Origin of the sequence: Shewanella sp. Isolate7 (assembly GCF_022398425.1) — a bacterium.
Classification (GTDB): Bacteria; Pseudomonadota; Gammaproteobacteria; order Enterobacterales; family Shewanellaceae; genus Shewanella.
The window spans coordinates 1-56988 of record NZ_JAKEVJ010000015.1; the positions used below are offsets into that span (position 1 = coordinate 1).

Here is a 56988-nt window from a genome sequence, read left to right on the forward strand (position 1 = left end):
TGCTTGCTCTGCGTGTGCTTAAAGTGGATAGATGCAAGGCACAGTTTGCAGCGAATGGCCCTAGTCCTTCGCAAGAACTGTAACGCAGCAAATACCGCTGTAAGCCTCGCCCTGCGGGGCTTTGATAGCAACACCATTTCGGCGTTATTCAACTTCAGCAGGCCTCGGCATGCCCTCAGTTGAATGCCTTGAACTGTCGCTGCTATCAAAGCCAGAGCTGTGCGACGACTTGTTCGCACCTTCCTTAGTGTTGAACCGCCTAAAGGTAATAAGACTACTCTTGGGTCACTATTTAAATCAGGTATCTCAGCCCCATCACGTAGTAATATTCGAGACATACCTTTGAAGAAGTTCACATCATTCGGTCCCTCAAGGCAAAGAAACACTTGGACTCTGCTGTCAGGCAGAACACCCAAGTCTTTTGCAATATATTCATATACCGAATCGTTATCTTGAGTTATTACCAAGTCACCTGAAGCATTTCTGTGAATATGACGAATACTTTCCAGCGGTAGCTGACCAGCTAGAGCTGGAACATGAGTTGTTAGTAGAACTTGGCAGTTTTCTAAGCTAGCCAGTTCACTAAAAGCTTCTAAGAGCAATTTCTGATTACTAGGGTGCTGAGATGTTTCAGGTTCTTCAATAGCGTAAATAACACCTCGACCAGAGTTTTCCTGCTTGATCCGCTCAGCTTCAGCTTTGAAAAAACTAATAAGTATAAGTCTACGAACACCACTACCACGCTTATTAATATGAATTCCGTCATCACCAACCAAAGAGAGCTTGAAAATACTGTCCCATTTCGGCTCCGCTTTGAATTCAGGAGCTAATTGTTGTGCTAGATTTGGGTCAATATCATTTAGGTGGCTAATAGTATTTGTAGCAACAGCTAAGGCTTTTTCTTTAACTCGCTGCTTAATGTCATTTAGGTCACTTTCCAGTTCATCTAGAGCATTTAATATAGCTGCTTTCATTGGGTCTTGAACTTCTGACTCTTCATCCGTACTTGGGCGATCAGCTCTAAACAATGCAAAATGAGGGAGATATGTTTGTATTTGCTCCCAAATAGCTTTACCGTCTTCCTTACTCAAGGAAACTAACTGATTGGTTAGGCGCAAATCATCTTTCTCTTGATATATGGCTTGTCTCAGTGAAACGTTAGAGCGCCGATCTTCAACATTAATGAAAAGAGATTGTGCAATTGCTTTAAGTTCATCGTTTTTCTTTAGCAAGATACCTTTAACACCTCTTGCTGAAGGATGGCGACAATAGGCGTGAATTATTCCCGCTCCTTTACCTTTTTTATATATTTTGTGAAGCTCTAAATGACCATCTGAGTTTAGAAGATACTCATTGCTAAAAGTGGTATGAGAGCTAGCATCTAGAACTAAGCTTTCTGGTACACCAGAAAATACGCAACCAATCTTCACATCATCGTTTTCGGCTGCGTATACACATTTATCACTTATGTCATATTTACAAAGTTTGTGACCAAAAAAGACACCCAAAGCGTCAAGGACAGTAGTTTTTCCTACGTCATTTCGACCGATTAACGCTGTTAACTCATTAATCACGATTTCAGTCCGTCCTTGATAACCTCGATAGTTCTCAAGAATTAATTTTTCTAGCTTCATCTGACGTCCTTTTTAAATGATTTCGTATAATTTAAATAGACACTTAAATAAATGGGGTCAGAGTTAACTTTATAAGGGAGTTGATTGGCGTGTGGAGATTGGCTTTTTCATTCCCTGAATGGCGTGGTCGATGTTTGATTTAAGTAGGCCTAGCTCTGTCCTTAAGTGGTGATACTTTAATCTATCTTGTTAGTGGCTATCAACATGTTATGTCACATATTTGCCTGTTTTTTATCGAAAAATAATAGCTTGTCTTAGGGGGAGATCAGTGAGGTTAAATCGAAGAGGCGTTGGATACCGAGTGTAGATACGCCGGTGACCTTCGGTTTCATGGATGAAACCGCAGAGCGGCCAGGGATGGCGCACAGCGTGTCACAGGCGTATCTGCACAACCCCCGCCGGGCAGGCGATAGATTACTATGAAGGTACGACCTTCATTTCAAGGTGCGCTAAAACCCGAGATCCATCTGCGCACCATGCTCGGCCTCATCCAGCCCGGCATGAGCAAGCTCACTCTCGAGACCGACTGAGACCCCCAGCAGGCGAATACCGCGGCCGGCGCGGCGCTCCAGTGCCTGGCTGAGCAGGTCGTAAAACAGCTTCACCGATACCTCGTCGCTACGCTGCTCTATGGTGGTCTGTTTGAAGTCGTCAAACTTAAGCTTAACCACCTGTTTATGAATGCGGCGCGACTTGGCGCTGCGACTGATACGCCCAGACAGCTCCTGGATCAGCTGGGGCATCACCGCCTGGCACTGCTCATAGGTATAGATATCTTTGGCGAGCGTGGTCTCTACCCCAACCGATTTGCGCTCCCTGTGGGGGGAGATGCCGCGGGGGTCTATCCCCTGCGCTCTGTCGTAAAGTACGCCACCAAACTTACCGAAGCGCTCCGCCAGACTCTGACGGCTGCAAGCCTGCACGTCGGCGCAGGTGTTGAGCCCCATGGCTTCGAGCTTAGCGGCCGTCACCTTGCCGACGCCGGGTATCTTAATCAGCGGCAGGGTCTTCACAAATTCGGGGATCATCTGTGGGGTGATCACATACTGGCCGTTAGGCTTGTTGAGATCCGAGGCAATTTTGGCCAGAAACTTCACCGGTGCGATACCGGCGGAGGCGGTGAGTCCGGTAGCCTCGAAGATCTCCCGACGAATCGCCTCGGCAATTAATGTGGCCGAGCCCTGATGCCGGGTACAATCGCTGACATCCAGATAGGCTTCATCAAGCGACAGCGGCTCAATTAATTCGGTATAGCGGGCAAACACCTCACGGATCTGCGCCGATACCTCCTTGTAGACTGACATGCGCCCGGGCACCAGGATGAGATCCGGGCAGAGCTTGAGGGCATAGGCGGAGGCCATGGCCGAGCGCACACCAAACTTGCGCGCCTCGTAGTTACAGGTGCTGATGACGCCGCGGCGATCGCTGCGTCCGCCCACGGCGATGGGCTTGCCCCTAAGCTCGGGAAAATCACGCATCTCGACCGCCGCAAAGAAGCAGTCCATGTCTACATGAATAATCTTTTTCACCTTAATACCTCCATCGCCAAGAATACTGTACATTTAAACAGTATTCAATCACTTCCCGAGCGGTTGATAGCCTAAGCTCGAATAGCAGGCAATAAGGCATTGAATGACAGACAGCAAAAAGCCACCCTAAGGTGGCTTTGTCTAGATTTCATCTTTGATGGCTAAGATGACGCGGCGCGCCTTGGGCCGCTTACATCTTAGACTGAAGGTAATTCTGCAGGCCAATCTTGTCGATGAGGCCTAGCTGTTTCTCTAGCCAGTACATATGGTCAGATTCGGTCTCTTCCAGTAACATCTCTAGCAGCTCACGTGAGACGTAATCTTGTTTCTCCTCGCACAGGGCGATGGCTTCACGCAGGTTAGCCGCCACCTGATACTCGTAGTTAAGGTCGTTCTGCAACATCTCCTGGGGATCTTTACCTATGTTCAGCGCCTCGCGACTGGCGACATCCGGCTTGCCCTCGAGGAACAGGATGCGCTGAACCAGCTTCTTGGCGTGTTCACGTTCGTCGTCAGACTCATGGGAGATACGCTCGTGCAGCTCGTCAAGGCCCCAGTCTTCATACATCAAACCGTGGACGAAATATTGATCCATCGCCGACAACTCACCGGTGAGCAGCTTGTTGAGGGTGTCGATCACTTCCTGATTGCCTTTCATTCTTCTCTCCCTATTCCGACTCTATCTGCGACTGCAGGTAATTCTGAATGCCTGTCATCTTAATGAGATCTTGCTGGGCCTCTATCCAGTCCAAATACTCCTCCTCATCTTCGAGCAGGTCTTCGAGGATCTCACGGCTCACATAATCCCGCTCAGTCTCACACAGGGCGATCACGCTGCGCAGCTCGACCAGTTGCTCTTCGAGCATGGTCTTGTCACACTGCAACATCTCCTCGGGGTTCTCGCCTATGCGCAACTTCTCAAGTTGTTGCAGGTTAGGGAGCCCCTCGAGAAACAGCACCCGCTCGATCAACTTGTCGGCATGCTTCATATCTTTGATCGACTTCTTGTAGCACTTCTCGTTGAGCTCTTCCAGACCCCAATTCTTGTACATGCGTGCGTGCAAAAAGTACTGGTTGATGGCCGTCAATTCGAAGGTCAGTATCTTGTTTAACTGACGAATGACGTTCGGATGACCCTTCATTTGATCTCCTTAGTAAGATTTGATCTAAATCAATATTTAAGCCTAGAGCAATTTTCACCCAATTACAAATAAACATTAAGTTTCAATCAGTTACCAAAGAAAATCATTCTCATTCGCGCTTTGATTAGCAAGATGATTAAAGACAATGAATCCAGAGTGTTAAGGACGATAGCCGAAAATGATGAGGCTTGAGGTAGGCGTAAGCAGAAAAACGAGGTAACAAAAAAGGCCCCGATTGGGACCTTTAGTTCAGACGCTCACTGGCGTTCGTTAGATAATACGATCTTTGGCCAGCTTCTCGCGACGGGCCTCTTCTTCGGCCATCTTCGCCTTACGCTTATCGCATGGGTCGTCACAGTCACAGGCCTTCTCGATACCGAGGGCCCCCAGACCACCACAACTGCCGGCGACCGCCTTCTGCTTCACCAAGTAGCCGATAGACATAAGAACGAAAAACAGTAGCAATACCACAAAAGCCGCTAAAAAAGTGCTCATCACTGACTCCAGATACACATAAGTCACTGCTGCGCTTATGTGTCTAACTATTTGACTAGCTATTCAACTAACATTTTAGAATGCGCCCGGCCACCATGTTTAAACGGGCCTGCGCACCAGTGGCGCCTATTCTATCACAAACCCACGTAGGGCTTAAAGGCATCGCTATAGTAGACCTTGAAGCCTTGCGCTTGCTTCTCGATCAACATGACGGCCAGATGCTCACGCTCGGCCAGTGCCAGCGAAGCCTGGGTACCCAGCACCATCATGGCGGTGGCATAACCGTCGGCAATCATGCTCTCCTTGGCCAGCACGGTAACTGAGGCCAGCTTATGGTCGATAGGATAGCCATTACGGGGATCGATAATATGGGTAAATCGCTGCCCCTCTTCCTCGTAATAGTTTCGATAGTCGCCAGAGGTTGCCATGGCCATATTGCCCGGCTCAATCACCTGCTGCACCACGCGCTCATCTTCATCTGGCTGCTCGACGGCGATCACCCAGGGGCTGTCATCGGCCTTGACGCCATAGAGGCTGATCTCGCCGCCTATCTCCACCAGATAGCCTTTGGGGTGATACTTGCTCAGCAGGCTGGCCACCTTGTCGACCCCAAAGCCCTTGGCGATGGAGGAAAGGTCAACGTAAAGCGCCGGATTAGTCTTGCTCAGCTTGAGGCCATCGACCTCGAGATATTGAATACCCGTCTTGGCCTTGGTGGCGGCGATCAGCTCGGCGCTGGGCACACGAGTCGGGCGCTTATCGGGTCCGAAGCCCCAGAGGTTCACCAGCGGGCCTAGGGTGATGTCCAGCGCGCCATCTGTCTTACGATAGAGGTCGATACCCGCCTGCACCACCTTGGCCGTATCGGGGGATACCGCCAGGCTAGATTCGAGCGTCATCTGATTGAAGCGCGACAGCTCAGAGTCTTTACGGTAGGTAGACATCTGATCGTTCACCTGCTCCAGCGCCAGGTCGATCTCCGCCTGGAGGAGCTGCTCGTCGGGCATCTGTTTATCGCCGACAAATTTGATGTGGTAGGTGGTGCCCATGGTCTGTCCAGACATAGCAATCATCTTGACAGGTTGGCTACAGGCCGAAATAAAAAAGGCTAGTCCCGCCAGGACTAACCCCTTGATAAAGGTCTTATACATATTGACCATTGTCCTTAATGATAACCCGGTAACACACTCCCTAAGGGCCATTGGCACCTTAGGGAGCACGATAATCACGGCAATAATATCACAAGAATGATTGCTTAGCCGCCGAAGTCATCCAGCAGGATGTTTTCATCTTCAACACCAAGATCTTTAAGCATACCGATAACCGCCGCGTTCATCATTGGAGGTCCACACATGTAGAACTCACAATCTTCTGGCGCTTCGTGGTCACGTAGGTAGTTTTCATACAATACGTTATGGATGAAGCCTGTGTAACCATCCCAGTTATCTTCGGGTTGTGGGTCAGACAGGGCCACGTGCCATACGAAGTTATCATTCTCGGCCGCCAGGCCATCGAAATCTTCAACGTAGAACATCTCACGCTTAGAACGCGCACCGTACCAGAAGCTCATCTTACGCTTAGACTTAAGACGCTTGAGCTGGTCGAAGATGTGTGAACGCATTGGTGCCATACCAGCACCACCACCGATGAATACCATCTCGGCATCGGTGTCTTTCGCGAAGAACTCACCGAATGGACCAGAGATAGTCACCTTGTCACCAGCCTTCAGGCTCCAGATGTATGATGACATCTTACCGCAAGGCAGAGACAGGTTACGTGGAGGCGGTGTCGCGATACGTACGTTCAGCATGATGATACCTTCCTCTTCAGGATAGTTCGCCATTGAGTACGCACGGATTGTCTCTTCGTCTACCTTAGACTCCAGCTTGAAGAAGCCAAAGTGCTCCCAGTCACCACGGTATTCTTCTGGTACGTCGAAATCGGCGTACTTAACATGGTGCGCAGGCGCCTCGATCTGGATGTAACCACCGGCACGGAAAGGCACAGACTCGCCATCAGGGATAGCCAGCTTAAGCTCTTTAATGAAGGTTGCCTTGTTATCGTTAGAGATAACTTCACATTCCCACTTCTTGATACCGAAGATCTCTTCTTCCAGTTCGATCTCCATATCTGACTTAACGTTGACCTGACAAGACAGACGACAACCGTTACGGGCATCGCCCTTAGAGATATGGTCGAGTTCTGTTGGCAGAATATCACCGCCGCCAGACTTAACGATCACCTTACACTGGCCACAAGAACCACCGCCACCACAAGCCGACGATACGAAGATACCGTTATCAGCCAGTGCGCCCAGTAGTTTGCCGCCCGCAGGTGTTTTAATTGCTTTATCTGCATCTTCGTTGATGCCGATAGTAATATCGCCACTCGGAACCAGTTTTGATTTGGCGAACAAAATCACCAATACCAAGACCAGTACGATGGCTGTAAACATACTCACACCGAGGTATACATCGATTGGAGTAGATTCAATAATACCCATTAACTTATCCTTAAAGGTTCAAAATCAGAAGCCGTTAAGGTGTCTCTATTACAGAGACACACCTGAGAACGACATGAAACCTAGCGCCATCAAACCCGCAGTCACGAAGGTAATACCTAGACCACGCAGACCATTAGGGACATCAGCATATTTTAACTTCTCACGAATACCGGCCAGCAGCACAATCGCAAGTGCCCAACCGATACCTGAACCTATGCCGAACACTAAACTTTCACCCAGGTTGTAGTCACGCTCAACCATGAAAGAAACCGCACCGAAAATCGCACAGTTTACTGTGATCAGCGGTAGGAAGATCCCCAGCGCGTTGTATAGCGGTGGGAAATACTTATCCAATGCCATCTCAAGGATTTGAACCAGCGCCGCGATCACACCGATAAAGGTGATGAACTTAAGGAAGCTTAGGTCTGCATCGGGTACGCCAGCCCAGGCCAAGGCGCCCGGTGCCAAAATACCCTGATAGATGATTTGGTTAACAGGTACTGAAATTGCCAATACCACGATTACGGCAACACCTAAGCCCATGGCCGTGGTGACTTTCTTAGACACAGCCAAGAAGGTACACATACCAAGGAAGAAGGATAACGCCATGTTTTCAATGAAAACAGAACGGATTAATAGACTAATATAATGTTCCATTACGCTTATCCTTTTGCTTCAACTTGCTCTGGCTTGATGGTACGGATAATCCAGATCAACGATGCAATCAGGAAGAACGCACTTGGTGGCAGCAGGAGCAGACCGTTTGGCTGATACCAGCCACCGTCAGAGATCTTGCTTAGGATCTCGACACCAAATAGCGAACCGTTACCAAACAATTCACGCACGAAGCCAACTGACAACAAGATGGCACCATAACCCAGACCGTTACCGATACCGTCCATGAAGCTCATCATAGGTGGCGTCTTCATAGCGTAAGCTTCGGCGCGACCCATTACGATACAGTTGGTGATGATCAGACCCACGAATACCGACAGCTGCTTAGCCACGTCATAGGCGTAAGCTTGCAGTACTTGGTCAACCACGATCACCAGTGAAGCGATAATGGTCATCTGAACGATAATACGCACACTGCTTGGAATGTGGTTACGTATCATAGAGATGAACAAGTTAGACAAGGCCGTTACGGCAGTCAGAGCGATGGTCATTACCAACGCGGTTTCCATCTTACTGGTTACCGCCAGGGCACTACATACACCCAGGATCTGCAACGCAATCGGGTTGTTACTAATGATAGGTCCAGTCAGAACCTGTTTAAGTTCTTTTGCGTCAGCCATTAGCTAAGCCCTCCGTTGCGCGCCTTTTCAAGAAAACGTGCAAAACCTTCTTTACCCAACCAGAAATCCAGTGAGTGCTGTACACCGTTACTAGTCAGTGTTGCACCAGATAGTGCGTCAACACCGTGAACTGTCTCTGCAACGGCAGGGTTCTTAGTGACTTTGATAGCCAGGTTGCCTTGGTCATCATAAAGCTTCTTACCCTTCCACTTGGCGATCCACTTAGGGTTCTGTACTTCACCCCCCAGACCAGGTGTTTCACCCGAACCGGTAAAGTCGTAGTAAACCAGGCTGCGAACCGTATTCAGGTCAGACTCAACCGCCAGGAAGGCATACATGGTTGACCACAGACCATAACCCTTAACAGGGATGATCACTGTCTGTAGTGCACCAGCGTCATCGCGTACCAGGTAAATCACGCCCTTGTTCGCCACACGCTTAACAGAAGCGATATCGTTCTCAGGCTTGAAAGAGGTCTCTACGGTACGAGCCGCCTTTTCGGTGTCGAATGTGTTGGCATCGCCTTCAACCCAGTCGCCAGACTTAAGGTCAACCAGCTTAGCTTCTACATACTTGTCATAAGTCTTGAGGATCTCAGCCTTGCTGACTTCACCAGACTTAGTGTCTACCAGGCCAGCGGCTTCAAGAATGTACTTTTGCTTATCAAGCAATTTGTTTTCTTGCTGAGTTGGCTTAAGCAGTACGGCCGCAGTAGAAACGAATACCGAACAGATAAAACATAATCCAACAACAACAAACAGCGTTCTACCGAACGAATCTTTATTACTAGCCACGAGCAATCCTCCGCTTGATATTCGCTTGAACCACGAAGTGGTCGAATAGCGGCGCAAATAGGTTGGCAAACAGGATGGCCAACATCATACCTTCTGGGAAAGCAGGGTTAATGACACGGATGAATACGGCCATAGCACCAATCAAAATACCGTACGCCCACTTCGCTTGGTTGGTGAAAGACGCAGAAACTGGGTCAGTCGCCATAAACATCATACCGAAGGCAAAGCCACCCAGTACCATGTGCCAATACCAAGGCATTGCAAACATTGGGTTAGTGTCGCTACCGATTGCATTAAGCAGCAGTGATACGGCAATCATACCGACCATCACACCACCAACGATGCGCCATGATGCGATACGGGTGTAGATGATCACCAGACCACCCAGCAGAATCGCCAGAGTAGAAACTTCACCAACAGAACCAGGAATGAAACCTAGGAAGGCATCCCACCAAGCTTGGTTAAAGCCATATTCCAGTGTGCCCTGTGCCGCTTGGCTCAGCGCCGTAGCACCAGAGAAACCGTCTGCAACCACCCAAGTGGTGTCGCCAGACATGTTCAGCGGGTAAGCGAAGAACAGGAAGGCACGACCGGCCAATGCTGGGTTAAGGAAGTTACGTCCGGTACCACCGAAGATCTCTTTCGCCACGACCACACCGAAGGTGATACCTAGTGCGACCATCCATAGCGGAATGGTTGCCGGTAGCGTCAGGGCAAACAAGATAGAGGTAACGAAGAAACCTTCGTTAACTTCGTGACCACGCACTGTGGCGAACAGGACTTCCCAGATACCACCCACGGCGAAGGTCACCGCGTAGATAGGCAGGAACCAACAGGCGCCATACCACATCAGGGCAGCCACACCAGAGTCAGCCGTCAGTTCGGTACCGAACAGGCCAAACAGAGCCACCTGCCAGGTATCAGGCGTGGCAAAGCCAGCCATCAGGGCTTCTTGTGCCTGAAGACCTACGTTGTACATACCCACGAACATCGCAGGGAATGCACAGGCCCAAACCGTAATCATCATACGCTTCAGGTCTAAGTTATCACGCACATGGGTACGACCCTTGTTTACGTGACCTGGGGTATAAAATACCGTGTATGCCGCTTCGAACAGCGCATACCATTTCTCGTATTTCCCGCCCTTTTCAAACTGGGGTTCAATACTTTTGAAAAACTGTTTCAAGCCCATTAGCCTTCCCTCACAATCGTATCTAGGCAGTCGCGTAGGTACGACGCGTAGTCATACTTACCAGGACATACGAAAGTACATAGTGCCAAATCTTCTTCGTCTAACTCTAACGCGCCTAAGGCAGCTGCGCCGTCGGTATCGCCTGACACTAGGTCACGCAATAGCATGGTAGGAAGAATGTCGAGAGGCATAACGCGCTCATAGTTGCCGATAGGCACCATGGCACGATCAGAGCCCCCTGTACTGGTCGTCATGTTAAACAGACGAGACGGTGACAGGTGACCCAGGAAAGCGCGCGTGATAGAGAACTTATTGGCACCAGGCATTGCCCAGCCAATAAATTCTTGATCGCGGCCTTCTTCAAGCAGAGAAACCTGGTTAAAGAAACGTCCCAAGTAGGCGTGTGGGCCGGTCGCTGTCTTACCAGAAAGCACAGAACCTGCGATAACCCGTACATCACCGTCGGCAGCCTCACCGGCGGTAAGCTCGGTAATAGAAGCACCGCTTTGAGTACGAACGAGTCTAGGCTTAAGCGCCTTAGGACCCGCAACCGCTACCACGCGCTGAGTGTTTAGCTCACCAGTAGTAAATAGTTGACCGATTGCGATCACATCTTGGTAGCCAACATGCCAAACGGTACGCTTAGCCGATGCAGGCAGAACAAAATGGATATGAGTGCCAGCTAGACCCGCAGGGTGCGGACCGGCAAACTCTTCGACTTGTGCGTTGGCCGCAGGAATATCGGCTCCTGGTGCCTTACACAGATACACCTTACCTTCTGTCAATCGTGCAAGGACTCTTAAGCCATTGGCAAAGTCTTCCTTGTGCTCGTTAATGATAACGGCAGGATCGGCAGCAAGCGGTTGGGTATCGATAGCGGTCACAAAAATACCGGCAGGCGTTGAGTCAACTGCTGGTGCTTTGCTGAAAGGACGCGTACGCAATGCAGGCCACATACCTGACTCGATCAGGTTGTCGCGTACAAGTTGCGGCTCTAGGGTGTCTAACGCCGCGGCATCGTACTTAGCGAAAGAAACGCTGTCGTCTCCCTCTACGTCGATCACGACAGACTGAAGAACACGCTGGGCGCCCCGGTTAATTTCTGAGATGGTGCCACTGGCTAAAGCAGTATATTTAACGCCAGGATTCTTTTTGTCTTCAAAAATCACCTGACCCTTCTGCACTTTATCACCCACTTTGATCTTCATCGTGGGGCGCAGGCCAATATACTCTTCACCCAAAGTAGCTACGTGTTTAATGGCTGGGCCATTATGGATAACTTGCTCTGGTCCGCCTGTTATAGGCAGGTCCAATCCTTTCTTTATTGTAATCATATCCACAAGCACTACGTTTATGAAGGAAAGATAATGCGTCGCGTTCCTGCTAAATGAGATAGATTTCAAACATCAGCTATCGCATTGAGCTAGCGCAGATTTATTACAGAAATGCGATCGCAATCACGCTGGTCGGGCGCATTTTACCGTAAATAAATGCTTATCGCCATGAAAAATACGGGTGTTTTAAAAGGGATGCGGGGATTTTTACAGTGAGGAATAGATCACAGTTACAGAGATTTTTATGATTTAGGTAAACGGAAATTAATTTAGCCCCCTGTCCTAGCAGGGTTATATGGATTTACGAAGCAAAATGGCGTCGCCGAGGGCATCTTTTTTCACCCATTTTTACCGCATAAAAAACCAACAAAAAGCCGGACTGTTCGACTAAAGTTTAACCACCCGATAAGCCAAATTCATCCAGAAGTCGGTGTTAACTTGAGCAATAATGCCGCTTGGCGCAGCGACCTCTAACCGCCTAAAAGAAGATACTGAGAGATAAAAAGCAGCCTAAGCTGCTTTTTATGACGTTTAACCATCCAGATGAAGCCAATTCCCCAAACGGAATTACAAGCCTTTTAGGATCTCATCGCTGAGCTTAAGGTCATCGTTAAGATTCACATTCACCCCGGCGGCGATGATGTTTCTGGCAATCTCCTTGGCCTGCTCTAGAGAGTGCATCTGATAGGTACCACACTGGTATTCGTTTAGCTCAGGGATCTCCGACTGCTGTTTTACCTTGAGCACATCTTCCATGGCGGCCAGCCAACACTCGGCCACCTCTGCCTCTTTTGGCGTGCCGATGAGGCTCATATAGAAGCCGGTACGACATCCCATGGGTGAGATGTCGATGATCTCGACGCGATCGCTGTTGAGATGGTCACGCATAAAACCGGCAAAGAGATGCTCCAGAGTATGAATGCCGCGCTCGCTCAGGATCTCTTTATTGGGTACACAAAAACGCAGATCGAAGACGGTAATGGTATCGCCCTTAGGCGTGGTCATCGTCTTGGCAACGCGCACGGCAGGTGCGTTCATGCGGGTATGATCTACGGTGAAGCTGTCGAGTAACGGCATTATTATTCTCCCAAAATAGTGATGCTCAAACTATCGATTGGCCGACATGCCGAGCACCAGTATGGCGTGCGGCGGCAAGGTGCTCCCTTGCGCCACGATAGACCTACACAATATGCGGTAGGTGCCGGGGAAAGTAAAGTGAACTTAGCTCAAGGCCATAAAGACAAAAACCACAAGAGTGATAGCCCTTGTGGTCTTCAATTATCGCCCAGATTTAGGCATTAGCCTTTGCATTTAGGTGAGTTGGGTACCTGTACTTCTTGGTCCCACTCTTCGGGCGTAAAGGTATGCATCGACAGGGCGTGCAGCCCGGCGTCAAACTGCGCCTTAAGCGCCTCGTTAACCGCTCGGTGACGTCCGATAAGGCGCTGGCCTTCAAATACGGCGCTGGCGACGATCACCTTAAAATGGGTCTCCGAGTTTGGCGGCACATGGTGGTTGTCGCTCTCGTTGATCACCTCAAGATGAACCGGGGTCAATACTTGGGTGAGCGTATCGATTATCTGCTGTTTTACTGACATGGCTATCGTCTCTATCGAGTAGAAAACTTAAGTGGCCGCAGAGTACTTTGAGTGGCGGCAAAGATCAACTCTCTGTCGCCACACTCAAGTGGGCGATCACTTAACCCCAAGTGCGACCCATTACCTCAGGTCAGGCTGACTCTGGCATCTTGCGAGACATTTTCCAACAACTCGATAATGCTATCACCACTGATCTCTTCGGGCACTGACACGGCCAGCTTGGCGGAGAACACCGTCTGCCCCAGGGTAGACACATGCATCCTATTGCACTCCATCTGCTCCACCTCGAGATCCAGGTTAGAGAGAATATCGACGATCTCTCGGGTCAGGCCCGGCCTGTCTGAGCAGTCGACATTGAATCTCAGGCTACGGGTGTGGTCGCTATGCACCTCGGCCATGTCGCTAAAGCTAAAGGTCAGCTCGGGAAATTGCTGCACAAAATCCGCCTGCAGGGCAGCAACTTTATCCTGAACGATCGCCACCTTCATCATGGCCGCAAACCAGGCATCCATCTTAATCACCTTGCTGCTTAACCACTCCCCTCCCGCTTCTCGGGTTAGATTAGCCATCGCCTTCACCACCCCAGGGGTGACGACACCCGTTACCGTGGTCACGAACATCTTATTCATAAGCAACTCCTTCTGGTGGTTATCGCGTCACACAAACATTGTGCGACACACCTGCTCACGATGAGAATAAAACTTTCACCGACTCAAAGGTGAGAGCTAGCTTACACTTCCGTCTCGGCATTATTCACTTTACCCCTGATGAAAGTGTGGAATTAAATGCCGATAGGTCAAGTTTAGCCTAGGCCGAGTCACCTTGGCTCGTTTGGGTAGCGCATGCTGCCAGCTCGATTGCATGGGCCAATGCATGATCAACAGATCGCCGCTATTGAGCATCAACTCAACCTTAGTCTTGCTCTCCTTGTGGCGCAGAAAGAAGGGCCGGCTGGCCCCCAGGGTTACAGAGGCGATATCCGAACCTGGCACTATCTCCGCCTCATCGTCGCTGTGCCAGCCCATGGTATCGCTACCGTCACGATAGTGATTGACCAAGACGCCGTTGCTTATCAGCCCAAAGTCTCGCGCCAGTTTCTCCCTCAACCGCAGGGCATACTTGGGCCAGGGCTCGGCGCGAATAAAGAGGCCTGAATAGAGATAGTCGCAGCCATTATCGCCAAACCAAATCTGGCGTCTGGGGATAGGATGAGTGCGGCCGAAAATCCTTATCTCGGGGCGAGTGAAGGGGTAATGTTCAGCCTCATGGATCAGCGCCTGCTGCTGCGCCTGATTGAGATAGCCTGGTATCACTGTAATAGGCGGCTTAGGGGCTAGCTCCGCCTCGCTGCCTTCGTCTGTGGCTTGGTTCTCCATATCGCCAAACTCAAACCCTTTCTGTCGCTGTTGCATCTTTCTTTTCCTGCTTACGCGCTCATACCTCGCCCAATCACATCTCACTCAATCACATCGCGCCAGGCATATACCTGTCGGGGCAAATCTGCGATAATCTCGGCCCCAATTTTCAAAGTAGCAGCCTAGCCATGACAACTCAATTCTCCGTTGCCGATATCGAGCTGAGTCTCTCCCGTTATCCCGCCAATCAGGTCTCTAACCTGCAAGCCTGGGATGCGGCCGACGAGCACTTGATAAAACACCTAAAGGAGATTGAGCAACCCAAAGCCAACACGGCCGTTGTCAACGACAGTTTCGGCGCCCTGTGTACCGCTCTTACTTCCATTGAGGCCGACTGGCCCATCTGGGTCGAGACAGATGCCAAGACCAGCCAGCTAGGTACGCTGCAAAACTTCAGCGCCAATGGATTAAGCGATACCAATCTCAACTGGCTCAACAGTCGTGAACTGCCGCCTAAAGGCATAGCCCTGGTGCTGATGAAGCTGCCTAAAAACCTCAACTACTTTGTCCACCAGCTACAACGCCTGTCACAAAGCCTGGCGCCTGATACGCCTGTCTATATTGGTGCCAAGGCCAAGGCGATCAACAAGGCGCTGCTGGAGACCATCACCAAGCATCTGGGCCCCGCCACCGCCAGCCTGGCCTGGAAGAAGACCCGGGTGATCACCTGTATCGCCGACGGCAAGCCCAGAGCGCTACCGAAAGAGGTCAGCTGGCCGGTGAAGGAGTTTAACCTCAACATCAGCAATCTCAGCAATGTCTTCGCCGCCAACAAGCTGGATATCGGGGCGCGCATCATGCTGGACAACCTGCCAGAGGGACAGTTCGACACCATAGTGGATCTCGGCTGCGGCAACGGCATCCTGGGGCTGAGGGCCAAGCAGTGCTACCCAAATGCACAGGTACATTTTGTCGATGACTCTGAGATGGCCATCACCTCGGCGAAACAAAACTGGCAGGCCAATAAGCTCGACAACCCTGAGCCGCCGCAACCTCAGGGACACTTTCACTGGGACGACTGCCTGACGCATCTGGGCGATGAGGTTAAACCGGATCTGGTGCTCTGTAACCCGCCTTTTCATCAGGGGGAAGCGATCACAGACCATATCGCCTGGCAGATGTTTTTAGACGCCTACCATAGGCTCAGGCCGGGCGGCATGTTGCAGGTGGTCGGCAATCGCCATCTGGGGTACCACGTCAAGCTCAAGCGGATCTTTAAGAACTGCACAACCGCGGCAGCTAACGGCAAGTTTGTGATCTTAAGGGCCATCAAGTCTCCTCAGGGGGCGAACAAGTAACGCGGCGACCCCGTCCGAGTCTCCAGCCATCGAAGCAAATAAAAAAACAGGGCCTTAGCCCTGTTTTTTTATTTGCTGGATGAAACTGAGTGACGCTTAGACTGACGACCTCGACCTAGCGATAGTTTTCGCTAAATCCCTCTCTTCTTAAACCAACACCCTAAACCAACATACTAAACCAACATACTAAACCAACATACTAAACCAACATACTAAACCAACATACTAAGAGACCAGCTTGTGCTCAGGCCCGGCATCGTCCACCTCTTGACCCGTCTCGGCGGCCGCCGGCGGCGCAAACAGCAGCACTAACCTCTGCTTCATACTGAGTCCGGGCGCAAAAGCCTCACGAAACATGTCGCGCCACTCGCTGAAGGTCACCACCAGCGGGTTAAAACTGTTTACCGGCTTGGTGATGCCATACTCCACCGTCTCTTCTTCCGTAACATAGGTGCCAAACAGGCGATCCCAGATGATCAACACCCCGGCGTAGTTCTTATCTATATATTGCGGGTTGCGCCCATGGTGCACCCTGTGATGGGATGGCGTGTTAAACACCCACTCCAGCGGCCCCAGCGTCTTAACCGCCTGGGTATGGACAAAAAACTGCAGTCCCAGATTCAGCAGCACGGCAAACACCACCCAGTTAGGATCGAAGCCGACCACGACCAGCGGCAGCCAGAAGATCCACATGCCGGCAAGGGGGTACATCAGACTCTGCCTGAAGGCGGTGCTGAAATTCATTCGCTCTGAGCTGTGGTGCGCCACGTGCGCCGCCCACATCCAGCGCACCCTGTGGCTGGCGCGGTGGAACCAGTAATAACAGAAGTCCTGGGCAATAATCAGTACGATAAAGCTGCCCAGTCCCATCTGAATATCGAAGAGGCGCCAGCCGAATGCCCACAGATAGAGCTTAGCGATCAGCAGCCCGGTGAGAATATCCGCCCCCTGATGCAGGCCCGCCAGGGTGAAGTTACATAAAACTTCGGGCAGATGATAACGAGCATTGTCGGGCAGGCGGCCGCGACGGTCCCCCAGATACCATTCGGCTAGGATACAGACAAAAAACAGTGGCGCGAGCACCAGTAAGAGCACCTCGGGGTGCGCGATGAGTGAATTAAAATCCATCTAGTTATTCCTTTATATTCCCTGAGTGTGACGCTCCCGGCCTACCAACGGGCAAAATGATCTTCGGTTAAGCCAAGCAGATTATCGATGTGGTGAGTACGTCCCTGGCCGTCGCGGATCTCACCGTCGAAGTAGCCCAGATACTGCCTGAAGTTACTCTTGAGCAGCCAGAGATTAAGCCTCTCCTGGCGACAATTGAGCGGTCGGAAGTTCAGCGCGACCCGGCCGTCCTGCGAACTGATCTGCCAGCTGGCATCGTCGTTCCCCTTGGGCGCACGGCGAAACGCAAAATGCACAGGCCCCAATAGATGACGCTCGCCGTTGATCCAAAACACGTTCTCGTTACAGCCGGTCTCGTTCACCCCGGCCGCCAGATTGAGACCTACCAGCGCATCCCCCTGATACCCATTGATACTGGCCCAGCGCCAACTGGTCTCCCGGCGCATATAGCCAGCCGAAAAGTCATAGCCCGCCAGGGCGCGATTGAGCGGCTGGGGCTCGTGGTGAATCGTCAGTTTGCCGCCCACCTTGAGGCCATTGTGTTTCTGGGTATAGGTCCAGCCGCTATAGCCGGTCGGGTTGCACATGGCCATCGGCAGGCTCAGCGGCATAGGTGTGAGCTGCAAGTCGGCCTTTATCTGCGCCGTATCGATATTGAGCAGCCAAATCCCCTCGACTATCTCTATGGTCACCCTACCCTTACCGCTGGCAAGCTGCGCCCGGCCCGACCAGGGCGAATCTGCCAGCTGACAGCCGATGGCGAGCGGCTTGAGCCAGGTGATCTCCACCAGCCGATTGGCCTTGATGTCATAGAGGTAACAAAAACCCGTGCCGGCGTAGCGGATATCAGCGATGGCCACCCCGATCACGTATCTTGGGGTATTGATGGCGACAAACTGAAACTGCTTAAAATGAAAATGCCGGGCGAGATGACTGGCAGGCTTGTCCATTACATTGGTATAGCGAAAGTGCTCCAGGCCAAAGGATTTGACCGGGCCGTCGAAGTGACCATACTGTACCTGGCCCGAACTTAAGATCAGGCTATCCGGCGCCCCCAAGGTCTGCACCCCGCCGGGTTGAATATCCATCTTCATTGCTTGTTATCTTTCTTCTCTTTGTTATCTTTCTTATCGGGCTGACAGCCTGTTGGCCGCGCCTTTTTAGTGGAATTTTTACTCTAACGCTTTCTGGTTTAAGTTAAAACCCCGGCGAACAACAAAGCCTTAACAAACTCGCCTCACGCTGGCATCCAATGAGGATTCTGGTATGCTGATGCCACCTTTTTACAGCATGATTTTCCGCTATGAAACGAATTATTCCCATCATCGCCTGTGCCGGCCTGCTCTTTGGCTGCGCCACCCATACCCCGACCCATATGGCGCTCAATCCACAGCTGCCTGTGGTGGAATCTCAGGGGATCCCGGCTAAGCCCATCGCCATCGAGATGATAGATACCCGCTCGGCAAACTTTGTTGCCCGCTTTAATAATGAAGGGGATGCCGCCAGGCTGGTCAGCCCGTCAGAGTCGCCTCGTCGTCAGCTAGAACAGGTGTTTCGTGAGGGATTTACCAAGGCGGGATATCGTATCGACCCAAGCTCAGTCAATCATATGCAGCTGCAACTGGAAAAACTGCTGACCGATGTCAGCGACACCACCTTTGGTTATCAGGCGACCAACGACATCATCATCAATGTCATCGCCAGTAACACCAGCAAGACCTTTACCAAGCGCTACACGGCCCGTAACCTGGTTTCCGGCCCCTTTAGCGCCGACTTCGCCACCTTAGAGCTGTCGGTTAACGATCTGCTCAGCGACCTGACGGCGAAGATCATCAACGACCCCGAACTCAACCAGTTCATCCAACAATAACTAAGATAAGGAAGTTCACATGAGAATCTGGCTTGGCGCCCTACTGTTACTCGCATTTTCCGGCCTGGCGCAGGCATTGGACATTCAAAGCGATACCATCTATCCCAAGGTCAAACTGGAAACCACCATGGGCAACATAGTGGTCGAGCTGGATCGTAAACGCGCCCCTATCACGGTCGATAACTTTCTCACCTATGTGGTCAAGGGTCACTACGACAACACCCTGTTCCATCGCATCATCCCAGGTTTCGTGGTACAGGGCGGCGGCCTCAATCCTAAGCTGGAAGAGAAGCCCTATGGCAAGCCCATCGTCAACGAGTCAGGCAACGGCCTGAGCAATAGCCTGGGCACCATCGCCATGGCTCGCGAAGACGATCCCCACTCGGCCACCGCACAGTTCTACTTTAACGTGGGCGACAACAAGCGCCTGGATCCCTCTAAACGCCGCTGGGGTTACGCCGTCTTCGGTGAAGTGATGGAAGGCATGGAAGTACTCGAGGCCATGGCCGAGGTAGAGACGCAGATCAACACCAAGCTTGGCTGGCCCGACTTCCCGGTGCAGCCGATCATCCTCAAGAAGGCAACCCTGCTACCTAGACAGTAAGTAAAGGTTAGCGGCCTAAGATAAACATAAGGCTTTGCATTCATTCAAAATTAATGGCACTTTCATCTAAGTGCCATAAAAACAGAACGCACAGTTTTTTATCTCAGACAACTGGCGGCAAATCCACTGGCTATACTTAGGCCTGTAGTAGCAAGGAGGCGAACGATGACAGCAAATGAGTTCATCGATAATAAAGCGCCCCAGCTGGCTCAATATGGAAAAGCGTTTTTAAACAATCAACTCGATTCCAATGAGATCCAGCTTTACTTATGGGACACCCTAGAAGAGTGGGCTCAGTTCAATCATCAGGGTGACGCGCAAACCGATATAGAGCGAGTGTTTTGGCACTTGATACACGCCTTTGACAGGTGGCCCGACTGGACCATACGGGGCAATCAGTTCTTGCGAAAGCAGATCGACGATTGCTGCGACTTTCTCAGTCTCGGCGGCACCTGCCCAAGTTGTTGTGTCGGTACCAGGCCAAGCTCAATGTCATAGCGACTATCTTTATTAAGATTAATCTAAAAAAAGCCAAGCTCAGTCTTTCGGGACTGGGCTTTTTTCATGACCGAATTTTCACTTTTTATTTGCCGCGTCAGCGTTTAAGCTAACCCCACCTAGCCTGACAAAGCCGACTGCTATTTTGATTGCATCCCGAGTTTCCCGATTGCGAGACGCCCTCACCATCTATTTCCACAAGCGGGTATTGATCCTGCTGTTTCTCGGCTTTTCCGCCGGCCTGCCCTTGATGCTGGTGTTTTCGACCCTCTCCTTCTGGCTCAGAGAGGCCGGCATAGATCGCACCGCCATCGGCTACTTCAGCTGGATAGCCCTGGCCTATGGCTTCAAGTGGGCCTGGTCGCCTCTGGTCGATCGCATGTCGCTGCCCTTCTTCACCCAAATATTGGGACGGCGCCGTGGCTGGATGTTATTTGCCCAGACCCTGCTGGTGCTCGCCATCTTAGGCATGAGCCAGAGTGACCCCTTGGCCGACCTGGAGCGCCTGGCGCTGTTCGCCCTCATGGTCGCCTTTGCCTCGGCCACCCAGGATATTGTTATCGACGCCTTTCGTATCGAGTCCGCGCCGCAGAAGATGCAGGCGGCCCTCGCCGCCGCCTATCAGGTGGGCTATCGCAGCGCCATGATTGTCGCTACCGCAGGGGCTCTGACCATAGCCGCCTGGGTCGACCCCAACAGCGAGGCCTATGATCTGGCCTCCTGGCAGACCGCCTACCTGGTGATGGCCGGGCTCATGTTCATCGGCATCTTCACCACACTGATGAGCAGCGAACCTAAGGTCGAGGCCAAGGAGGCTGACGCGATTGAATCGGCCATGCAGCAGAGCCTGTCCGCCCGCTACCCCAAACCTGTGGCGGCCGCCGCCTCCTGGCTCTATACCGCCAGCATATTGCCCTTCGTCGATTTCTTTAAGCGTTATGGCCGCAGCGCCCTGCTGATCCTGCTGCTGATCTCCTGCTACCGGATCTCGGATATCGTCATGGGAATCATGGCTAATGTCTTCTATGTCGACATGGGCTTCTCTAAGACGGAGATCGCCACCCTAAGTAAGGTCTATGGCCTGATCATGACCCTGGTGGGCGCCGGTGCCGGCGGCATGCTGCTGGCCCGTTACGGCACCATGAAGATCCTCTTTCTCGGCGCCTTCATGGTGGCGGTCACCAACCTACTCTTCGCCTATCAGGCCATGGTGGGCTATAACCTCGAACTGTTGACGGCGGTGATCTCCATCGATAACTTCAGCGCCGGCATCGCCACCGCCGCTTTCATCGCCTATCTCTCCAGCCTGACCAGCAGTGGTTATAGCGCCACCCAGTATGCCCTGCTCTCCTCCATCATGCTGCTGTTCCCCAAGTTTGTGGCGGGCTTCTCGGGCCAATATATCGATGCCTTCGGCTATGTGAACTTCTTCGTCGCCGCCAGCATCATAGGTTTCCCTGTGCTGGGACTCATCCTACTGGTGCAGAAATATGCGCCGCATCCCAACGGCGACGAGCAGGCCGAACCTTTAAATTCACCCGAGGAGCGACAGGCAAGCGACTAGCCATCATTTACCGAGTAGGCCGCTAAAAACAGGCAATAAAAACAGGCAATAAAAAGCCCCGCTCAATCGGCGGGGCTTTTGACATCATTGACTATGATTAGTCTCTGAAGTTATTGAACTGGAACGGCTGGCCCAGATCCGATTCGCGGGCAATGGCCATCACCGCCTGCAGATCATCACGCTTCTTGCCGGTCACTCGAATCGAGTCGCCCTGAATGGCAGCCTGGACTTTGAGTTTGCTGTCTTTGATCAGCTTCACCAGCTTCTTGGCTACCAGGCTGTCGATCCCCTCTTTAAAGGTCACCTTAAGCGAGAAGGTCTTACCGCTGTGAATCGCCTTCTCGGCCACGTCCATGGAAGCCGGGTCCACGTTACGCTTACTCAGTTGGTTACGCAGCATATCCACCATCTGCTGGCACTGGAAATCGGACTCAGATGACAGGGTCACCTGATGATCTTTATAGGTGACTTCGCACTCGACACCACGAAAATCGAAACGGCTATCCAGTTCACGGCGCGTATTGTCTACGGCGTTGCGAAGTTCAACTTCGTTTACTTCCGATACGATATCCATCGAAGGCATATTTATCATCCTCTGTTTAAGGCCTGTTGATCTTTGCTGTTGGTTTTACAGCAACTTGCAGGTGATTTATACAAGGTAGGGCCTGTGTCGTGTAGTATTCTACACAAGCTGGCGATAACGCCGTAGAAATTGCCTACAAACGCTGCCCAAGGGGTTCATCTAAACACGTTTAGGTTGAACAAAAATGAAACCTAAAAGTTCAACAGGCCCTAACCACTTTGTCTGCCCGCTAGTTTACCCGCTCGGGCCAGAGAGCGCCAAAATTTCTTAATGTTCCAACAGGCGTTTCTTAATGACTTTAAGATGACATTTTCCTATGATTGGGCAAAGCCACTTAACCTAAGCGACCCGTGAATTCTCGAAAAACCTTTTTTAAGATAGCGCTTCTTCTTTCCATCATAGTGATCAGTTACCTGGTATTCTCCCGCCCTAACTACCCACAAGTGATCCCACACATGGATAAGCTTGGTCATCTAGGCAGCTTCTTCGCTCTGGCGCTATTGACCCATCTCGCCTTCGAACCTAAGTGGTACAGCCTGGCGGGCATACTAGCCGGCTATGCCCTCTTTATCGAGCTGGTGCAGTCTCGCCTGCCCTATCGCAGCGCCTCCACCGCCGACTTCATCGCCGACATGGTGGGTGTGCTCTTGTTTTACTTCGGCCTCTGGCTCTACCGCCGCTATATCAAGGCCAGCATGCTCAATAAAGCCGGGGCCAATAAAGCCGAGGTCAATAAAACCAGAGCCAAGATCCAACCATGACCACTTTAGATAAGGCTAAGCAAAACGAGATGCGACCCGGCAAGGCTCAAGGCGGTGAGACTCATCCCAGTGAAACCCTGCCCGATGAAACCCTGCCCGATGAAACCCTGCCCGGTGAAACTCACTCTGGTGAAGCTCAGCCAAAAAAAATAGTCATCCTGGGCGCCGGGGCCATAGGTCAGCTTATCTTCCACCAGCTATCCATTCATGGGCTCGCGCCTGTGCTCATGGCCAGAGACGCAAAGGCCGGCAGCCAAGAGCTGGCGCTGACCGACCTCGATGGTGAGACGCTAAAGCGTCAAGCGCAGTTCATCGACCCAATAGGGCTGGCAAGCTGTGAGCTGCTAATCGTCTGCGTCAAGGCCTATCAGGTCGAGGCGGCGCTACTGCCCCTGTTAAAGACTCTCTCTGCCGACGCACACATATTGTTGCTGCACAACGGCCTGGGGCCCCACCTGAGTGTGGCACCTCATCTGGCAGGTCGCGGTCTTAGCCTGGGCACCACCTCCCAGGGGGCCCTGAAACTCGGCAGGTGGCAGATTAAACAGACGGGTGCCGGCCTGACACAGCTTGGCCATGCCCAGGGTGCCCCCCTTGCGGCGAGTCTACGCCAGGCCCTGCTCGCGGCTATCAGTAACAGCGAGTGGTGCGAGCCCATCCTGCCCATGCTGTGGCAGAAACTCGCCATCAATATCGCCATCAACCCGCTGACCGCCATCAATGACTGTCCTAACGGTAAACTGGCAGATGCGCAATTCAAGCCGACCATACTGGCTCTGATTGGGGAGGTGATCGCCGTGGCAAACGCCGAAGGGATTGCACTGGAGCGACAGCAGCTGACCGAGCGCGTCTATCGGGTGATCGAGCTGACCGCCGGCAACTACTCCTCCATGCATCAGGATATCCACCACGGCCGCCAGACAGAGATTGAGGCGATCACCGGCTACCTGCTGAGCCGCACCGCCGTCCATGGCATCGCCACACCAACCAATGAGGCCATCTACCGACAGCTTAAATCTCTCGAGTGCGACGACAAGGCCTGAAATGCGTCTGCACATCAAGCCACACATAAGTCATATATAAGGCAGGAGATTTTCTGCCCTGACCTCGACATAAGCGTCTAGAATTATTCTTAAAAGGCGCGAGGCTCGAGGTGATAGATGAAACGAGAGCAGTGGAACTCTAGGGTCGGTTTTATATTGGCGGCGGTCGGTTCGGCCATAGGACTGGGTAACATCTGGCGCTTCCCCTATATGGCCTATGACAACGGCGGCGGCGCCTTCTTTATTCCCTATCTGTTCGCCATGCTCACCGCCGGTATCCCCTTTATGATCATGGAATTTAGCCTGGGCCATAAGCTAAAGAAGACCTCGCCACGCATCTTCGCCCAGCTCGGTCATACCCTCGGTTTCAGGCTCGAATGGCTCGGCTGGTTCCAGGTGTTCATCGCCGCGGTGATCGCCGTCTACTATGTGGCCGTCATCGGCTGGACCCTCTCCTATCTCGGCTTCTCCTTCAGCCTGGCCTGGGGAGACAATCCCAATGACTTCTTTTTTAATCAATATCTTAAACTAGGAAATAACTCACCTTCCCATCTGGGTGACTTTCAAGTCGGCATAGCAATCGCCATGAGCATCGCCTGGCTGATGACCTTCATGGCGGTCTTTACCGGGGTCAAGGGGGGAATTGAGCGCGCCAACAAGATCATGATGCCCGTGTTGTTTATCATGGTATTGGTGCTGATAGGTCGCATCCTGTTTCTACCTGGGGCGCTATCCGGGCTCAACTATCTGTTTGAGCCCGACTTTAGCCGGCTGCTGGACACCCAGGTCTGGTCTGCCGCCTACGGCCAGATCTTCTTCACCCTCAGCGTCGGCTTCGCCATCATGCTCGCCTATTCCAGCTACCTACCCAGTAAGGCAGACATCAACAACAACGCCTTCATGACGGTGTTGATCAACTGTGGCTTCTCGATTCTGGCGGGCATACTGATCTTCGGTGTGCTGGGCTACATGGCCGAGGAGCAGATGAAGCCCCTGACCGAGGTGGTCAGCTCGGGTATAGGCCTGGCGTTTGTCACCATACCCACGGCGATCAACCTGATGCCGGCCCCCTACATTCTGGGGCCACTCTTCTTCATCGCCCTGGTGATCGCCGGATTAAGCTCGCACATCTCCATCATAGAAGCGGTCACCAGCGCGGTCATCGACAAGTTCCATGCGCGCCGCAGGCCCGCCGCGGTACTGGTGTGCAGCATTGGCTATCTGGTTTCCATGGCTTTTGCCACCAATGGCGGCCTACTGCTACTGGATCTGGTGGACTACTTTATCAACAATATCGCCCTGCTGCTGAGCTGCCTGCTGGAGCTGCTGATCATCACCTGGCTGCTGAAGGTGACTGTGATTCATGAGCATGCCAATGAAAACTCCGAGTTCAGGGTAGGCGGTTGGTTTGTCGTCTGCCTACGCTTCATCAGCCCGGCTATCTTAGCCACCATACTGATAAAGAATCTCTACAACACCTTAGTCAACGGCTATGGCGATTATCCCATTGCCGATCAGCTCTTCTTAGGTTGGGGCTTAGTGGGCACCATGCTCTTCTTCGCCGTGCTGATTAACTTCACCAGCAAATCGCCAGGCTATCCAGATAAACACCCGGGAGACAAGTCATGAGTCAAAGTGCCCTTATCATGATGCTGCTTGCCTTAAGCCTAACCTGGGGCGGCGCCGCCTTCTGTATCGGCATCGCCATCAGGCGCAAGCAGAGGAATGAGGCCGACGATTAGTCTGCCTCCTCTATTTGGTTGTCAGCCAAGCTGGCCAATCTGTTGCAGACTGAAGGCGGTCAGGGGATCGATCTCCTTAACCAGCTCCTCAATCTTGATGATCGCCTCAAGCGAGCCGCTGTCTTTACGGTAGGAGAGATAGATGGGGCGATTCCAGGGCTCTACCCCTTCGACGCGATAAAGCTGACCCGACTGTAGAAATGGCTCCACGATCGACAGCGGCAGGTAGGCCGACCCCGCCTTATCCAGAATAAAGTCCAGGGCGATACGTCCGGTAGAGGTACGCAGATAAGGTGGCGGCATACGATAGTGTCTCTCTGCATGCTCCGAGGCGAAACGCGTCCCCCAATCCACATAGACATATTTTTCGCTCAGGGCTTCTGACTGATCGCAGGGACGGGTCGAGACCAACACCAAGATAAGATCCGCGACCTGTTTGCACACCAACTCCTCAGACTTAAGCGGATCAAAGGCAAAGGCCATGTCCAAGGTGCGCTCAAGTAAGTTACGGTTTAGCTGCTCGCGACTGAGCGCCTCGGCCAGAAAGCCATAGCCGCCGAAGGCATCGGTCACCTTGCTCAGGCAGTGCTGCAAATAGGCATCCCAAATATTGGGCGTGCCCGCCATCGTCAGTTGCAACGCCTTGTGACTGGTCAGCGCCAGTTCGTTCTTCGCCTGCCCCAGGGTACTCACCATCACCTCGGCATAGGGCACCAGGCGCTCGCCCGAGGTGGTGAGTTGAATGCTGTTGCGATTACGCACAAACAGGGCGGAGTCGAAGAAGGACTCCAGCTGCTTAATCCGGGCGCTCACCGCCGCCTGAGTGATATAGAGATTCTCTGCCGCACGGCCGAAATGCCTTGTTCTGGCCACCTCTAGAAAGGTCTTAAATACTTTGACGTCCATTTTGGTCTCTCGGTCAATTTCACCGAGAGAATAACAACTAATCCTAATGGTGACGATAGAAAAGTTTTGTTTCTCTTTTAACGACAAAAATCATAATTTCGCGATCGAAAAACCCTGTAGTTACAGCGTTGCTATCACAGTGAGAGGTTGTTATGTCAGAAGAGTCATTTCGTTTTGGTCAAAAGCGTTTTTTTGATGACAAAAACTTTCCCCGCGGCTTCAGTAAGTCCGGAGAGTTTACCTTGTCTGAAGCTGAATTGTTAAGCCTATATGGCGACACTATGCAAGCCTTTGAGGCAGGCGATCTTGAGCCTGAAACTGCAGAGGAAAAACACTTTGTTAAGGTACTGAAACACCCCAACAAAGCAAATACCAAGCTTGAGCATGTATGGCTGAAGTACATCAAGCTTACCCGCGAACCCAAAAAGTTCCACCCCCTAAACAGCACGAGTAATAAGCGTGTTGAGCAGTATGAATATGTGGAATCTCCCCCAGAAGATGAGGTTGCTTAAAGAATGCACATCTGTTTTTTGATGTACCCGTGGGAGCGTATCGATCCTGAATCAGATACCACCCTGAGATTAGTTCATGAGTGCGCGCAGCGTGGTCATACCGTTGCCATCACCACTACCAGTGGGCTGACCATTCGTGACAGTAGCGTCTACGGGTTTTGTCAAATCATCAAGAAAGGGATGAAGATATCGGACAACATTCCCCGCTTTTATCGCACCGCCGAATTTCATAAGGCGCGCCTGCCCATGGCCGGCTTCGACTGCATCTTTATGCGCGCCAATCCGCCACTGGATAACCTGGCGCTTAACTTCTTGGATTCGGTCAAAGGCGACACCCTGATCATCAACGATCTCGAGGGACTCAGGGTCGCCAACAACAAACTCTACACCGCCAGCATGAGCGGTGCGGCGAGCCAGTATATTCCTACCACCCATGTGTCGAAGAACCGCGACTACCTGCAACGAGTACTGGAAGAGAGCGACAGCGATAAGATGATCCTCAAGCCGCTAAACGGCTTCGGCGGTCATGGCGTTATCGTGATCGAAAAGAGCGCACGCCAAAACTTCAGCTCACTGCTGGACTTCTACATCGGCACGGATGAACAGAGCAACTATGTGATCCTGCAAGATTACATCGAGGGTGCCGAGGAAGGCGATAAGCGTATATTGATGCTCAACGGTGAGCCCATTGGCGCCATGCGCCGCGTACCGGCCTCGGGCGAGTTTAGATCTAACGTCCATGCCGGCGGCAGCGTGGTCAGACACACTATTACACGTGAAGAGCGCGAGCTGTGCGCCGCAATCGGCCCCAAACTGGTGCGCGACGGCCTCTACTTCACCGGTCTGGATGTGATCGGCAATAAGCTGGTCGAGGTAAACGTCCTCAGTCCAGGCGGCATCACGCGTATCAACAAACTCAACCGCGTACGTCTGCAGAAACAGGTGATCGATTTCGCCGAGAACATCATCAACTCCAAAGAGCTATTGATGCAACGTAAGAGTGCATATCGTCAAGCGGTAGAAAATGCAAACCTATAGTCTCGACCAGATGCTCTCCCTGATTAAACGCGGGGAGACATTCTCAGGCCAGCTGGCCTCCTCCGGCTGTGTGATCACCATCCAAGAGTATCTGCCCGTAGTGTGCACCGCAATCCATGCGGGGCACAACCTGCGCCCAGAGCTGGTCAAGCAGTGCCAGCTCAGCGCCGAGGAGCGTTACTTCGAAGAAGATCCCTTCACCGACGAGGTGATCGCCTCGCAGCCTATCACCCTGGCGGGCAGCGATTCGCGCTTCGAGTACGATCTCAACCGCCCCAAGAGCCTGAGTACCTATTACAAGTCCGCCTGGATGAAACAGGTCTGGCGCAAGCCCCTCAGCGCCAAGCAGCGCGCCATCAGCCATGCCAAGCACCAGGATTTCTATCGCCTGTACGAGGCACTGATCGCCAAGCTTGAGAGCATGTTCGGCATGGTGATCGTCTTCGACCTGCATTCCTACAACTACAAGCGTATCGAGAAGCCCACGCCCGTGTTTAACATAGGCACCTCGCAGATCGATATGGAGCGCTGGGGCAGCGTGGTCCACAAGTTCAAGCGAGAGCTGAAGACCATCACACTGCCCAACATAGAGCTGGATACCGAACTGGACGTGGCCTTCGAGGGCCGCGGCTACTTGATCGCCCACACCAACGCCCGCTTCGACCGCACCTTAGTGTTGCCGACGGAGATCAAGAAGGTGTTTATGGACGAGCTGACCGGAGAGGTCTACCCCATAGTGCTGGACGATCTTAAGCTGGGGCTGAAAAACGCCTTTAGTGCCACCAGCGCCTACTTCCAGCGTAAGCTCAATCGTCAAAGCAAGACCCGCCGCGCCGACATGCTCAGCAGCGCCATCGAACCCGAGGTACTGGAGATTGACGCCGCGCTGTTCCGCCTGGCGCAGAAGGTCGACACCCTAAAATATGTCAACCCGACCAATTTGGCGGCCGAGCGTCGACGCTTCATGAAGGCGCCGAGCCGCTTCAAGCCAAACTTCGCCTATCGCCAGCTCCCCATAGATGCCAACGAGTTTAAATATCGCCTCTATCGTCTGCCCATAGACAATATTGCCGATCCCGCGCTCAAGCAGCTCTACAAGGATATCGTCAACAAGCTGGGCGAACAGATAGACCTCTTGACCAGTGTCGGCCAGGAAGGCTTCGTCTACAACTCGCTACGTTACCATGGCCGCCCGGATAAGAGCGCCATCGCCAACGCCAAATTCCTGCTGTACGCCAAGGAGATCCCCGAAGAGAGAGGGGAAAGCCTTAACGCCCAACAGGTATGTGAACTGATGAAGCAGAGCGCCGAGCAGTGGCAGATGCGCTGTAAGATAGGCCTGAGCGGCGCCATCGTCGCCCGCGCCATGGTCAGCTCTAACCCGGCACAGCTGGCGATCAGCAGCCATGCCCAGTTTCACGAGAGCGAGGTGCAGCGTCTGATCCAGCATGAGCTGGGGGTGCATATGGCCACCACGCTCAACGCTAAGCAGCAATCGCTCAAGGTGTTGCGTCTGGGACTGCCCGGCTCGACCTATACCCAGGAAGGCCTGGCGATCCTGGCCGAACTTAAGGCAGGTTTCATGGCACACTCACGCCTTAACACCCTGGCCGCGCGTGTGCTGGCAGTTGATTCCATGCTCAAGGAGCAGGACTTCTACCTCACCTACAGCTACCTGATCGATGAGCTTGAGATGGACAAGGACGATGCCTTCGCGACCACGGCCCGTGTCTATCGCGGTGGTGGCTTCACCAAAGATCACCTCTACCTGAGTGGCTTCCTCGACATGTTGCACCTGTCAAAGACCCGCAGCCTGGACAACCTGCTCGTGGGTAAGACCAGCGTGCAATACCTGGATCTGCTCGATGAGCTGGTGCAGCGTGACTGGCTGATTCCACCTAAGTACAACGTCTTCCCGACCAGTAACTTAGAAGAGAGCCCTAGCCTCAACTACCTGATCGAGAGTCTGCGCACTTGACCCTCAGTCATGGTGGCTCGGCATTGTCCAGCCACCATGACGCTCACCTCGCTAGCCTACAGGCCGGTTTTACCAAGTCAATACCCTGAACATCACCACTCGCTTAGCTATAGCCTTGCCTTGCCCAGCTCAGCTCAGCTCAGCTCAGCAGAGACTTAAGCTGAGGGTTATGCCGAGAGTTAAGCCGAGAGTTGTGCAGAGTGTGAGTCAACAAGCTTTGCAAGCCCTCAGATTTCCCTTAAGCTAGAGCTTTCTTCTCCCATAGATACACAAATCCATGCTAAAACACCTCTTTCCCAGTAGCCCCAAAGGCGCCCTGCTGATCTATGGCCTGCTACTTGCCCTGGTGCTGATCTCGGTTCATTTTATCGACCGCCAGCTGGCCGATCTGATGCATGCACAAGAGCTCTCTCACCCAGGGTTAAAACTATTGAGTAAGATACCGCTGCTGCTGGAGTTTCTCGCGGGGCTGACTATCTTCGCCTGCATTAGCGAGCGATTTCGCGCCAGGTTTCAGGCCTTAGCACTGGAACTGGTACTCACCCTAATATTTGCCTTCTCCATTCGCTGGGTCGCCAAATGGAGTTTCGGTCGTACCTGGCCTGAGAGCTGGATAACCCTGGGCGATGGTCATAATCCCTCCTGGGTAGCCGATCGCATCGAGGCCTTTCATCCCTTTGCCCAGGGACTTGCCTACGACTCCTTCCCCTCGGGTCATGCCCTGCTGACCTTCGCCCTCGCCTTCACCTTCTGGCGCCATATGCCCAAGCTGATGCTTCTCTGGATAGGCTGCATGCTGGCCGTCATCGCCGGGCAATTGAGCCTGAACTATCACTATCTTGGGGATCTACTCGCCGGAGCCAGCTTTGGCCTGCTCGCCAGCCAATTGGCGCTGACGCTGCCCCCTTGGTTCAAGGGACGCATGGGAATCTCGACCTAGGCTAGATCCATGTAAAAAAAACGTTAAACCATCCTGTATTTATTAGTAAAAAAGGCCTAATTTTAAGAGTGTCGCCGCATTTTATTCTACTATTGTCTAAGGCCTCAGCCTTAATTTGAGACGGAAAAAACTATAAGAGAAGTTAATTTTCGCACCATAGACAAACTCTTCATCAAGATGTCTATTAACGATAAATTTTGGGTCATCGGGGCGCTATTTTTCATCGCCATCACCTGTCTCGGCGTCAGCCGCTACCAGGAGAGCATAGACACCATAGAGCAAGGCTCCATGATGGCACTGGAAAGCGACCTATCGGGCATGGTTCGTGCCCTAGAGGCCAGCGGCCAAACCGACAAGTTTGCCAGCCTTAATATCCAACAGAGCGGTCAGGCCAGCTCCAGCCGCACCCAAGACAGTATTACCGCCGTGGTACGCAGCACCTCGGGGCAGAATCTATCCCTGACGCAGAATGTCGTGAGCGAGACGCCAGAAAATCGGCCCTCTACAGCCTACTGCTGACCTATCTCTGGTTGCTGCCCTTCTCCGTCCTGCTCTACTGGAACGCCACCTTCATCGGCGGCGCCCTCTGGGTGCTGTGGACCACCACCAAGAATATCGCCAAGGGCGACCTCACCTCGCGCTTGGGCTTCCACCCTGGCCGCGACGAGTTTGGTACCATAGGCTGTGCCCTGGATAACGCCATGGACACACTCACCGAACTCGTGGTGACGGTCAAGGATAGCGCCGAGACCTTACATAGCACCGCCAGTTCATTTGCCTCAGAAAACCAGGAGAGCGAGCGCCAGATAGAGCAGCAGTACCTCTCTCTCGACTCTGTGGCCACCGCCATGGAAGAGATGACGGCTTCCGCCGGAGAGGTCTCTAACATCTCCAATAGCTCGGTGGAAAAGGTAGAGCAAAACTCGCAATCTGTGCGTCAGAGTTACGAGCGGGTGCAGAAGGCGATCAAGGATATCGAGCAGCTCTCGGGCTTCATCGAGCAGACCTCAGACTCGGTTAGCACCCTCAAGGTCAACGCCACCAAGATCAACGAGGTGATCACCACCATTAACGCCATCTCGGAGCAGACCAACCTGCTGGCGCTCAACGCCGCCATCGAGGCCGCCCGCGCTGGTGAGATGGGCCGCGGCTTCGCCGTGGTTGCCGATGAGGTAAGAACCCTGGCCAGCCGTACTCAGTCGGCCACGGTAGAGATCCAGGCGATGATCGAGAACCTGCAGCAGGAAACCAACAATATCGACAACATCACCCAGCGCACGGTTAAGCAGGCCCAATCCAGCCAGTCGTTGATCACCGAGATAGGCACAGACGTCAGCGCCATCAACGAATCATCACAATCGGTGATCGACATGAGCTTCCAGATAGCGGCTTCCTCGGAGGAGCAGAGCGCCGTGGCCAACGATATCGCCTCGGAGCTGAGTGAGATTAGACAGCAGGCTAACATGATCAAGGAGCTGGCCAACCAGTCTTCAATCGGTGTCAGTCAGCTTTCACAGGCCTCTGAGAGCCTGGGCACCATCCTGGCCCGCTACCAGACCGCCTAAGCTAAGTCATCCCCAGATCACCAAGATGGCCGCCACTGCGATAAGCAGTAAGGCGGTCATCTCCTTCGGCTTCACCTTCTGTTTAAGATAGCCCCCCGCCACGAGTAAGGTGAAGAACACCTCTACTTGCCCTAAAGTCTTCACATAAGGTACCGCCTCTAAGGCCATGGCACTGAACCAACCGATAGACCCCAGGCAGCTGGTGACGCTGATGGCCAGGGTCAACTTAGGCCTGCGCCACAAAGCGGCCAGGGTCTGCCGGTCCCGCCACCAGAGAAATAGCAACAAGATGGCGGTCTGCAGGCAGATCACCCAAAACAGCACCCAGGCGGCGCTGTGGGGAAAGGGCAAGCCCAGCACCAGGCTCGCCTCTCTGACCCAGAGTGAGGTGAGCGCGAAGGCGCTGCCACAGGCAAGCCCCAGCAGTAACACCTGAGGGGATAATCTGGCGACGCCCGCCCCCTTGCTCATCAAAAGTACGGCCACAGCGCCAATCACCACGCCGAGCCAGCCAAGTAAACTTAACTGAGTACCAAAAAACAGCGCGCCAAACACCGCGGCGACAATCGCCTCACTCTTGGCCAGCCCCGCCCCTATGGCGAAGTCTCTTAGCTGAAACAGCTTGACCATCAGGCCGGTGGCCACAATCTGCATCAGGGCTGCGCCGCTCACAAAGCCCCAGAATGGGGCGGGAAACGGCGAGGCGCCAATGGCCTGTTCAGGCGGTAGCCAGAGATAGAGGGCCATGAGATAACAGGCGGCGATAGGCCCCGCCCAAATAAAGCGCGCCAGTGTCACCCCGGCGACTTTGACGTCACGGCTAAGCTGGCTCTGCAAGGCGTTACGCCAGGACTGCATGAAGGCGGCGAGAAAGGTAAAGACGATCCACATAGGCGCTACTCTGGTAAAGGGGGTATTAGCCTAGCGCTTAAGCTGCCTTGGCGCGAGTGAAAATGGCTCATGAAAGATAGGTGAAGAGCCCAATCTACAACTATTTGACCGGCCAACAAAAAGCCCCGCACGGGCGGGGCTTTAATTACTAGACGCAGCGTAAAGAGACTTACTTGCTGGTGTCGATTGGGTCGAAAGACTTCACCAGGTCGTCGATGGCCTTCATCTGGGTCAAGTAGTTTTCCAGCTGATGCAGTGGCAAGGCACATGGACCGTCGCACTTGGCATTGTCTGGATCAGGATGAGCCTCGATAAACAGACCCGCCAAGCCCAGCGCCATGCCGCTACGAGCCAGCTCGGTGGCCTGAGCACGACGACCGCCCGCGCTGTCACTGCGTCCACCTGGGCGCTGCAGGGCGTGGGTAGCATCGAAGATCACAGGGTAGCCCGACTGCTTCATCTCGTCCATGCCTAGCATGTCGACCACTAGGTTGTTGTAGCCGAAGCAAGAGCCGCGCTCACACAAGATGATCTCGTCGTTACCGGCCTCGTTAAACTTGGTGATGATGTGGCGCATCTCATGGGGCGCCAGGAACTGTGGCTTCTTCACGTTGATGATGGCACCTGTCTTGGCCATGGCCACCACAAGATCCGTCTGACGCGCCAGGAAGGCCGGTAGCTGAATGATATCCACCACCTCGGCTACGGGCTGACACTGGTACGGCTCGTGCACGTCGGTGATCAGTGGCAGATTAAAGGTGTCTTTGATCTCCTGGAAGATCTTCAGTCCCTCTTCCATGCCAGGACCGCGATAGGAGTTAACCGATGAGCGGTTCGCCTTGTCGAATGACGCCTTAAACACATAAGGGATCCCCAGCTTCTGAGTAACTTCCGCATAGGTCTCGGCGATCTGCATGGCCAGGTCTCGCGACTCGAGCACATTCATGCCACCAAACAGGACAAAAGGCTTGTCGTTTGCAATTTCAATGCTACCTAACTTTATGGTTTTATTACTCATCGCTACTTCTCTCTTAAGAAGCCGGGGCAACCCCGGCAGGAATCAAATACGTTAGTGCATTTCGAGCCCTATTACTGGGCTACGACCTGCAAAATCTGACCACACACCCAAGCCATATAGGTGCCTACAGCATAGCCTAATACGGCTAGGAGTACACCGACAGGTGCCAGAGCCGGATGGAAAGCGGCGGCCACCACGGGCGCCGAGGCGGCGCCGCCCACGTTAGCCTGACTGCCCACCGCCATATAAAACAGCGGTGCACGAATCAGCTTGGCCACCAGCAACATGAAACCGGCATGGACGACCATCCAAATGATGCCGATGGCGAAATACCAGAGATTGGCCGGGTCGAACAGTTTCAACACATCCATATGCAGGCCGATAGTCGCCACCAGAATATAGAGGAAGGCCGAGGCGACCTTAGAGGCGCCAGCCGCCTCGAGATGGCGCACTGGGGTGAAGGACATGGCCAGACCTATGGTGGTCACTGTCACGATCAGCCAGAAGAACTTAGAGGTCAGGCTGTAGTCGCGGGTCCAGGGATAGTTCGCCTCGAAGAAGGGCCCCAGGAAATCGGCGATCACATGGGCAAGACCCGTGATACCAAAGCCCACGGCGACGATCATCATCAGATCTCGTAGGCTGGCGATACGGGCGTTTTCGGCGTGATACTTCTCCACCTTCAACTTAAGCGTCTCGATGGCGCGGGTATCGGCGCCTGTCTTGGCATCGATCTCCTTGGCCTTGGACGCCATAAACAGCAACACGGCCATCCAAATGTTGGCCACGATCACATCGACCGTCACCATGATAGAGAAGATGTTGCCACCGGCCTCGTAGATTTCCTTCATCGCCGCCTGGTTGGCGCCGCCGCCGATCCAGCTACCGGCCAGGGTGGTCATGCCACGCCATACCGCGTCCGGGCCGCTCACCCCGAGGATCTCTGGGTTGAGGGTCGACACGATAAGCAAGGCGATGGGGCCACCGATTACAATGCCGACTGTGCCGGTTAAAAACATCACAATCGCCTTGGGGCCCAGGCTAAGGATCGCCTTGAGGTCGACACTTAAGATCAGCAGCACCAGACAGGCAGGCAATAGATAGCGGGAGGCGACAAAGTAGAGGTTTGACGTATCGCCATCCAGAATATGGAAAGAGTTAAGCAGTGAAGGCAAGAAGTAGCAAAGCAGCAGCGCAGGAATAAAACGGTAGAACTTCACCCAGAATGGGTGTTGGCTGCTGTTGGTGTAAAACACGAATCCTAAGATCACCGCCAGCAGGCCCAGGCCAGTGGCGTCATTGGTGACTAAGGCTGTGGCGTCATTACTGACTAATGCGGTACTGCTCATCTCATCTCCCTTTTATTTTTCTATTCGTTATTTATTGTTGTAGTTATAGCGATGGCCGCAGGCACCTTGTGGCGCCCATGGTAAATTTAGCCCCGGGTCAGGCCTTCCCGGCCTGGCCCCTGAGGGTTAATGATAGACCTCAACCTCGTCGTTGAGCTCTTTTAGCTGTAATTTCACCAGTTCGGTCACTGGGTCGTGGGGGCTGTTATCGACAAAGTGTCTCAGATCCGCCGCCGCAACACTGATACAGCCAAGCTGCTGGGCGATAAAGGCCCGTTCTCGGTTGAGATTCAGGTCGTCTTCATGCCATTGCAACAGTAAGTTACAACACTCCATGGCGCTCTCAAACTGGCTCGCCAAGATGGCGCCGGCCTTGAGTTCATGCAGCATGCGTGACAGCAGACGCTTGAGGCTAGCGGGCTTGAGGTAACGCGGCTTAAATGGGGCGCCGTTACCTAACTCGCCGCGCACCAACACGTGTAGCTGGTGACGGCTAAGAGGTTGCCCGGTCAGCGGGTCGATATAGCGCACATTGTCGTCGATGCGGCAACTGAGCACTGTGGTACCCGGCAACAGCAGAGGCTGCAACACCAGATCCAACTGCTTACCCAGCAGCATAAGCACAGTCGCCAGCGTGGTGCTGTTACCCTGACGCGTGGTGATACAGCTGGCCAGATCTGCCGCCTCGGTACTGAAATAGGACTCGCGCGCGCAGAAACCAAGATCCTGGTAAAACCATTTGAGCAAGGCGTCCAGACGGGCCTCTCGGTCCACCAGATAGTGACTAAGTACCGAGCCAGCCAGCTCATACCAGGCCCACTTTGCCGCTTCCTTATCGGAAAATCCCAGGTGCTCGGAAATATCAAAGGCGCTCTCTGGCAGAGAGAGCGCCTCATTTAAGATCAGGTTTGTCATTAGCTCATTAATATTGCTTGTTTGAACATGGCTAACTTAGCGGCGTACATCACCCAAGCCAGCGCGCCCAAAGCCGCGAAAGTCTTGAAAAGTTTGTTACGGTTAGCCTTGAGCGAGATAGCCGCCAGGAAGATGTAAGCGATCACTGCGCCTATCTTCTCGGTCAGCCAGGCATCCTGCAACGGATACTGCTTGATGATGAAGCACAGGGTTAGACCGGAGAGCAGCAGGAAGGTATCGATCACATGGGGCGCAATCTTAACAAATTTCTTGTCCATGATGGCAGATTGTTTAAGATGCAGCACAAATCGTACGATAAAAAACAGCACACTCACGCTAATCAGGGTGAGGTGTATATGCTTAATAGCTGGGTATAAACTGTCCATTATATCTTCTTTCGTGGCTCACAAAGGCGCTAGTGTACCCGATCAAAGGCCAGGGCACCAATATCATACTCTTGATTCTTAGCCATAATGCCTCTAGATAATTTTCATAAAGGAAATGTCACTTGAACACAGATAGCAAAATCAACTTTACCCATGACGAATCCAGCGAATTTGCCGATACCGTCAAACAGAAAATCGCCGAATTTAACTGGCAACGTTGGGAAGTGAGCGAGCGCTTACCCCTGGGTCTAAAGCTTGAGAATGAGGCGGGCGAGCTGATCGCCTGCCTGTCGGCTCGCACCTTCGGCAACTGGCTGATGATAGATAACTTCTGGGTGAGCGAGTCCCTCAGAGGCCAGCATATCGGCAGCAAGATGCTGGCTGAGGCCGAACGTATTGCCAGGGAGCGAGGCTGCATCTATGCCATCCTGGATACCTTAAACTTTCAGGCCAGGCCCTTCTACGAGGCCAGAGGCTATCGACTGGAGTGGACCCAAGAGCAGTATCCAGCGACGGGCTGCAAATACTTCATGACCAAGCGCCTGTAAATGTCAGTCACATTGCCATCATTTTCACGCTGTGCTCCTTGCACCTCTCCTACTAGCTGTTGATTAAGTATTAGCTTGTTGACTAGTGCTCATCCGGCAGTTGATAAAAAAACGCCACAGGCTCGGGCCCATGGCGTTTTGTGTTTTAATCAGATAAGAGACTAAGGCGGCTATCTTGGCCAGCGGCCTAAGGTACATCTGTCGTTGCTACCAAAGTCACGTACCGTCGCCACGGCCTCATAACCCAGCTCGATCATCTTGTCGCGCACAGTGAGTGCCTGGCCGAAGCCATGCTCCAGTAGCAGGTAGCCACCGGGCGCCAGATAATCGCGGGCGGCCTCGGCAATATGGAAGAGATCCGCGTAGCCGTGTTCACCCGCGGTGAGGGCGCTGTGGGGCTCGAAGCGCACATCGCCCTGAGACAGATGCTCATCTTCCTCATCGATATAAGGCGGATTGGAGACGATCAGATTAAAGTCATAGCGGTTGATGGCATCGAACCAGTCGCTCTGCAGCACTTCTACCTGGGGTAGCTTGAGGTTGTCCCGGTTAGCCTTAGCCAGAGCTACCGCTTCAGAGACCTTATCGACCGCGGTGATCTGCCAGGTATTGCGCTCGAAGGCCAGCGACAAGGCGATAGCACCTGTGCCCGTGCCCAAGTCCAACACCTTGGCATTGTCTGCCAGGGGTAGGTTGAGCGCGGTTTCAACCAATATCTCGGTGTCAGGACGCGGAATCAAGGTGGTGGGATTGACCATGAAGGGCAGCGACCAGAACTCCCGCTCGCCCACAATATGGGCGATGGGCGTGCCTATCTTACGTCGAGACACCATCTGTTTGTATTCGGTCACCTGCTCACTGGTCAAACGCTCATCAGGCCAGGTGTAGAGGTAACTGCGCTGCTTATGAATGATATGCAGCAGCATCACCTCGGCATCGAGCTTAGCGCTGTCGGAAACCTCAAAAAGTTGAGTAGTTGCCCAATCGAGGGCCTGTGCTAACGTTTGAAACAAAGCTTATCCTTAATCACCTAGCGGCAATGATAGCAAGATTAACCTTCGGAAAGGGCTGCTAACATGTCGGCTTGGTTTTCCTGCATCAAGGGGCCGAGGATGGCATCGAGATCACCTTCCATCACCTCGTTGAGACGATAGAGGGTCAGGTTGATTCTGTGCTCGCTCACACGTCCCTGCGGGAAGTTATAGGTACGCACACGCTCCGAGCGATCACCACTGGCCACCAGGTTGCGACGTGTCGATTCCTCTTCGCTGCGACGCTTCTCATCTTCCACCGCCTGAATACGGGCGGCCAAGACGCTCATGGCCTGGGCGCGGTTTTTATGCTGCGAGCGTTGATCCTGACACTCCACCACTATGCCTGAAGGAATATGGGTAATACGGATAGCAGAATCTGTCTTGTTAACGTGCTGACCACCGGCACCCGAGGCGCGGAAGGTATCGACCTTAAGGTCGGCAGGATTGATCTCAATCGCTTCGGCTTCAGGGATCTCAGGCATCACCACCACGGTACAGGCCGAGGTGTGCACGCGCCCTTGAGACTCGGTTTCAGGCACACGCTGTACGCGGTGACCGCCCGACTCAAACTTGAGCTTGCCATAGACGCCATCACCAGAGACTTTAACGATGATCTCTTTGAAGCCACCGTGTTCGCCTTCGTTGGCGTTCATGATCTCCATCTGCCAGCGATTAGCCTCGCAGTAGCGGCTGTACATGCGGAACAAGTCACCGGCAAAGATAGCCGCCTCGTCGCCACCAGCACCGGCACGGATCTCGATGAAGGCGTTGTTGTCATCTTTAGGATCTTTAGGCAACAGCAGGATCTGCAGCTCGTCTTCGAGCACGGCTAGCGTCGCCTTGGCTTCTTTAATCTCTTCTTGCGCCATCTCTTTCAGATCGGCGTCATCCTCATTAAGCATCTCTTGCGCCGAGGCAAGGTCGTCTTCCGCCTGGCGGTAGGCCTTGAAGCTCTTTACCACCTCTTCGAGTTGGGAATACTCTTTGGACAGAGCGCGAAAACGCTCCTGATCGGCGATGATTTCCGCATCACTCAGCAGCGCCAAAACCTCTTCATTACGCTCCAGCAAGCCTTCGAGCTTGCGAATAACACTGTCCTTCATTACAACGCTAACCTTAGTCTTTATCTAGTCCGAGCGCTGATCTTAATTGTCCTAGGCTATTGAGATCACCACGGCGGCTCGCCTGGGTGAGTGCCTGGGTCGGGGCGTGGATCAACTTATTGGTCAACTTGTTCGCCAGTTCCAGTATTAGCTGCTCGCTATCACCACCCTGGGCCAACTTATTGATGGCTCGCTCCACCAACTCATCTTTGATCGCCATACTCTGGCTTCGGTATTCACGAATGCTGTCGACCGACTCTAACGATCGAATCCATTCCATGAATTGATGAGATTCCTCTTCAACAATTAATTCAGCTTTCTCGGCCGCCTCACGTCGGGAGGCCATATTCTGTTCAATAATGCTTTGCAGATCGTCAACCGTGTATAAGAAGGCATCGTCCAGATCGGCAACTTCGGCCTCGATATCTCTAGGAACTGCTATATCAACCAATAACATAGGTTGATGACGACGCTGCTTAAGCGCTTTTTCTACCATGCCTTTACCCAGTATAGGTAATGGGCTGGCGGTAGAGGATATCACGATATCGGCCTTAGGGAGAAAATCTGGTATCTGTTCGAGCGTAATTGCTGTGGCGCCGAACTCTTCGCACATGGCTTCGGCGCGAGAAATGGTACGGTTGGCGACTATCATGGAGTCGACACCATTGTCTTTCAGGTGGCGGGCCACCAGCTCAATGGTCTCACCGGCGCCTATCAGCAGCACCTTAGTGGCGCTCAGCGCCGAGAAAATATGTTTGGCCATGCTCACGGCCGCAAACGCAACCGACACGGCGGCGGCGCCGATCTCTGTCTCGGTGCGCACCTTCTTGGCCACCGAGAAGGTATTTTGGAACAGCCTGTCCATGGTCACCGCAACCGTACCAGCCTCTTTGGCCTTCACAAAAGATTGCTTCACCTGACCTAAGATCTGCGGCTCGCCCAGAATCAGCGAGTCGAGTCCCGATGAGACACGCATCAGATGCTGTACTACCTGCTGTCCCTGATACTTGTACAGGCAAGGCAATACATCTTCGTGGGATAACTGATGATAAGACTCCAGCCAGCTAATCACATCCGCCTCGTCACCCGTGTTGCAATAGAGCTCGGTGCGGTTACAGGTTGAGACGATCACCGCCTCCCCCGTCTTGGTCCGACTAGCAAGACTCTTCATCGCTTCATGAATGTTATCAGGCGCAAACGCTACCTTTTCTCGTAGGTCTACAGTGGCTGTTTTATGATTAATACCGATTGCTACAAGGCTCATCTGACTCTTTCTGGTCTCTAGGGTCTGTTAATCTTGCGAGTTCATTGACTACCGGCACGCTGGCCCGAATCATCTCACTTAATGGCAGTCATTCTACGCAATTGAGTCGACTAAAAACAGAATACGCTTAACAAAACCGAATAATAATCTGGCTTGTCACAACTTTTTTCTATTAAACCTAAGGCTTAAAATCAAGCCCTTACTCCCGGGATAAAATTAGCCATTACTAACCCTAGCCTAGGCTGGCAGGAATTTTGCCCCTTAGCCATTGGTATTTGTAGGCAGCCCTCGTATGATATGCGCAGGTCTTTTAGCCATAGATGAATAATTTGAACTACTTCACAAAAATATCGGGAAGCATTACAGCCTTACTCCTAATAACCCTCGCCGGCTGTGCCTCCCATAAACCGATCGATTATGCCCCCATGCAGGTAAAAAGCGCTAACCAGGCAAAGGCTTGGGAACTCCAGGGCAAGTTAGCGGTGCGCACCCCAGACGACAAATTCAGCACCAACCTCTACTGGTTCCACACCCAAACCAATGACGAGCTGACCCTAACCACTATGCTGGGCACCATAGTGATGAGCCTCAACAAGACCCCCAGTCAGGTAAGCCTGGAGATCGAAGACAAGGTGTATCAGGACACAGATGCCGAAGAGCTGCTTAGGCGCCTCACCGGCTGGTCGATTCCCGTCGACACCTTGCCCCTGTGGATCACAGGACAGATCTCCCCCCAGGATGAAGTGGTCGCCGTCGATCAGCTAGGGCGTCCCAAGGAGGTACTCAATCACACAGGCAAGAGTCCCTGGCACGTTAGCTTCAACAGTTGGCAAACCCAAAGCGGCGCCGAGCTACCGAGACAGCTACAGCTGCAACGTGACGAGATACGCTTAAAATTGCAGGTAAGCCAATGGCAGGCGCTGACACCGACGCCCATCAAAGCATCACAACCGGAATAGAGAAATGACAAGCAATAGATCCACCGCCTGGCCGGCACCGGCTAAGCTCAACCTGTTTCTCCACGTCAACGGCCGCCGCGCCGATGGCTACCATGAGCTGCAGACCCTGTTCCAGTTCATCGACTACTGTGATCACCTGGATTTTGCCATCAATGACAGCGGTACCCTTACCCTGCACTCAGAGATGGAAGCTGTTGTTGCAAATAGCGATAACTTAATTCTAAAAGCTGCAAAATCCTTGCAGGACTATACCGGCACCCACCAGGGCGCCGAGATCTGGTTGGATAAAAAACTACCAATGGGCGGCGGCATAGGCGGCGGCTCATCCGATGCGGCGACCACACTGGTCGCATTGAATCATCTTTGGAATACTCAACTGTCGCAGGATGAACTGGCTAAAATTGGTCTAGCTCTCGGCGCTGATGTCCCTGTTTTTATTAATGGTTTAGCGGCATTTGCCGAAGGAGTCGGCGAAAAGTTGAGCCCGGTCGAGGCACCGGAAAACTGGTACCTCATCCTGACACCAGATGTACACGTTTCCACCGCAGAGGTGTTTAACGATCCTCTGCTGCCACGGGACACTCCTAAGCTGTCGATGGAAGATTTAATGAGCAGTGACTGGCATAACGACTGCCAGGCTCGTGTCGCCCAGCAATACCCCCAAGTTGCCAAAGCATTGGCGTGGCTGATAGAATATGCGCCGTCCAGAATGACGGGAACCGGAGCATGTGTATTCGGTATCTTCGACACGCGCCAGCAGGCAGAACAAGTTTTTGCCCAATTGCCGGCAAATTTGTGCGGTTTCATCGCCAAGGGGACAAATAAATCACCATTGGCGTTGCGGTTAGCGCAGCGCTAAGTTCATGCGGGATAAGCGGTTATTATCCCGGCCATTACAATGAAGCATACGCCTGAGGTCCATACAGTGCCTGACATTAAACTATTTGCTGGTAACGCAACCCCCAGTCTCGCCAAGAAGATAGCAGATCGCCTATTTTGTAAACTCGGAGACGCTGAGGTTGGCGTTTTCAGTGACGGTGAAATCAGTGTCCAGATTAACGAAAATGTACGTGGGGCGGATGTATTTATCATTCAATCTACTTGTGCACCTACTAACGATAACCTGATGGAACTTATCGTTATGGTAGACGCGTTACGTCGCGCATCTGCTGGCCGTATTACTGCGGTTATTCCTTACTTCGGTTACGCTCGCCAAGACCGTCGTGTACGCAGTGCCCGTGTGCCTATTACTGCTAAGGTTGTCGCCGACTTCCTGTCAAGCGTAGGTGTTGACCGCGTACTGACCTGTGACCTGCACGCCGAGCAGATTCAGGGCTTCTTCGATGTACCTGTAGACAACGTATTCGGTAGCCCAGTGCTGCTGGAAGACATGCTGGGTAAAGAACTGGACAACCCTGTCGTGGTTTCACCCGATATCGGTGGTGTTGTACGTGCCCGCGCCGTAGCCAAGCTACTGGACGACTCAGATCTGGCTATCATCGACAAGCGTCGCCCACAGGCAAACGTTGCCCAAGTAATGCACATCATTGGTGACGTTCAAGGCCGTGACTGCATCATAGTCGACGACATGATCGATACTGGTGGTACTCTGTGTAAGGCTGCCGAAGCCCTGAAAGAGCACGGTGCTAACCGCGTATTCGCCTATGCGACTCACCCAGTCTTCTCTGGCAATGCACCTAAGAACATCGCCGAGTCAGTGATCGATGAAGTGATCGTGACCGACACCATCCCGCTAAGCGAAGAGATGGCGGCACTGGACAAGGTGACTCAGCTGACCATGTCTAGCGTAATGGCAGAAGCTATTCGCCGCGTAAGCAACGAAGAGTCTATCTCTGCGATGTTTAAGCACTAATCACCCGCTTTCAAGCGGTAACGAAAAAAGCCACTCGATTGAGTGGCTTTTTTGTATCTAGCATGACTTAGTTTCAGCGAATGCTTATCTATGCCTACTCTTATCTCACCGTGCGCCTCAGGGCGTCGTCACGTACCGCTAGGGTAAGATCATAGGCGATGACGCGGCGCAGTTTAACCAACCAGCCTGTCACCTTCCTCATATCGACGTCACAGTTCTTAGTGCAGCCTTCGCGCTTGGCATCGATCAGGGTTATGGCGATCCCTCTATCACTCTCGACCAACTCGACATTGATCTCATAGGTCTTATAACTCAGCCTGGCGAAGCGTTTATCGCCCTCGCGCTCGAAGCGCCAATGATTACGCGACACGGCTTTATCCAGCATGTCATCATAATCGGCCACATAGCTTCCCAAGGGAATGGGATCTTGATAGATGTGAAGCCCCTCGGCCTGTAATGGGCCCGCAAGGCTCAGACCAATGAGCATTCCTAGCATAATCTTATTCATCTTCACCCTTCCTTAACGCATCTTCAGCTGTCTGGCGATGCTGGCTCTGAGGTTCTTGATATAGTTGTAATAGCCCCGACCATTCTTGTAGCAGATCCCCTCGATGAGATTTGCACACTGATAATCGCCCAGGGCGTCCTGATACTTGAGCTGTACCAGGGACTCATCGTATTCGATGCGCATCACATTGGTATCGCCGCGATAATCGAAGCGCGCCAGGATATAGCCTTCTCCCTCGCCGTCATACACCCAGGCAAAGCCCTTAGTGTTCAACATGCCCATCAGGATCGCATAGCGCGTCTTTTCTAGCCCTATGTTGTTTGTCTCTATCTCTTTGTGTACCGCGCTAATATAGCGGTCTGAAGACTTAGGCTTGGTATTTTGCTTTATGGTTAAGGTACTGGGCTGTGCCAGCACCAGAGGGCTCAGTGCCAGCAGGCTCAGGCCGCAGAGTAATGTTTTAATGCTCAAGGTAGTCACTCCCTGTGATAAAAAACTCATGCTATCACAGTGCCATAGCAGCGACTAGCCACCTGGTTCACAGCGTTAAAAGGGCCTGATGAATATGAAACGTTGTAAAGGCTGATTAGGCAGAGGTGGATTAGGCGGAGGATTACTACATAGAGACTTATTATGTAGAGGCTTACTATTTAAAGGCTTGCTAGATAAAAGCTTAAAGAGAGTATTGCTCAAACCTTAGATACAAAAAAGCCTGTCACTTGGACAGGCTCTTCGTATTTAATAATGGTACGGGAGGAGAGACTTGAACTCTCACACCTTGCGGCACCAGAACCTAAATCTGGCGTGTCTACCAATTCCACCACTCCCGCATCGCTTTACATCTGATCAGATGGCTTAGTTTTAAATCTTAAGCTAGATAAAAATGGCTGGGGTACTAGGATTCGAACCTAGGAATGCCGAGATCAAAACCCGGTGCCTTACCGCTTGGCGATACCCCAACAAGCTTTTTCGGGTTACAGGCGATTCCTGCAAGCCTAAATAATGGTACGGGAGGAGAGACTTGAACTCTCACACCTTGCGGCACCAGAACCTAAATCTGGCGTGTCTACCAATTCCACCACTCCCGCACTGCATCTATGTTTTATATCCTGACAAGGATAACCAGCGTTAAATCTGGCGTGTCTATCGGCAACGCCACCACTTACACACTGTATCTGGATTTATATCCCGACAAGGATAGTTCTAGTCATATGTCTGAAGGTTAAGTCTTAACAACTCAGCGTTCAACTAACTAGCAAATCTCTAATTTAACATCTCGAGCAGATGGCGCCGATAACGGCGGATTTACCTTGAATAAGATGGTAGCTATGGCGGGACTTGAACCTGCGACCCCAGCATTATGAGTGCTGTGCTCTAACCAGCTGAGCTACATAGCCACATTTATCTTACTGATAAATGGCTGGGGTACTAGGATTCGAACCTAGGAATGCCGAGATCAAAACCCGGTGCCTTACCGCTTGGCGATACCCCAAGAATCAAAGTAAGCAAGAGAAAATGGCTGGGGTACTAGGATTCGAACCTAGGAATGCCGAGATCAAAACCCGGTGCCTTACCGCTTGGCGATACCCCAATTTTCTTGCTTCAGACTAAAGGTAGACAACCTCTAATCAAAAATAAATGGTACGGGAGGAGAGACTTGAACTCTCACACCTTGCGGCACCAGAACCTAAATCTGGCGTGTCTACCAATTCCACCACTCCCGCACTTGCTTCTATTTTTACATCTTGAAGAGATGGTAGCCTTTAAAGTCGGGACACTGCCCTGCTACTCGTTCAGTTTTGCATCTTGAAAGGATGGTAGCTATGGCGGGACTTGAACCTGCGACCCCAGCATTATGAGTGCTGTGCTCTAACCAGCTGAGCTACATAGCCATCGTAATTTTGCGCCCCTCTTGCTGAGGAACGGGGCGTATTATGCTTATTCAGCGTAGGCAGGTCAACAGCTTTTTTTCGCTTATTTAAACTATCTTAGCCGTTCGCCTATAAACTCACCAAAGTGAACAGGCCTTATGCAATTCGCCCCTAAAAACCCGCAATTAACGCCTTTTTCAGCCGCCGCAGAAAGCAAAACGGCCCGATAATGAGTATCGAGCCGCTTAACGCTGGTCGGTTTTCGCCGCTAAGCGCGGCGCAAACCCTATACGTTGAAGAGGAAATGCATCACATCGCCATCTTTAACCACATAGGTCTTACCTTCGACGCGCAGTTTACCCGCTTCTTTGGCACCCGCCTCCCCCTTATAGGCGATGAAGTCATCATAAGACATCACCTGGGCACGAATGAAGCCACGTTCGAAGTCGGTGTGGATCACGCCAGCCGCTTGCGGCGCACAGGCTCCCACAGGTACAGTCCAGGCACGAACCTCTTTCACACCTGCGGTAAAGTAGGTGTGTAGATCCAGCAGCTGGTAACCGGCGCGGATCACGCGGTCGAGGCCAGGCTCTTCCAGACCCAGGTCGGCCATGAACTCGTCACGATCTTCGGCATCCATCTCGGCCAGCTCAGATTCGATCGCCGCACAAACAGCAACCACAACCGCATTTTCTCTGGTGGCGATCTCACGTACCGCGTCCAGATGCGGGTTATTCTCGAAACCATCTTCGGCAACGTTAGCGATATACATGGTCGGCTTGAGGGTCAGGAAGTTAAGGTAGTTAACCGCCGCCAGCTCCTCTTTGCTGAGATCCATAGAACGCAGCATGTGACCTTCGTCCAGCACTGGGCGCATCTTCTCAAGTACGCTCACCTCGAACTTAGCGTCCTTATCGCCACCCTTGGCACGCTTTTGCTGACGCACGATGGCGCGCTCACAAGAGTCCAGGTCGGCCAGTGCGAGTTCAGTGTTGATCACCTCGATGTCGCTTGCAGGCGATACCTTGTTAGCAACGTGTACGATATTGTCATCTTCGAAGCAGCGCACCACATGACCGATAGCGTCGGTTTCACGGATGTTCGCCAGGAACTTGTTGCCCAGGCCTTCACCTTTCGAGGCGCCCGCCACTAGACCGGCGATGTCGACGAACTCCATGGTGGTTGGCAGTACACGTTCAGGCTTAACGATTTCCGCCAGGGCCTCCAAACGTGGATCCGGCACAGGTACTACACCCGTGTTAGGCTCGATCGTACAAAACGGGAAGTTTGACGCTTCGATACCCGCCTTGGTCAAGGCGTTGAACAGAGTCGATTTACCTACGTTTGGTAGGCCGACGATGCCACATTTAAAACCCATATTATTACCTTTATTCAATTAATCTTATCGCCTAAGCGATAATGAAGCTGTTCACTGCCGAGTTATCGGCTTAGCCGGCCTTGTAAGAGTGCAACCTGTGCATCGCCTTACTCATGTCTTCCTTAAAAAGCACCTCGGTGGCACGCACCGCCTCGTCAATCACCTCTTCGATGAGGCCTTGCTCTGTCTGCGGCGCCTTACCCAGCACATAGTTGCTGACCATGCTCTTGTCGCCAGGATGCCCAATGCCGATACGCAGGCGATAGAACCCTTTGTCGTTACCGAGCTTGGCGATGATATCTTTCAGGCCATTATGGCCACCATGCCCCCCGCCCAACTTAAACTTAGCCACGCCTGGCGGCATATCCAGCTCGTCGTGAGCCACTAAGATCTCATCGGGGGCGATACGAAAGAAGTTTGCCAAGGCTCCCACCGACTTACCACTGAGGTTCATAAAGGTCGTTGGGATCAACAGGCGTACATCTTTACCATACAGGGTCGCCCTGGCGGTCAGGCCAAAGTATTTGCTATCGGCCACCAGGCTGACACCACAAACCCGTGCCAGCTCGTTGACATACCATGCACCTGCGTTGTGCCGAGTCCGCTCATATTTGTCGCCTGGATTAGCCAAGCCTACGATAAGCTTTATATTGCTCATTTCACCCTTGTCCGTTCGCAAGTGCCAATAAAAAACGCGGCATTTTAGCACTCAATCGAGTCGGCAACAAATTTATCCGGGGCGGGAGGTTTACGCCATGATGCTTAGAGCCCCATGGCGTATTTGAGTACCTTCTGCTTGATGGGCCCATCGATATTAGCCAGCTTGAGGGCGCCGTTTCGTAGTAGCTTCAGCGGCAGGAGATCGTTACTAAAGCCGGCGTAGAAGAGATCCATGGTGGTCATCATCAACTGATTGTCGGCGTAACGCTTACTTTGGTATTGCTTGAGCACATCATTGTCCCACCAGCATTTATGGTTAGCGATGGCATCGGCAAAGGTGTCTATCAGGGCGCTGACATCCTTAAAGCCCAGGTTAACGCCCTGCCCGGCCAGCGGGTTGATGGTATGGGCGGCGTCGCCCAGGATCACTAGGTGATCGTCAAAATAGCGCTGCGCGTGGCGGCGGGTCAGCTTAAAGCTTCCCTTAGAGAGCACCTTAAACTCACGGGCCAGGCGCTTGGGGAAATGCGCATCTATCTGTTCATACAGGGCTTGAGGACTCAGGCTTTGTAGCTGGGCGATACGGCTGGCATCGTCATACCACACCAGGGAGGCGTGCTTACCCGGTAGGGGTAACAGGGACCGCGGCCCCTTAGGAGTAAACTGCTGCCAGGTGACATCCTGCTCTTCCTGCTCAGTGGCAATATTGATCAGCATGGCCGACTGGGCGTAGTCCCAGCCCGTCACCCCTATGCCTGCCCACTGGCGCACCTGAGAATTAGCGCCATCGGCGCCGACCAACAGACGTGTCTCTATCTCGCTGCCATCGTCCAGGGTTAGGCGAATGCCATCGTCGACACGGGTAAACTGACTCACCTTGGCCGGACAGAGCAGGCTAAGGTTGTCATGCTGCTCAAATTGCTGCCACAGCGCCAGCTGCACCAGGCGGTTCTCGACGATATGCCCAAGGTGAGTGGCACCTATCTGGTCGCTGTGAAACTGAGTGATGCAGCCATCGATTTCCCAGGTTTCCAGCCCCTTGTAGGCCACCTGGCGCATCTCACCGAGGGCCGACAAGGCACCCAGGCGCTCGAGCAACTGCTCCGAGGCCACGCTGATGGCCGACACCCTAAGATCCAATGCTTGCTCACCGTCGTAGGCCTTAGGCGCATAGGCCTCAACCACCGCCACCGACAGGCCAAGCTGCGCTAACCCGAGGGCGGTCGCCGCCCCCACCATACCGCCTAACACGACAACATCTTTTACTAAGGTCTTGCGCTGGTTCTGACTCACCTTGAGTTCGACTCCCTACTTCTTATTACCAAATATGTCACATCGGCGGATTGCGTATATAAATGTTACCAGGCTGGCAACTGCTCACACTCAGTTACAAAGGCACGGCGCGTAACTCAGATGCGGCCTTTACACTCTCAATTCACAGCTAACCCTCAATTCACAGCTAACTTGCAAAACAGCTAAACCAACAATGCTGAGTGTCATGGAGTGTTCTATGAAAAAGTTACTGATAGCCAGCCTATTTACCGCCGCCAGTCTAATGTCGGCCTCGGCCCCTGCGACGAGTGCTCCTCTGATGGAGAAGATGACTGTAACCTATCGCAACCCGCTAGATTATGCCCTATATCAATATACGATTGAATTAATGAGTCATTATAGGGCGGAGATCCGAACTAGCATACAGCGCCAGGCCAAAAACAATAGTCAGGCGATGGCCGATGCCTTCTTTACCCAGACTGCTCAACGACAGGTCGCCCTGGTGGATTTCCCGGCCAAAGCAACCGCCCGCACCGAGTAAATTCGCGCTTATGACGTGCAAAAGCTAGCCAGCGGAGCACTCAGAGGGTAAAATGTCGCGCTATTTTTCCCAGTAGTTGCAACAACGGCGCAAAACTGATGAGTAAGAAACTCCACATTAAAACCTGGGGCTGTCAGATGAATGAGTATGACTCATCAAAGATGGCCGACCTACTCGACGAATATCAAGGCTATACCTTGACCGAAGAGGCAGAAGAAGCAGATGTACTGCTACTCAACACCTGCTCGATTCGCGAAAAAGCACAGGAAAAAGTATTCCACCAGCTGGGTCGCTGGAAGACGCTAAAAGACAAGAACCCCAACCTAATCATAGGTGTAGGTGGCTGTGTGGCGTCTCAAGAAGGTAAGGCGATCAAAGACAGAGCCCAGTGTGTCGACCTGATCTTCGGCCCACAGACACTGCATCGTCTGCCAGAGATGATCGACCAGATCCAGCAGGGCGGCAAGGCCGTCATCGATGTCAGCTTCCCCGAAATCGAAAAGTTCGATCGCCTGCCAGAGCCGCGCGCGGAAGGCCCAAGCGCCTTCGTTTCCATCATGGAAGGCTGCAGCAAGTATTGCTCTTTCTGCGTGGTGCCATACACCCGTGGTGAAGAAGTCAGTCGTCCGCTGGACGATGTGATCCTGGAAATCGCTCAGCTCGCCGAGCAAGGCGTGCGCGAGGTTAACCTGCTAGGGCAAAACGTGAATGCCTATCGCGGTGCGACCCACGATGACGATATCTGTACTTTCGCCGAGCTACTGCGTTATGTGGCCGCCATCGACGGTATCGATCGTATTCGTTTCACCACCAGCCACCCGATCGAGTTTACTCAGGACATCATAGATGTGTATGAAGACACTCCAGAGTTGGTGAGCTTCCTGCATCTGCCGGTACAGTCTGGTTCCGATCTGATCCTCACCCAGATGAAGCGTGGTCACATGGCCATCGAATATAAGTCGATCATCCGCCGCCTGCGTAAGGCGAGACCCGATATCCAGATAAGCTCTGACTTCATCGTCGGCTTCCCTGGCGAGTCTAAGCAGGATTTCGCCGACACCATGAAGCTGATTGAAGATGTACAGTTCGACCACAGCTTCAGCTTTATCTACAGCGCGCGTCCAGGCACGCCCGCCTCGGATCTGCCTGACGATGTGTCTCTCGATGAGAAGAAGGAACGCCTGGCGATTCTGCAAGACAGGATCACCCAGCAGGCGATGCGCTACAGCCGTCAGATGCTAGGCACAGTGCAGCGTATTCTGGTTGAGGGGCCTTCGGTCAAGAACCCGATGGAGCTGCGCGGTCGCACCGAAAACAACCGTGTCGTGAACTTCGAAGCCGATCCTAAGCATATAGGTAGCTTCGTCGACGTCGAGATCGTCGACGTGTTCACCAACTCGCTGCGCGGTAAGTTTATCCGCGGCGAAGATGAGATGGACCTGCGCCGCGACCTGCGCCCGTCTGACATCCTGGCCAAGCATAAGAAAGATGACGATCTTGGGGTGACTCAGTTTATCCCTTAGGTCTCACTTAAGGCCTAATTGAAGAGCGACCCTAGGGGTCGCTTTTTTGTTGGACGTCGAATCGGTAAACCCTATTAGCGGCGGCGGATTTTCAATCAAATAGTGCAATCAAATAGCATTAGCAATTAAACTTAATGCCTCGTAAACTGTCACTATAGTCTGTTGGGAATTATCCCCTACAGGACACGCTTTAACGACAAACGCAACTGGAGCTATTTTTGTCAAACAAACTCACAACGCTCAATCTGTATCTCGAGCCGTCTGATACCCGTCGACTAGCATCACTCTGCGGGCCCTTTGATGACAATATCAAACAACTCGAGCGTCGCATCGGCGTCGAGATCAACTATCGCAACAACCATTTTCAAATTGTCGGTCAGGCCCGCAACTGTCTGACGGTCAATAATCTGCTCAAAGAACTCTATGTCGAGACCCAGCCGGTACGTGGCAGCACGCCTGACCTGGAGCCCGATAAGGTGCACATGGCAATTCAAGAGGCGATCGCCCTGGAAGCCGAGGCCCCTCGCGACGACAAAGAGCTCTATATCAAAACCAAGCGTGGCGTGGTCAAGCCCCGCAATCCCAACCAGAGCGATTATGTGGCCAATATCGTGCGTCACGACATCAGCTTTGGTATCGGCCCTGCCGGTACGGGTAAAACTTATCTGGCGGTCGCCGCGGCGGTCGATGCCCTAGAACGCCAGGAAGTCAGACGCATCCTGTTGACCCGTCCAGCGGTCGAGGCCGGTGAGAAGCTAGGCTTCCTCCCGGGCGATCTCAGCCAGAAGGTCGACCCCTATTTGCGTCCCCTGTATGACGCCCTGTTTGAGATGATGGGTTTCGAAAAGGTCGAGCGCCTGATTGAACGCAGCGTCATCGAAGTCGCGCCGCTGGCCTATATGCGTGGCCGCACCCTAAATGATGCCTTTATCATCCTGGATGAGAGCCAAAATACCACGGTAGAGCAGATGAAGATGTTCCTCACCCGTATCGGCTTCAACTCCCGCGCGGTGATCACCGGCGATATCACCCAGATAGACCTACCCAAGCACCAGAAGTCTGGCCTGCGCCATGCTATTGAGGTGCTTAGCGAAGTCGACGAGGTAAGCTTTAACTTCTTCCAGGCCAAGGATGTGGTGCGCCACCCCGTGGTTGCCCGTATCGTCGAGGCCTATGAGGCACACGATCAGAAGGTGGCCAGCGAGAAGGCCAAGCGCGAGAGCCAGTTTAAGACTGAGGAGCCTAAGCATCATGACGCCTGATAACCCAATCGCACTGCACCTGGATCTGCAACTGGCGACCCAGGCCGACCAGGTGCCGAGCCAGGCACAGTTTGAGTCATGGGTGCGTCTGGCCCTGGGCAACGTCATGCCCGAAGCGGAGATGACCATACGCCTGGTCGATGAAGCGGAAAGCCAGCAGTTAAATCATACCTATAGAGGCAAAGACAAGCCGACAAATGTGCTATCATTCCCGTTCGAGTCGCCCCCGGAGGTAGAGCTGCCGCTGCTGGGCGACTTAGTGATCTGTGTGCCTGTGGTCGAACAGGAGGCTGAAATCCAAGGAAAAAGCCTCGAAGCCCACTGGGCCCACATGGTTGTACATGGTTGTCTGCATCTGCTAGGGTATGATCATATTATCGATAGCGAAGCAGAAGAGATGGAGTCTTTAGAGACTCAACTTATTGAAAGTTTGGGATTTCCCAATCCTTACAAGGAGCAATAGCCGACCAATTCTGGTCAGGAAATTACTATGAGTGACGATAACCCACCGAGTAGCAACGCCCATAAGAAGGGCTGGTTTGAAAAAGTAAGTCAGTTATTCCAGGGCGAACCACAGAGTCGCGACGAGTTAGTGGAGGTGATCCACGACGCTGAACAGAGAGAAGTGATCAGCGAAGACACGCGCGAAATGATTAAAGGTGTTTTAGAAGTCTCCGATCTGCGCGTGCGTGACATCATGATCCCACGGGCACAAATTGTGGCGCTAAAAATCGACAACACGGTAGAGGAGCTACTGTCGACCGTCATCGGCTCGGCCCATTCCCGCTTCCCCGTGGTCAACGAAGATAAAGATCATATCGAAGGCATACTGCTGGCCAAAGATCTGCTGCAGTACGGCTTTAAGAACAATGAAGAGCCCTTTTCTCTCGAGCAGGTGATCCGCCCTGCCGTGGTGGTACCAGAGAGCAAACGTGTCGACGTGCTACTGAAGGAATTCCGTTCTCAGCGCTACCACATGGCGATCGTCGTCGATGAATATGGCGGGGTATCTGGCCTGGTGACCATCGAGGATATCCTCGAAGAGATCGTCGGCGAGATCGAAGACGAGTTCGATCACGACTCCGCCGAAGAGACTGAGATCCGCAAGGTGGGTAAACAGATCTACATGGTCAAGGCACTGACCCCCATCGACGACTTTAACGAGACCTTTGGCACCCAATTTAGTGACGAAGAGTTCGATACCGTCGGCGGCCTGGTTTCCCATGCCTTCGGTCATCTGCCCGAGCGCAACGAGAAGATCACCATAGATGAAATTGAATTTAAGGTGATTAGCGCCGATACCCGCAGGCTGGTTCAACTTAGGGTTAAACTTCCCGATCCCCAGACCGAAGAAGAAAGCGCCTAAACCTTCGGTCCCTGATGAGGCTATAATGCTGCTACGACTTAGGGCAATTGCCCATCATGCTGTAATACGGCTGGTACTCGCCTATCTGGCGGGTGCCAGTACCGCACTGGCTTTCGCCCCCTATGGCCTCTGGCCCATCTACCCGCTTGCCATGGCGTTCGCCCTGGGTCACAGCCGCGCGCTGACCCCGAGACAGACCTTTCTCTACTGGCTAAGCTTCGGCTTTGGCTGTTTCTCGGTGGGGATCAGCTGGGTGCACGTCAGCATGGACACCTTCGGTGGCCTGCCGCTTATCGCCTCACTGGGACTCATGGCCATCCTGGCCCTCTACCTGGCGCTCTACCCGGCGCTGGCGGCCTACCTCAGTATCAGACTCGTGCCAAAGTCGCTAATGCTACGCTATCTCGCCGTCTTCCCCGCCGCCTGGGTACTCACCGAGTGGGCCAGAGGCTGGGTATTGACCGGATTTCCCTGGCTCTGGGCCGGCTACAGCCAGACCAATGGGCCTCTGGCACCTTTAGCCAGCAACATTGGCGCTCTAGGGCTCAGCCTTGTCCTGACTATAATCGCCGGCGCCTTGGCCTTTGCCGTCACACCTAGCGGCAAGGGAGTGAGGGCAATAGGGTTAAGAGCCTTGCCATTACTGCTTATTACTAGCCTTGCGGGCCTGGGGGCATTCGCCAGCGCACAACTGTCGCCCATTTCGCCAACAGGTAAGTCCGTCAGGGTGGCACTGGTACAGGGCAATATCGCCCAGAGCATGAAGTGGCAGCCCGAGGCGCTCTGGCCCACCATGCTCAAGTATATGGATCTCTCCAGGCCATCGCTGGCCGATACCGACCTGTTTATCTGGCCGGAGGCGGCGATCCCCGCGCCCGAGTATATGGTGGAAGAGTTTCTCGATAACGCCAACAAGGTCGCCAGCCTGAATAACAGCGCCATCATCACAGGCATCATCAGCAAGCAACAGAATCGCTTCTATAACTCGCTGATTGTCCTGGGTAACCACCAGCAGTTACAGCAAGAGAGCCCTGATTATCGCGGCGATGGCAGCAACGAGTTTCGTAAGCATCATCTGCTGCCCATAGGTGAGTTTGTGCCCCTGGAAGATCTCCTCAGGCCGCTGGCGCCCTTCTTTAACCTGCCCATGTCCTCCTTCGCCAGGGGCGATTTTAAGCAGCCCAATTTAGATGTCGTCGGTCATCAGGTGGCACCGGCCATCTGTTATGAAATTGCCTTCCCCGAACAGTTAAGGGCCAACGTCAATGGAGGCACAGAGCTGCTGCTCACCGTCTCCAACGACGCCTGGTTCGGCCGCTCAAACGGGCCGTTACAACACATGGAAATAGCCCAGATGCGTGCCATCGAGTTGGGTCGGCCGCTACTGAGGGCCACCAACAATGGGGTGACCGCCGTGGTTAACCCAAGCGGCAAGATAACCCATAGCCTGCCGCAGTTTGAGACTGGCGTACTCAAGGCCGAGGTTCCCCTGGTTACGGGCAGTACGGGGTTTGCCCGCTGGGGTCAGACACCGCTCTTGCTGCTGTGCACCATAGTCTTGATAGGCGCGGTGATCCGCCGCCTGCGCCTCTAATACCAAGCGTAATAAACAATTGATCATTCTAGCTTGTTAAAACGCTCGATAACTGTATTAGTATTTTTAATTGTAGAATAACTACTTATCTAAAAATCCTGCTTTGTTCTCAAGCGTTTTTCCTGCGTTATTTCTGATCACATGTTTACTGTGATTGGTATAACCTTTATCTCTAGGCGTTTAGGGAAGGTGCGAACAAGTCGTCGCACAGCTCTGGCTTTGATAGCAGCGACAGTTCAAGGCATTCAACTGAGGGCATGCCGAGGCCTGCTGAAGTTGAATAACGCCGAAATGGTGTTGCTATCAAAGCCCCGCAGGGCGAGGCTTACAGCGGTATTTGCTGCGTTACAGTTCTTGCGAAGGACTAGGGCCATTCGCTGCAAACTGTGCCTAGCATCTATCCACTTTAAGCACACGCAGAGCAAGCANGCACAGCTCTGGCTTTGATAGCAGCGACAGTTCAAGGCATTCAACTGAGGGCATGCCGAGGCCTGCTGAAGTTGAATAACGCCGAAATGGTGTTGCTATCAAAGCCCCGCAGGGCGAGGCTTACAGCGGTATTTGCTGCGTTACAGTTCTTGCGAAGGACTAGGGCCATTCGCTGCAAACTGTGCCTAGCATCTATCCACTTTAAGCACACGCAGAGCAAGCACGGGACTTATTCGCACCTTCCTTAGAGCACATACAAAAATCCCCGCATGATGCGGGGATT

The 56988-nt window shown here is 52.9% G+C and carries 58 protein-coding genes and 8 tRNA genes; 25 read left to right on the top strand and 41 right to left on the bottom strand.

Annotated features, from left to right (window positions below; genetic code table 11):
• The 16 genes from L1D47_RS05180 to L1D47_RS05255 form a co-directional block, all read right to left on the bottom strand.
• On the bottom strand, positions 1 to 1634 hold a 1634-nt coding region (locus L1D47_RS05180), incomplete at its 3' end, for an ATP-binding protein (RefSeq protein ID WP_239882841.1).
• Positions 1635 to 2083: 449 nt separating this feature from the next.
• Positions 2084 to 3163, bottom strand: a complete 1080-nt coding sequence (dinB, locus tag L1D47_RS05185; protein WP_239882842.1) for a DNA polymerase IV — start codon at positions 3161 to 3163, stop codon at positions 2084 to 2086.
• 190 nt (positions 3164 to 3353) lie between these two features.
• Positions 3354 to 3821: a bacterioferritin gene (bfr, locus tag L1D47_RS05190; protein ID WP_239882843.1), complete on the bottom strand. Its 468-nt coding sequence runs from the start codon at positions 3819 to 3821 to the stop codon at positions 3354 to 3356.
• 10 nt (positions 3822 to 3831) lie between these two features.
• On the bottom strand, positions 3832 to 4305 hold the full coding sequence (gene bfr / locus L1D47_RS05195) for a bacterioferritin (protein WP_160797998.1): 474 nt from the start codon (positions 4303 to 4305) through the stop codon (positions 3832 to 3834).
• 270 nt (positions 4306 to 4575) lie between these two features.
• On the bottom strand, positions 4576 to 4800 hold the full coding sequence (gene nqrM / locus L1D47_RS05200) for a (Na+)-NQR maturation NqrM (RefSeq protein ID WP_011866671.1): 225 nt from the start codon (positions 4798 to 4800) through the stop codon (positions 4576 to 4578).
• A gap of 134 nt (positions 4801 to 4934) precedes the next feature.
• Positions 4935 to 5951: an FAD:protein FMN transferase gene (locus L1D47_RS05205; protein WP_239882844.1), complete on the bottom strand. Its 1017-nt coding sequence runs from the start codon at positions 5949 to 5951 to the stop codon at positions 4935 to 4937.
• A 104-nt stretch (positions 5952 to 6055) separates the two neighbouring features.
• On the bottom strand, positions 6056 to 7303 hold the full coding sequence (nqrF, locus tag L1D47_RS05210) for an NADH:ubiquinone reductase (Na(+)-transporting) subunit F (protein WP_220081535.1): 1248 nt from the start codon (positions 7301 to 7303) through the stop codon (positions 6056 to 6058).
• Positions 7304 to 7351: 48 nt separating this feature from the next.
• Positions 7352 to 7960 carry an NADH:ubiquinone reductase (Na(+)-transporting) subunit E gene (gene nqrE / locus L1D47_RS05215; protein WP_011866674.1) on the bottom strand — a complete coding sequence of 203 codons (609 nt, stop codon included), beginning with the start codon at positions 7958 to 7960 and terminating at the stop codon, positions 7352 to 7354.
• Between the two features lie 5 nt (positions 7961 to 7965).
• Positions 7966 to 8598, bottom strand: coding sequence for an NADH:ubiquinone reductase (Na(+)-transporting) subunit D (locus L1D47_RS05220; RefSeq protein ID WP_041509074.1), 633 nt, complete (start codon positions 8596 to 8598; stop codon positions 7966 to 7968).
• Positions 8598 to 9392: a Na(+)-translocating NADH-quinone reductase subunit C gene (locus L1D47_RS05225; protein ID WP_041509161.1), complete on the bottom strand. Its 795-nt coding sequence runs from the start codon at positions 9390 to 9392 to the stop codon at positions 8598 to 8600. Before L1D47_RS05225 ends, L1D47_RS05220 begins: the two co-directional genes overlap by 1 nt.
• Positions 9385 to 10584 carry an NADH:ubiquinone reductase (Na(+)-transporting) subunit B gene (locus tag L1D47_RS05230; RefSeq protein WP_041509073.1) on the bottom strand — a complete coding sequence of 400 codons (1200 nt, stop codon included), beginning with the start codon at positions 10582 to 10584 and terminating at the stop codon, positions 9385 to 9387. Before L1D47_RS05230 ends, L1D47_RS05225 begins: the two co-directional genes overlap by 8 nt.
• Positions 10584 to 11918: a Na(+)-translocating NADH-quinone reductase subunit A gene (locus tag L1D47_RS05235; protein ID WP_239882883.1), complete on the bottom strand. Its 1335-nt coding sequence runs from the start codon at positions 11916 to 11918 to the stop codon at positions 10584 to 10586. The genes L1D47_RS05230 and L1D47_RS05235 overlap by 1 nt, the downstream gene beginning before the upstream one ends.
• Positions 11919 to 12485: 567 nt before the next feature.
• Complete coding sequence (luxS, locus tag L1D47_RS05240) at positions 12486 to 12995, bottom strand: S-ribosylhomocysteine lyase (protein ID WP_041509072.1); 510 nt, start codon at positions 12993 to 12995, stop codon at positions 12486 to 12488.
• Positions 12996 to 13216: 221 nt separating this feature from the next.
• Entirely contained in the window at positions 13217 to 13516 is a 300-nt protein-coding gene (locus tag L1D47_RS05245; protein ID WP_239882845.1) for a BolA family protein, read from the bottom strand.
• Positions 13517 to 13641: 125 nt separating this feature from the next.
• Positions 13642 to 14145: an ACT domain-containing protein gene (locus tag L1D47_RS05250; RefSeq protein ID WP_239882846.1), complete on the bottom strand. Its 504-nt coding sequence runs from the start codon at positions 14143 to 14145 to the stop codon at positions 13642 to 13644.
• Between the two features lie 129 nt (positions 14146 to 14274).
• Positions 14275 to 14892: an alpha-ketoglutarate-dependent dioxygenase AlkB gene (locus tag L1D47_RS05255; protein ID WP_239882884.1), complete on the bottom strand. Its 618-nt coding sequence runs from the start codon at positions 14890 to 14892 to the stop codon at positions 14275 to 14277.
• A gap of 167 nt (positions 14893 to 15059) precedes the next feature.
• Here L1D47_RS05255 and L1D47_RS05260 point away from each other — a divergent pair, with 167 nt between their 5' ends.
• Entirely contained in the window at positions 15060 to 16229 is a 1170-nt protein-coding gene (locus L1D47_RS05260; protein WP_239882847.1) for a methyltransferase, read from the top strand.
• 225 nt (positions 16230 to 16454) lie between these two features.
• Here the strand turns inward: L1D47_RS05260 and L1D47_RS05265 are convergent, their stop codons facing one another.
• Together L1D47_RS05265 and L1D47_RS05270 are read right to left on the bottom strand one after the other, a co-directional pair.
• On the bottom strand, positions 16455 to 17357 hold the full coding sequence (locus L1D47_RS05265) for a sterol desaturase family protein (RefSeq protein WP_239882848.1): 903 nt from the start codon (positions 17355 to 17357) through the stop codon (positions 16455 to 16457).
• Between the two features lie 41 nt (positions 17358 to 17398).
• On the bottom strand, positions 17399 to 18451 hold the full coding sequence (locus L1D47_RS05270) for a DUF2804 domain-containing protein (RefSeq protein WP_239882849.1): 1053 nt from the start codon (positions 18449 to 18451) through the stop codon (positions 17399 to 17401).
• A 209-nt stretch (positions 18452 to 18660) separates the two neighbouring features.
• Between L1D47_RS05270 and L1D47_RS05275 the strand changes: the two genes are divergently transcribed.
• The 4 genes from L1D47_RS05275 to L1D47_RS05290 all read left to right on the top strand — a co-directional run bounded on the left by L1D47_RS05275 (position 18661) and on the right by L1D47_RS05290 (position 21893).
• A complete protein-coding gene (locus tag L1D47_RS05275) occupies positions 18661 to 19227 on the top strand; it encodes a YajG family lipoprotein (protein ID WP_239851900.1) in 567 nt (188 codons plus the stop codon).
• Positions 19228 to 19246: 19 nt separating this feature from the next.
• Positions 19247 to 19831, top strand: a complete 585-nt coding sequence (locus L1D47_RS05280) for a peptidylprolyl isomerase (protein ID WP_239851901.1) — start codon at positions 19247 to 19249, stop codon at positions 19829 to 19831.
• A 165-nt stretch (positions 19832 to 19996) separates the two neighbouring features.
• Positions 19997 to 20329 carry a hypothetical protein gene (locus L1D47_RS05285; RefSeq protein WP_041509063.1) on the top strand — a complete coding sequence of 111 codons (333 nt, stop codon included), beginning with the start codon at positions 19997 to 19999 and terminating at the stop codon, positions 20327 to 20329.
• Positions 20330 to 20474: 145 nt separating this feature from the next.
• The gene (locus L1D47_RS05290) at positions 20475 to 21893 is read left to right on the top strand and encodes an MFS transporter (protein ID WP_239882850.1); all 1419 of its coding nucleotides are present in this window, start codon (positions 20475 to 20477) and stop codon (positions 21891 to 21893) included.
• 97 nt (positions 21894 to 21990) lie between these two features.
• Here L1D47_RS05290 and L1D47_RS05295 read toward each other — a convergent pair whose 3' ends face one another.
• Positions 21991 to 22476 carry a YajQ family cyclic di-GMP-binding protein gene (locus L1D47_RS05295; protein ID WP_041509061.1) on the bottom strand — a complete coding sequence of 162 codons (486 nt, stop codon included), beginning with the start codon at positions 22474 to 22476 and terminating at the stop codon, positions 21991 to 21993.
• 350 nt (positions 22477 to 22826) lie between these two features.
• Here L1D47_RS05295 and L1D47_RS05300 point away from each other — a divergent pair, with 350 nt between their 5' ends.
• The 4 genes from L1D47_RS05300 (at position 22827) to L1D47_RS05315 (ending at position 26022) form a co-directional block, all read left to right on the top strand.
• Positions 22827 to 23237 (top strand): VanZ family protein, encoded by a 411-nt coding sequence (locus tag L1D47_RS05300; RefSeq protein WP_239882851.1) that lies wholly within the window; start codon positions 22827 to 22829, stop codon positions 23235 to 23237.
• On the top strand, positions 23234 to 24280 hold the full coding sequence (locus L1D47_RS05305) for a 2-dehydropantoate 2-reductase (RefSeq protein WP_239882852.1): 1047 nt from the start codon (positions 23234 to 23236) through the stop codon (positions 24278 to 24280). Before L1D47_RS05300 ends, L1D47_RS05305 begins: the two co-directional genes overlap by 4 nt.
• Before the next feature lie 117 nt (positions 24281 to 24397).
• Positions 24398 to 25909 (top strand): sodium-dependent transporter, encoded by a 1512-nt coding sequence (locus L1D47_RS05310; protein ID WP_239882853.1) that lies wholly within the window; start codon positions 24398 to 24400, stop codon positions 25907 to 25909.
• Positions 25906 to 26022 (top strand): MetS family NSS transporter small subunit, encoded by a 117-nt coding sequence (locus L1D47_RS05315; protein WP_239882854.1) that lies wholly within the window; start codon positions 25906 to 25908, stop codon positions 26020 to 26022. Before L1D47_RS05310 ends, L1D47_RS05315 begins: the two co-directional genes overlap by 4 nt.
• 21 nt (positions 26023 to 26043) lie before the next feature.
• Here L1D47_RS05315 and L1D47_RS05320 read toward each other — a convergent pair whose 3' ends face one another.
• Entirely contained in the window at positions 26044 to 26928 is an 885-nt protein-coding gene (locus L1D47_RS05320; RefSeq protein ID WP_239882855.1) for a LysR family transcriptional regulator, read from the bottom strand.
• A gap of 152 nt (positions 26929 to 27080) precedes the next feature.
• On the opposite strand from L1D47_RS05320, the gene L1D47_RS05325 reads away from it, so the two are divergent.
• The 6 genes from L1D47_RS05325 to L1D47_RS05350 all read left to right on the top strand — a co-directional run bounded on the left by L1D47_RS05325 (position 27081) and on the right by L1D47_RS05350 (position 32961).
• Entirely contained in the window at positions 27081 to 27440 is a 360-nt protein-coding gene (locus L1D47_RS05325; RefSeq protein ID WP_239882856.1) for a DUF413 domain-containing protein, read from the top strand.
• A 3-nt stretch (positions 27441 to 27443) separates the two neighbouring features.
• Entirely contained in the window at positions 27444 to 28478 is a 1035-nt protein-coding gene (gshB, locus tag L1D47_RS05330) for a glutathione synthase (protein ID WP_041509057.1), read from the top strand.
• Positions 28465 to 30456 carry a flavohemoglobin expression-modulating QEGLA motif protein gene (locus tag L1D47_RS05335; protein ID WP_239882857.1) on the top strand — a complete coding sequence of 664 codons (1992 nt, stop codon included), beginning with the start codon at positions 28465 to 28467 and terminating at the stop codon, positions 30454 to 30456. Before gshB ends, L1D47_RS05335 begins: the two co-directional genes overlap by 14 nt.
• Before the next feature lie 277 nt (positions 30457 to 30733).
• Positions 30734 to 31396 carry a phosphatase PAP2 family protein gene (locus L1D47_RS05340; protein WP_239882858.1) on the top strand — a complete coding sequence of 221 codons (663 nt, stop codon included), beginning with the start codon at positions 30734 to 30736 and terminating at the stop codon, positions 31394 to 31396.
• Between the two features lie 177 nt (positions 31397 to 31573).
• Positions 31574 to 31915, top strand: a complete 342-nt coding sequence (locus L1D47_RS05345; protein WP_239882859.1) for a hypothetical protein — start codon at positions 31574 to 31576, stop codon at positions 31913 to 31915.
• An 11-nt stretch (positions 31916 to 31926) separates the two neighbouring features.
• Positions 31927 to 32961 carry a methyl-accepting chemotaxis protein gene (locus tag L1D47_RS05350; RefSeq protein WP_239882860.1) on the top strand — a complete coding sequence of 345 codons (1035 nt, stop codon included), beginning with the start codon at positions 31927 to 31929 and terminating at the stop codon, positions 32959 to 32961.
• A 6-nt stretch (positions 32962 to 32967) separates the two neighbouring features.
• On the opposite strand, the gene L1D47_RS05355 is transcribed toward L1D47_RS05350, so the two are convergent.
• From L1D47_RS05355 to L1D47_RS05375, 5 genes are all read right to left on the bottom strand, one after another.
• On the bottom strand, positions 32968 to 33852 hold the full coding sequence (locus L1D47_RS05355) for a DMT family transporter (RefSeq protein ID WP_239882861.1): 885 nt from the start codon (positions 33850 to 33852) through the stop codon (positions 32968 to 32970).
• A 169-nt stretch (positions 33853 to 34021) separates the two neighbouring features.
• Positions 34022 to 34870: a 3-deoxy-8-phosphooctulonate synthase gene (gene kdsA / locus L1D47_RS05360; RefSeq protein WP_041509052.1), complete on the bottom strand. Its 849-nt coding sequence runs from the start codon at positions 34868 to 34870 to the stop codon at positions 34022 to 34024.
• A gap of 71 nt (positions 34871 to 34941) precedes the next feature.
• Positions 34942 to 36219, bottom strand: coding sequence for a DUF819 family protein (locus L1D47_RS05365; RefSeq protein ID WP_041509051.1), 1278 nt, complete (start codon positions 36217 to 36219; stop codon positions 34942 to 34944).
• Between the two features lie 126 nt (positions 36220 to 36345).
• Complete coding sequence (locus L1D47_RS05370; RefSeq protein ID WP_239882862.1) at positions 36346 to 37134, bottom strand: tetratricopeptide repeat protein; 789 nt, start codon at positions 37132 to 37134, stop codon at positions 36346 to 36348.
• Complete coding sequence (locus L1D47_RS05375; protein WP_041509049.1) at positions 37134 to 37520, bottom strand: SirB2 family protein; 387 nt, start codon at positions 37518 to 37520, stop codon at positions 37134 to 37136. The genes L1D47_RS05370 and L1D47_RS05375 overlap by 1 nt, the downstream gene beginning before the upstream one ends.
• A gap of 122 nt (positions 37521 to 37642) precedes the next feature.
• On the opposite strand from L1D47_RS05375, the gene L1D47_RS05380 reads away from it, so the two are divergent.
• Complete coding sequence (locus L1D47_RS05380) at positions 37643 to 38068, top strand: GNAT family N-acetyltransferase (RefSeq protein ID WP_239882863.1); 426 nt, start codon at positions 37643 to 37645, stop codon at positions 38066 to 38068.
• A gap of 170 nt (positions 38069 to 38238) precedes the next feature.
• On the opposite strand, the gene prmC is transcribed toward L1D47_RS05380, so the two are convergent.
• From prmC to hemA, 3 genes are read right to left on the bottom strand one after another with little or no spacing between them, the layout of a single operon-like run.
• Positions 38239 to 39081: a peptide chain release factor N(5)-glutamine methyltransferase gene (gene prmC, locus L1D47_RS05385; RefSeq protein ID WP_041509047.1), complete on the bottom strand. Its 843-nt coding sequence runs from the start codon at positions 39079 to 39081 to the stop codon at positions 38239 to 38241.
• Between the two features lie 38 nt (positions 39082 to 39119).
• Positions 39120 to 40205, bottom strand: a complete 1086-nt coding sequence (prfA, locus tag L1D47_RS05390) for a peptide chain release factor 1 (RefSeq protein WP_239882864.1) — start codon at positions 40203 to 40205, stop codon at positions 39120 to 39122.
• Between the two features lie 13 nt (positions 40206 to 40218).
• Positions 40219 to 41469 (bottom strand): glutamyl-tRNA reductase, encoded by a 1251-nt coding sequence (hemA, locus tag L1D47_RS05395; RefSeq protein WP_239882865.1) that lies wholly within the window; start codon positions 41467 to 41469, stop codon positions 40219 to 40221.
• Between the two features lie 320 nt (positions 41470 to 41789).
• On the opposite strand from hemA, the gene lolB reads away from it, so the two are divergent.
• From lolB to L1D47_RS05410, 3 genes are all read left to right on the top strand, one after another.
• Complete coding sequence (gene lolB / locus L1D47_RS05400; RefSeq protein WP_239882866.1) at positions 41790 to 42428, top strand: lipoprotein insertase outer membrane protein LolB; 639 nt, start codon at positions 41790 to 41792, stop codon at positions 42426 to 42428.
• Positions 42429 to 42432: 4 nt separating this feature from the next.
• The gene (ispE, locus tag L1D47_RS05405) at positions 42433 to 43287 is read left to right on the top strand and encodes a 4-(cytidine 5'-diphospho)-2-C-methyl-D-erythritol kinase (protein WP_239882867.1); all 855 of its coding nucleotides are present in this window, start codon (positions 42433 to 42435) and stop codon (positions 43285 to 43287) included.
• 66 nt (positions 43288 to 43353) lie between these two features.
• Positions 43354 to 44301 (top strand): ribose-phosphate pyrophosphokinase, encoded by a 948-nt coding sequence (locus tag L1D47_RS05410; RefSeq protein ID WP_041509157.1) that lies wholly within the window; start codon positions 43354 to 43356, stop codon positions 44299 to 44301.
• Positions 44302 to 44401: 100 nt separating this feature from the next.
• On the opposite strand, the gene L1D47_RS05415 is transcribed toward L1D47_RS05410, so the two are convergent.
• The 13 genes from L1D47_RS05415 to L1D47_RS05475 all read right to left on the bottom strand — a co-directional run bounded on the left by L1D47_RS05415 (position 44402) and on the right by L1D47_RS05475 (position 50011).
• A complete protein-coding gene (locus tag L1D47_RS05415; RefSeq protein ID WP_239882868.1) occupies positions 44402 to 44809 on the bottom strand; it encodes a hypothetical protein in 408 nt (135 codons plus the stop codon).
• 12 nt (positions 44810 to 44821) lie between these two features.
• Positions 44822 to 45289, bottom strand: a complete 468-nt coding sequence (locus L1D47_RS05420) for a hypothetical protein (RefSeq protein ID WP_239882885.1) — start codon at positions 45287 to 45289, stop codon at positions 44822 to 44824.
• A 265-nt stretch (positions 45290 to 45554) separates the two neighbouring features.
• Positions 45555 to 45639: transfer RNA gene (locus L1D47_RS05425), tRNA-Leu, on the bottom strand.
• Positions 45640 to 45693: 54 nt separating this feature from the next.
• Positions 45694 to 45768: transfer RNA gene (locus L1D47_RS05430), tRNA-Gln, on the bottom strand.
• Positions 45769 to 45812: 44 nt separating this feature from the next.
• Positions 45813 to 45897, bottom strand: a tRNA-Leu gene (locus L1D47_RS05435).
• Between the two features lie 232 nt (positions 45898 to 46129).
• Positions 46130 to 46206 (bottom strand) — tRNA-Met (locus L1D47_RS05440).
• 20 nt (positions 46207 to 46226) lie between these two features.
• Positions 46227 to 46301: transfer RNA gene (locus L1D47_RS05445), tRNA-Gln, on the bottom strand.
• A gap of 24 nt (positions 46302 to 46325) precedes the next feature.
• Positions 46326 to 46400, bottom strand: a tRNA-Gln gene (locus L1D47_RS05450).
• A 48-nt stretch (positions 46401 to 46448) separates the two neighbouring features.
• Positions 46449 to 46533: transfer RNA gene (locus tag L1D47_RS05455), tRNA-Leu, on the bottom strand.
• A 91-nt stretch (positions 46534 to 46624) separates the two neighbouring features.
• A tRNA-Met gene (locus tag L1D47_RS05460) sits at positions 46625 to 46701 on the bottom strand.
• Between the two features lie 265 nt (positions 46702 to 46966).
• A complete protein-coding gene (ychF, locus tag L1D47_RS05465; protein ID WP_041509041.1) occupies positions 46967 to 48058 on the bottom strand; it encodes a redox-regulated ATPase YchF in 1092 nt (363 codons plus the stop codon).
• A 70-nt stretch (positions 48059 to 48128) separates the two neighbouring features.
• Positions 48129 to 48716 (bottom strand): aminoacyl-tRNA hydrolase, encoded by a 588-nt coding sequence (pth, locus tag L1D47_RS05470; protein ID WP_041509040.1) that lies wholly within the window; start codon positions 48714 to 48716, stop codon positions 48129 to 48131.
• A gap of 104 nt (positions 48717 to 48820) precedes the next feature.
• On the bottom strand, positions 48821 to 50011 hold the full coding sequence (locus L1D47_RS05475) for an FAD-dependent monooxygenase (protein ID WP_345778755.1): 1191 nt from the start codon (positions 50009 to 50011) through the stop codon (positions 48821 to 48823).
• 217 nt (positions 50012 to 50228) lie between these two features.
• Between L1D47_RS05475 and L1D47_RS05480 the strand changes: the two genes are divergently transcribed.
• From L1D47_RS05480 to lnt, 6 genes are all read left to right on the top strand, one after another.
• Positions 50229 to 50531, top strand: a complete 303-nt coding sequence (locus L1D47_RS05480; protein ID WP_052813650.1) for a hypothetical protein — start codon at positions 50229 to 50231, stop codon at positions 50529 to 50531.
• 98 nt (positions 50532 to 50629) lie between these two features.
• Positions 50630 to 52054 carry a tRNA (N6-isopentenyl adenosine(37)-C2)-methylthiotransferase MiaB gene (miaB, locus tag L1D47_RS05485; RefSeq protein WP_160798089.1) on the top strand — a complete coding sequence of 475 codons (1425 nt, stop codon included), beginning with the start codon at positions 50630 to 50632 and terminating at the stop codon, positions 52052 to 52054.
• Between the two features lie 218 nt (positions 52055 to 52272).
• The gene (locus L1D47_RS05490) at positions 52273 to 53316 is read left to right on the top strand and encodes a PhoH family protein (RefSeq protein ID WP_239882869.1); all 1044 of its coding nucleotides are present in this window, start codon (positions 52273 to 52275) and stop codon (positions 53314 to 53316) included.
• Positions 53306 to 53779, top strand: a complete 474-nt coding sequence (gene ybeY / locus L1D47_RS05495) for an rRNA maturation RNase YbeY (RefSeq protein ID WP_041509036.1) — start codon at positions 53306 to 53308, stop codon at positions 53777 to 53779. Before L1D47_RS05490 ends, ybeY begins: the two co-directional genes overlap by 11 nt.
• Positions 53780 to 53806: 27 nt before the next feature.
• Positions 53807 to 54682 carry a CNNM family magnesium/cobalt transport protein CorC gene (gene corC, locus L1D47_RS05500; RefSeq protein WP_239882870.1) on the top strand — a complete coding sequence of 292 codons (876 nt, stop codon included), beginning with the start codon at positions 53807 to 53809 and terminating at the stop codon, positions 54680 to 54682.
• Between the two features lie 25 nt (positions 54683 to 54707).
• Positions 54708 to 56276, top strand: a complete 1569-nt coding sequence (lnt, locus tag L1D47_RS05505) for an apolipoprotein N-acyltransferase (RefSeq protein WP_239882871.1) — start codon at positions 54708 to 54710, stop codon at positions 56274 to 56276.
• The last annotated feature ends 712 nt before the right edge of the window (positions 56277 to 56988 follow it).

Coding starts and splice junctions, on each gene's coding strand:
- L1D47_RS05315 (WP_239882854.1), top strand. CDS start 25,906: ATGAGTCAAAGTGCCCTTATCATGATGCTGCTTGCCTTAAGCCTAACC.
- miaB (WP_160798089.1), top strand. CDS start 50,630: ATGAGTAAGAAACTCCACATTAAAACCTGGGGCTGTCAGATGAATGAG.
- L1D47_RS05265 (WP_239882848.1), bottom strand. CDS start 17,357: ATGGATTTTAATTCACTCATCGCGCACCCCGAGGTGCTCTTACTGGTG.
- L1D47_RS05325 (WP_239882856.1), top strand. CDS start 27,081: ATGTCAGAAGAGTCATTTCGTTTTGGTCAAAAGCGTTTTTTTGATGAC.
- kdsA (WP_041509052.1), bottom strand. CDS start 34,870: ATGAGTAATAAAACCATAAAGTTAGGTAGCATTGAAATTGCAAACGAC.
- L1D47_RS05365 (WP_041509051.1), bottom strand. CDS start 36,219: ATGAGCAGTACCGCATTAGTCAGTAATGACGCCACAGCCTTAGTCACC.
- nqrE (WP_011866674.1), bottom strand. CDS start 7,960: ATGGAACATTATATTAGTCTATTAATCCGTTCTGTTTTCATTGAAAAC.
- L1D47_RS05245 (WP_239882845.1), bottom strand. CDS start 13,516: ATGTCAGTAAAACAGCAGATAATCGATACGCTCACCCAAGTATTGACC.
- L1D47_RS05250 (WP_239882846.1), bottom strand. CDS start 14,145: ATGAATAAGATGTTCGTGACCACGGTAACGGGTGTCGTCACCCCTGGG.
- L1D47_RS05375 (WP_041509049.1), bottom strand. CDS start 37,520: ATGGACAGTTTATACCCAGCTATTAAGCATATACACCTCACCCTGATT.
- L1D47_RS05270 (WP_239882849.1), bottom strand. CDS start 18,451: ATGAAGATGGATATTCAACCCGGCGGGGTGCAGACCTTGGGGGCGCCG.
- bfr (WP_239882843.1), bottom strand. CDS start 3,821: ATGAAAGGCAATCAGGAAGTGATCGACACCCTCAACAAGCTGCTCACC.
- lolB (WP_239882866.1), top strand. CDS start 41,790: ATGAATAATTTGAACTACTTCACAAAAATATCGGGAAGCATTACAGCC.
- L1D47_RS05480 (WP_052813650.1), top strand. CDS start 50,229: ATGAAAAAGTTACTGATAGCCAGCCTATTTACCGCCGCCAGTCTAATG.
- ispE (WP_239882867.1), top strand. CDS start 42,433: ATGACAAGCAATAGATCCACCGCCTGGCCGGCACCGGCTAAGCTCAAC.
- L1D47_RS05220 (WP_041509074.1), bottom strand. CDS start 8,598: ATGGCTGACGCAAAAGAACTTAAACAGGTTCTGACTGGACCTATCATT.
- L1D47_RS05355 (WP_239882861.1), bottom strand. CDS start 33,852: ATGTGGATCGTCTTTACCTTTCTCGCCGCCTTCATGCAGTCCTGGCGT.
- gshB (WP_041509057.1), top strand. CDS start 27,444: ATGCACATCTGTTTTTTGATGTACCCGTGGGAGCGTATCGATCCTGAA.
- L1D47_RS05310 (WP_239882853.1), top strand. CDS start 24,398: ATGAAACGAGAGCAGTGGAACTCTAGGGTCGGTTTTATATTGGCGGCG.
- L1D47_RS05370 (WP_239882862.1), bottom strand. CDS start 37,134: ATGACAAACCTGATCTTAAATGAGGCGCTCTCTCTGCCAGAGAGCGCC.
- L1D47_RS05305 (WP_239882852.1), top strand. CDS start 23,234: ATGACCACTTTAGATAAGGCTAAGCAAAACGAGATGCGACCCGGCAAG.
- L1D47_RS05320 (WP_239882855.1), bottom strand. CDS start 26,928: ATGGACGTCAAAGTATTTAAGACCTTTCTAGAGGTGGCCAGAACAAGG.
- L1D47_RS05205 (WP_239882844.1), bottom strand. CDS start 5,951: ATGTATAAGACCTTTATCAAGGGGTTAGTCCTGGCGGGACTAGCCTTT.
- bfr (WP_160797998.1), bottom strand. CDS start 4,305: ATGAAGGGTCATCCGAACGTCATTCGTCAGTTAAACAAGATACTGACC.
- L1D47_RS05345 (WP_239882859.1), top strand. CDS start 31,574: ATGTCTATTAACGATAAATTTTGGGTCATCGGGGCGCTATTTTTCATC.
- prfA (WP_239882864.1), bottom strand. CDS start 40,205: ATGAAGGACAGTGTTATTCGCAAGCTCGAAGGCTTGCTGGAGCGTAAT.
- L1D47_RS05275 (WP_239851900.1), top strand. CDS start 18,661: ATGAAACGAATTATTCCCATCATCGCCTGTGCCGGCCTGCTCTTTGGC.
- L1D47_RS05340 (WP_239882858.1), top strand. CDS start 30,734: ATGCTAAAACACCTCTTTCCCAGTAGCCCCAAAGGCGCCCTGCTGATC.
- L1D47_RS05260 (WP_239882847.1), top strand. CDS start 15,060: ATGACAACTCAATTCTCCGTTGCCGATATCGAGCTGAGTCTCTCCCGT.
- corC (WP_239882870.1), top strand. CDS start 53,807: ATGAGTGACGATAACCCACCGAGTAGCAACGCCCATAAGAAGGGCTGG.
- L1D47_RS05255 (WP_239882884.1), bottom strand. CDS start 14,892: ATGGAGAACCAAGCCACAGACGAAGGCAGCGAGGCGGAGCTAGCCCCT.
- L1D47_RS05285 (WP_041509063.1), top strand. CDS start 19,997: ATGACAGCAAATGAGTTCATCGATAATAAAGCGCCCCAGCTGGCTCAA.
- nqrF (WP_220081535.1), bottom strand. CDS start 7,303: ATGGGTATTATTGAATCTACTCCAATCGATGTATACCTCGGTGTGAGT.
- ybeY (WP_041509036.1), top strand. CDS start 53,306: ATGACGCCTGATAACCCAATCGCACTGCACCTGGATCTGCAACTGGCG.
- nqrM (WP_011866671.1), bottom strand. CDS start 4,800: ATGAGCACTTTTTTAGCGGCTTTTGTGGTATTGCTACTGTTTTTCGTT.
- L1D47_RS05415 (WP_239882868.1), bottom strand. CDS start 44,809: ATGAATAAGATTATGCTAGGAATGCTCATTGGTCTGAGCCTTGCGGGC.
- hemA (WP_239882865.1), bottom strand. CDS start 41,469: ATGAGCCTTGTAGCAATCGGTATTAATCATAAAACAGCCACTGTAGAC.
- L1D47_RS05280 (WP_239851901.1), top strand. CDS start 19,247: ATGAGAATCTGGCTTGGCGCCCTACTGTTACTCGCATTTTCCGGCCTG.
- L1D47_RS05230 (WP_041509073.1), bottom strand. CDS start 10,584: ATGGGCTTGAAACAGTTTTTCAAAAGTATTGAACCCCAGTTTGAAAAG.
- ychF (WP_041509041.1), bottom strand. CDS start 48,058: ATGGGTTTTAAATGTGGCATCGTCGGCCTACCAAACGTAGGTAAATCG.
- lnt (WP_239882871.1), top strand. CDS start 54,708: ATGCTGCTACGACTTAGGGCAATTGCCCATCATGCTGTAATACGGCTG.
- L1D47_RS05295 (WP_041509061.1), bottom strand. CDS start 22,476: ATGCCTTCGATGGATATCGTATCGGAAGTAAACGAAGTTGAACTTCGC.
- L1D47_RS05235 (WP_239882883.1), bottom strand. CDS start 11,918: ATGATTACAATAAAGAAAGGATTGGACCTGCCTATAACAGGCGGACCA.
- pth (WP_041509040.1), bottom strand. CDS start 48,716: ATGAGCAATATAAAGCTTATCGTAGGCTTGGCTAATCCAGGCGACAAA.
- L1D47_RS05335 (WP_239882857.1), top strand. CDS start 28,465: ATGCAAACCTATAGTCTCGACCAGATGCTCTCCCTGATTAAACGCGGG.
- luxS (WP_041509072.1), bottom strand. CDS start 12,995: ATGCCGTTACTCGACAGCTTCACCGTAGATCATACCCGCATGAACGCA.